At 68.6% G+C, this 56,536-nt stretch carries 50 protein-coding genes (2 of these 50 only partly in view); 27 read left to right on the top strand and 23 right to left on the bottom strand.

The features are described from left to right. Together AMK34_RS36475 and AMK34_RS36470 are read right to left on the bottom strand one after the other, a co-directional pair. On the bottom strand, window positions 1-257 hold the 5' portion of the coding sequence (locus AMK34_RS36475; RefSeq protein WP_037341065.1) for a GNAT family N-acetyltransferase. It extends 223 nt beyond the left edge of the window; the window shows 257 of its 480 coding nt (coding positions 1-257); it begins with the start codon at window positions 255-257; the stop codon falls past the left edge of the window. A 1-nt stretch (window position 258) separates the two neighbouring features. Beyond that, window positions 259-852 carry an acid phosphatase gene (locus AMK34_RS36470; RefSeq protein WP_073848368.1) on the bottom strand — a complete coding sequence of 198 codons (594 nt, stop codon included), beginning with the start codon at window positions 850-852 and terminating at the stop codon, window positions 259-261. Between the two features lie 62 nt (window positions 853-914). Here AMK34_RS36470 and AMK34_RS36465 point away from each other — a divergent pair, with 62 nt between their 5' ends. Continuing rightward, window positions 915-1,385, top strand: a complete 471-nt coding sequence (locus tag AMK34_RS36465; RefSeq protein ID WP_037341070.1) for a hotdog fold domain-containing protein — start codon at window positions 915-917, stop codon at window positions 1,383-1,385. Between the two features lie 75 nt (window positions 1,386-1,460). Here AMK34_RS36465 and AMK34_RS36460 read toward each other — a convergent pair whose 3' ends face one another. Continuing rightward, complete coding sequence (locus AMK34_RS36460; RefSeq protein ID WP_073848367.1) at window positions 1,461-2,132, bottom strand: hypothetical protein; 672 nt, start codon at window positions 2,130-2,132, stop codon at window positions 1,461-1,463. A 167-nt stretch (window positions 2,133-2,299) separates the two neighbouring features. Here AMK34_RS36460 and AMK34_RS36455 point away from each other — a divergent pair, with 167 nt between their 5' ends. Beyond that, a complete protein-coding gene (locus tag AMK34_RS36455) occupies window positions 2,300-3,907 on the top strand; it encodes a GMC oxidoreductase (RefSeq protein WP_073848366.1) in 1,608 nt (535 codons plus the stop codon). A 1-nt stretch (window position 3,908) separates the two neighbouring features. On the opposite strand, the gene AMK34_RS36450 is transcribed toward AMK34_RS36455, so the two are convergent. Next, window positions 3,909-4,514, bottom strand: a complete 606-nt coding sequence (locus tag AMK34_RS36450) for a dTDP-4-dehydrorhamnose 3,5-epimerase family protein (protein WP_038508670.1) — start codon at window positions 4,512-4,514, stop codon at window positions 3,909-3,911. Window positions 4,515-4,907: 393 nt separating this feature from the next. On the opposite strand from AMK34_RS36450, the gene AMK34_RS36445 reads away from it, so the two are divergent. Then, window positions 4,908-6,068 carry an NAD(P)-dependent malic enzyme gene (locus AMK34_RS36445; protein WP_228694861.1) on the top strand — a complete coding sequence of 387 codons (1,161 nt, stop codon included), beginning with the start codon at window positions 4,908-4,910 and terminating at the stop codon, window positions 6,066-6,068. 96 nt (window positions 6,069-6,164) lie between these two features. Here the strand turns inward: AMK34_RS36445 and AMK34_RS36440 are convergent, their stop codons facing one another. Continuing rightward, window positions 6,165-7,568, bottom strand: coding sequence for a bis-aminopropyl spermidine synthase family protein (locus tag AMK34_RS36440; protein ID WP_073848365.1), 1,404 nt, complete (start codon window positions 7,566-7,568; stop codon window positions 6,165-6,167). Window positions 7,569-7,659: 91 nt separating this feature from the next. On the opposite strand from AMK34_RS36440, the gene AMK34_RS36435 reads away from it, so the two are divergent. Genes AMK34_RS36435 through AMK34_RS36420 form a run of 4 tightly spaced genes read left to right on the top strand, consistent with a single transcriptional unit; the run spans window position 7,660 to window position 11,013 of the window. Beyond that, entirely contained in the window at window positions 7,660-8,748 is a 1,089-nt protein-coding gene (locus tag AMK34_RS36435) for an ABC transporter ATP-binding protein (protein ID WP_038508676.1), read from the top strand. Then, window positions 8,748-9,431, top strand: a complete 684-nt coding sequence (locus AMK34_RS36430) for an ABC transporter permease (RefSeq protein ID WP_073848364.1) — start codon at window positions 8,748-8,750, stop codon at window positions 9,429-9,431. Before AMK34_RS36435 ends, AMK34_RS36430 begins: the two co-directional genes overlap by 1 nt. Then, window positions 9,428-10,117: an ABC transporter permease gene (locus tag AMK34_RS36425; protein WP_038508680.1), complete on the top strand. Its 690-nt coding sequence runs from the start codon at window positions 9,428-9,430 to the stop codon at window positions 10,115-10,117. The genes AMK34_RS36430 and AMK34_RS36425 overlap by 4 nt, the downstream gene beginning before the upstream one ends. Next, window positions 10,114-11,013, top strand: a complete 900-nt coding sequence (locus AMK34_RS36420) for an ABC transporter substrate-binding protein (RefSeq protein ID WP_038508682.1) — start codon at window positions 10,114-10,116, stop codon at window positions 11,011-11,013. The genes AMK34_RS36425 and AMK34_RS36420 overlap by 4 nt, the downstream gene beginning before the upstream one ends. A gap of 76 nt (window positions 11,014-11,089) precedes the next feature. Here AMK34_RS36420 and AMK34_RS36415 read toward each other — a convergent pair whose 3' ends face one another. Continuing rightward, a complete protein-coding gene (locus tag AMK34_RS36415; RefSeq protein ID WP_037341096.1) occupies window positions 11,090-11,605 on the bottom strand; it encodes a GNAT family N-acetyltransferase in 516 nt (171 codons plus the stop codon). Window positions 11,606-11,998: 393 nt separating this feature from the next. On the opposite strand from AMK34_RS36415, the gene AMK34_RS36410 reads away from it, so the two are divergent. Together AMK34_RS36410 and AMK34_RS36405 are read left to right on the top strand one after the other, a co-directional pair. Then, complete coding sequence (locus tag AMK34_RS36410) at window positions 11,999-13,564, top strand: S8 family peptidase (protein WP_073848363.1); 1,566 nt, start codon at window positions 11,999-12,001, stop codon at window positions 13,562-13,564. A gap of 132 nt (window positions 13,565-13,696) precedes the next feature. After that, on the top strand, window positions 13,697-14,413 hold the full coding sequence (locus AMK34_RS36405; RefSeq protein WP_038508686.1) for a hypothetical protein: 717 nt from the start codon (window positions 13,697-13,699) through the stop codon (window positions 14,411-14,413). On the opposite strand, the gene AMK34_RS36400 is transcribed toward AMK34_RS36405, so the two are convergent. Together AMK34_RS36400 and AMK34_RS36395 are read right to left on the bottom strand one after the other, a co-directional pair. Beyond that, a complete protein-coding gene (locus tag AMK34_RS36400) occupies window positions 14,410-15,198 on the bottom strand; it encodes an SMP-30/gluconolactonase/LRE family protein (protein ID WP_073848362.1) in 789 nt (262 codons plus the stop codon). The genes AMK34_RS36405 and AMK34_RS36400 overlap by 4 nt on opposite strands. Window positions 15,199-15,324: 126 nt before the next feature. Then, complete coding sequence (locus AMK34_RS36395) at window positions 15,325-19,029, bottom strand: multifunctional oxoglutarate decarboxylase/oxoglutarate dehydrogenase thiamine pyrophosphate-binding subunit/dihydrolipoyllysine-residue succinyltransferase subunit (RefSeq protein ID WP_073848361.1); 3,705 nt, start codon at window positions 19,027-19,029, stop codon at window positions 15,325-15,327. Window positions 19,030-19,401: 372 nt separating this feature from the next. On the opposite strand from AMK34_RS36395, the gene AMK34_RS36390 reads away from it, so the two are divergent. Next, window positions 19,402-19,668, top strand: coding sequence for a hypothetical protein (locus tag AMK34_RS36390; protein WP_037341106.1), 267 nt, complete (start codon window positions 19,402-19,404; stop codon window positions 19,666-19,668). Here AMK34_RS36390 and AMK34_RS36385 read toward each other — a convergent pair. After that, complete coding sequence (locus AMK34_RS36385; protein WP_073848428.1) at window positions 19,665-20,234, bottom strand: DUF4291 domain-containing protein; 570 nt, start codon at window positions 20,232-20,234, stop codon at window positions 19,665-19,667. The two genes, AMK34_RS36390 and AMK34_RS36385, sit on opposite strands and share 4 nt — an antisense overlap. Window positions 20,235-20,308: 74 nt before the next feature. Here AMK34_RS36385 and AMK34_RS36380 point away from each other — a divergent pair, with 74 nt between their 5' ends. Next, window positions 20,309-20,620 carry a hypothetical protein gene (locus tag AMK34_RS36380; RefSeq protein WP_038508694.1) on the top strand — a complete coding sequence of 104 codons (312 nt, stop codon included), beginning with the start codon at window positions 20,309-20,311 and terminating at the stop codon, window positions 20,618-20,620. An 83-nt stretch (window positions 20,621-20,703) separates the two neighbouring features. On the opposite strand, the gene AMK34_RS36375 is transcribed toward AMK34_RS36380, so the two are convergent. The 4 genes from AMK34_RS36375 to ald form a co-directional block, all read right to left on the bottom strand. Further along, the gene (locus tag AMK34_RS36375) at window positions 20,704-24,426 is read right to left on the bottom strand and encodes an ABC transporter ATP-binding protein (protein ID WP_443111219.1); all 3,723 of its coding nucleotides are present in this window, start codon (window positions 24,424-24,426) and stop codon (window positions 20,704-20,706) included. 125 nt (window positions 24,427-24,551) lie between these two features. After that, window positions 24,552-25,436 carry an ABC transporter permease subunit gene (locus AMK34_RS36370; RefSeq protein ID WP_005150670.1) on the bottom strand — a complete coding sequence of 295 codons (885 nt, stop codon included), beginning with the start codon at window positions 25,434-25,436 and terminating at the stop codon, window positions 24,552-24,554. Further along, entirely contained in the window at window positions 25,436-26,599 is a 1,164-nt protein-coding gene (locus AMK34_RS36365; RefSeq protein WP_038508698.1) for an ABC transporter ATP-binding protein, read from the bottom strand. Before AMK34_RS36365 ends, AMK34_RS36370 begins: the two co-directional genes overlap by 1 nt. Before the next feature lie 589 nt (window positions 26,600-27,188). Next, window positions 27,189-28,304: an alanine dehydrogenase gene (gene ald / locus AMK34_RS36360; RefSeq protein ID WP_073848359.1), complete on the bottom strand. Its 1,116-nt coding sequence runs from the start codon at window positions 28,302-28,304 to the stop codon at window positions 27,189-27,191. Window positions 28,305-28,469: 165 nt separating this feature from the next. Between ald and AMK34_RS36355 the strand changes: the two genes are divergently transcribed. The 3 genes from AMK34_RS36355 to AMK34_RS36345 all read left to right on the top strand — a co-directional run bounded on the left by AMK34_RS36355 (window position 28,470) and on the right by AMK34_RS36345 (window position 30,175). Continuing rightward, entirely contained in the window at window positions 28,470-29,411 is a 942-nt protein-coding gene (locus tag AMK34_RS36355; protein WP_073848358.1) for a zinc-binding dehydrogenase, read from the top strand. Further along, window positions 29,411-29,830: a pyridoxamine 5'-phosphate oxidase family protein gene (locus AMK34_RS36350; RefSeq protein WP_038508711.1), complete on the top strand. Its 420-nt coding sequence runs from the start codon at window positions 29,411-29,413 to the stop codon at window positions 29,828-29,830. The genes AMK34_RS36355 and AMK34_RS36350 overlap by 1 nt, the downstream gene beginning before the upstream one ends. Before the next feature lie 117 nt (window positions 29,831-29,947). Further along, window positions 29,948-30,175: a hypothetical protein gene (locus AMK34_RS36345; RefSeq protein WP_007033850.1), complete on the top strand. Its 228-nt coding sequence runs from the start codon at window positions 29,948-29,950 to the stop codon at window positions 30,173-30,175. Between the two features lie 121 nt (window positions 30,176-30,296). On the opposite strand, the gene AMK34_RS36340 is transcribed toward AMK34_RS36345, so the two are convergent. Further along, window positions 30,297-31,850, bottom strand: a complete 1,554-nt coding sequence (locus AMK34_RS36340) for a PucR family transcriptional regulator (RefSeq protein ID WP_073848427.1) — start codon at window positions 31,848-31,850, stop codon at window positions 30,297-30,299. 209 nt (window positions 31,851-32,059) lie between these two features. Next, window positions 32,060-32,410, bottom strand: coding sequence for a PadR family transcriptional regulator (locus AMK34_RS36335; RefSeq protein WP_073848357.1), 351 nt, complete (start codon window positions 32,408-32,410; stop codon window positions 32,060-32,062). Between the two features lie 57 nt (window positions 32,411-32,467). Here AMK34_RS36335 and AMK34_RS36330 point away from each other — a divergent pair, with 57 nt between their 5' ends. From AMK34_RS36330 to metX, 3 genes are all read left to right on the top strand, one after another. After that, window positions 32,468-32,866, top strand: coding sequence for a VOC family protein (locus tag AMK34_RS36330; RefSeq protein WP_038508717.1), 399 nt, complete (start codon window positions 32,468-32,470; stop codon window positions 32,864-32,866). 79 nt (window positions 32,867-32,945) lie between these two features. Further along, window positions 32,946-34,247, top strand: a complete 1,302-nt coding sequence (locus tag AMK34_RS36325; RefSeq protein WP_073848356.1) for a bifunctional o-acetylhomoserine/o-acetylserine sulfhydrylase — start codon at window positions 32,946-32,948, stop codon at window positions 34,245-34,247. Further along, window positions 34,244-35,338, top strand: coding sequence for a homoserine O-acetyltransferase MetX (gene metX / locus AMK34_RS36320; protein ID WP_073848355.1), 1,095 nt, complete (start codon window positions 34,244-34,246; stop codon window positions 35,336-35,338). The genes AMK34_RS36325 and metX overlap by 4 nt, the downstream gene beginning before the upstream one ends. A gap of 349 nt (window positions 35,339-35,687) precedes the next feature. Here the strand turns inward: metX and AMK34_RS36315 are convergent, their stop codons facing one another. Both AMK34_RS36315 and AMK34_RS36310 read right to left on the bottom strand, forming a co-directional pair. Next, entirely contained in the window at window positions 35,688-36,185 is a 498-nt protein-coding gene (locus tag AMK34_RS36315) for a hypothetical protein (protein WP_016337027.1), read from the bottom strand. Between the two features lie 57 nt (window positions 36,186-36,242). Beyond that, complete coding sequence (locus AMK34_RS36310; RefSeq protein ID WP_073848354.1) at window positions 36,243-36,833, bottom strand: SACE_7040 family transcriptional regulator; 591 nt, start codon at window positions 36,831-36,833, stop codon at window positions 36,243-36,245. A 151-nt stretch (window positions 36,834-36,984) separates the two neighbouring features. On the opposite strand from AMK34_RS36310, the gene AMK34_RS36305 reads away from it, so the two are divergent. From AMK34_RS36305 to AMK34_RS36270, 8 genes are all read left to right on the top strand, one after another. Continuing rightward, complete coding sequence (locus AMK34_RS36305; RefSeq protein WP_073848353.1) at window positions 36,985-37,794, top strand: SGNH/GDSL hydrolase family protein; 810 nt, start codon at window positions 36,985-36,987, stop codon at window positions 37,792-37,794. Between the two features lie 146 nt (window positions 37,795-37,940). Next, on the top strand, window positions 37,941-39,554 hold the full coding sequence (locus AMK34_RS36300) for a carboxyl transferase domain-containing protein (protein WP_038508722.1): 1,614 nt from the start codon (window positions 37,941-37,943) through the stop codon (window positions 39,552-39,554). Window positions 39,555-39,556: 2 nt separating this feature from the next. Further along, window positions 39,557-41,542, top strand: coding sequence for an acetyl/propionyl/methylcrotonyl-CoA carboxylase subunit alpha (locus AMK34_RS36295; protein WP_073848352.1), 1,986 nt, complete (start codon window positions 39,557-39,559; stop codon window positions 41,540-41,542). Continuing rightward, window positions 41,539-42,693 carry an acyl-CoA dehydrogenase family protein gene (locus tag AMK34_RS36290; protein WP_037306689.1) on the top strand — a complete coding sequence of 385 codons (1,155 nt, stop codon included), beginning with the start codon at window positions 41,539-41,541 and terminating at the stop codon, window positions 42,691-42,693. Before AMK34_RS36295 ends, AMK34_RS36290 begins: the two co-directional genes overlap by 4 nt. Window positions 42,694-42,736: 43 nt before the next feature. Beyond that, complete coding sequence (map, locus tag AMK34_RS36285; RefSeq protein WP_038508726.1) at window positions 42,737-43,504, top strand: type I methionyl aminopeptidase; 768 nt, start codon at window positions 42,737-42,739, stop codon at window positions 43,502-43,504. Between the two features lie 9 nt (window positions 43,505-43,513). Further along, the gene (locus tag AMK34_RS36280; protein WP_038508728.1) at window positions 43,514-44,020 is read left to right on the top strand and encodes a GNAT family N-acetyltransferase; all 507 of its coding nucleotides are present in this window, start codon (window positions 43,514-43,516) and stop codon (window positions 44,018-44,020) included. An 86-nt stretch (window positions 44,021-44,106) separates the two neighbouring features. Next, the gene (locus tag AMK34_RS36275) at window positions 44,107-44,970 is read left to right on the top strand and encodes an SDR family oxidoreductase (protein WP_038508730.1); all 864 of its coding nucleotides are present in this window, start codon (window positions 44,107-44,109) and stop codon (window positions 44,968-44,970) included. A 117-nt stretch (window positions 44,971-45,087) separates the two neighbouring features. Continuing rightward, on the top strand, window positions 45,088-46,143 hold the full coding sequence (locus AMK34_RS36270; RefSeq protein ID WP_073848351.1) for an alpha/beta fold hydrolase: 1,056 nt from the start codon (window positions 45,088-45,090) through the stop codon (window positions 46,141-46,143). Here the strand turns inward: AMK34_RS36270 and AMK34_RS36265 are convergent. From AMK34_RS36265 to AMK34_RS36245, 5 genes are all read right to left on the bottom strand, one after another. Further along, the gene (locus tag AMK34_RS36265) at window positions 46,107-47,114 is read right to left on the bottom strand and encodes an MASE1 domain-containing protein (RefSeq protein ID WP_073848426.1); all 1,008 of its coding nucleotides are present in this window, start codon (window positions 47,112-47,114) and stop codon (window positions 46,107-46,109) included. The genes AMK34_RS36270 and AMK34_RS36265 overlap by 37 nt on opposite strands. Window positions 47,115-47,468: 354 nt before the next feature. Continuing rightward, complete coding sequence (locus tag AMK34_RS36260) at window positions 47,469-48,677, bottom strand: acyl-CoA dehydrogenase family protein (RefSeq protein ID WP_016337016.1); 1,209 nt, start codon at window positions 48,675-48,677, stop codon at window positions 47,469-47,471. An 18-nt stretch (window positions 48,678-48,695) separates the two neighbouring features. Continuing rightward, window positions 48,696-49,991: an acyl-CoA dehydrogenase family protein gene (locus AMK34_RS36255; RefSeq protein ID WP_073848350.1), complete on the bottom strand. Its 1,296-nt coding sequence runs from the start codon at window positions 49,989-49,991 to the stop codon at window positions 48,696-48,698. A 110-nt stretch (window positions 49,992-50,101) separates the two neighbouring features. Further along, a complete protein-coding gene (locus AMK34_RS36250; RefSeq protein ID WP_073848349.1) occupies window positions 50,102-51,319 on the bottom strand; it encodes a low temperature requirement protein A in 1,218 nt (405 codons plus the stop codon). Window positions 51,320-51,364: 45 nt separating this feature from the next. After that, window positions 51,365-52,552 carry a TetR/AcrR family transcriptional regulator gene (locus tag AMK34_RS36245; RefSeq protein WP_038508738.1) on the bottom strand — a complete coding sequence of 396 codons (1,188 nt, stop codon included), beginning with the start codon at window positions 52,550-52,552 and terminating at the stop codon, window positions 51,365-51,367. A 145-nt stretch (window positions 52,553-52,697) separates the two neighbouring features. On the opposite strand from AMK34_RS36245, the gene AMK34_RS36240 reads away from it, so the two are divergent. Continuing rightward, window positions 52,698-53,909, top strand: a complete 1,212-nt coding sequence (locus AMK34_RS36240; RefSeq protein ID WP_038508740.1) for an acetyl-CoA C-acetyltransferase — start codon at window positions 52,698-52,700, stop codon at window positions 53,907-53,909. A gap of 10 nt (window positions 53,910-53,919) precedes the next feature. Continuing rightward, window positions 53,920-56,091 carry a 3-hydroxyacyl-CoA dehydrogenase NAD-binding domain-containing protein gene (locus AMK34_RS36235; protein WP_073848348.1) on the top strand — a complete coding sequence of 724 codons (2,172 nt, stop codon included), beginning with the start codon at window positions 53,920-53,922 and terminating at the stop codon, window positions 56,089-56,091. 84 nt (window positions 56,092-56,175) lie between these two features. Here AMK34_RS36235 and AMK34_RS36230 read toward each other — a convergent pair whose 3' ends face one another. Then, window positions 56,176-56,536: the end of an MMPL family transporter gene (locus tag AMK34_RS36230; RefSeq protein WP_073848425.1), read on the bottom strand. 1,739 nt of this gene lie beyond the right edge of the window; only the last 361 of its 2,100 coding nucleotides appear in the window; its start codon lies beyond the right edge, outside the window; its stop codon occupies window positions 56,176-56,178.

Raw genomic sequence — 56,536 nt, 5'->3', positions numbered from 1 at the left:
AGGTCCTCCAGGTAGATGCCGTGCACACCGCGCCAGGTGGAGAAGTTGAGGAACCAGAGCGCGTAGCCGACGATCTCGCCGTCGACCTCGGCGACGTGCCCGAACAGGCCCGGCGCCTCGCCGAACAGCGCGACGCGCAGCTGCTCGGGCGTGAGGTGGCATTCGTCCGGGGCGCGTTCGAACTCGGCGAGGTCGTAGACGAGCTGGACGACGGCGTCCACGTCTTCTTCGCGGATACGCCGGATGCGGTCGTCCATTTCAGTCCTCTGTGGTGGGGAGCAGGTTGAGGTGTTCGATCTGCGGCTCGCCGCGTTCGTCGCCGAGCACCGCGACACCGGCCGGGTCGAGTCCGAAGTGGACACCCGCCGTCGACGGGAGACCGATCCAGCGCGCGACCAGGACGCGGCTGAAATGTCCGTGGCCGACCAGGATCACGTCACCCCTGCCGAGCGGCTCGCGGATCCGGTCGATCAGCTTGTCCGCGCGGGAGTTGACGTCTTCCGCGCTTTCGCCGCCGGGGATCGGGTGTGACCAGACCGTCCATCCGGGGACGGTCTCGCGGATCACCGGGGTCGTGACGCCCTCGTAGTCGCCGTAGTCCCATTCGGACAGCTCTTCGGTGACCTCGTCGACGCGCAGTCCGGCCAGCTCGGCCGTGCGCAGCGCCCGGGTGCGGGGGCTGGAGAGGACGAGCGCCGGGCTGCCGCCGAGTACCGCGCGCAGGGTGCCGCCGGCCGCGCGGGCCTGCCCCTCGCCGGCTGCCGTGAGCGGGATGTCGGTGCGTCCGGTGTGCCGTCCGTTGACGGACCACTCCGTCTGACCGTGCCGGAGGAGGAAGAGCCGATGTGCCACGTTGCGAATATAGCCTGCCGTCCGGTTATGCTACTGGTGAGTAACATGGTGAGGAGACCGTGATGGCGCAGAATCCGACCTACGCGATGTGGAACCGGCTGGCGGGCAAGCCGGTCGGCAAACAGCTGTTCTCGGCGGCGATGTGCCTGCGTGTGCCGTACTTCCGGACGGTGCTCCCGTCGGTGCGCGAGCTGCGTCCCGGCCGGTGCGAGGTGACGTCCCCGAAGTGGTGGGGTGTTTACAACCACATCAAGACCTTTCACGCGATCGCGGCCTGCAACCTCGCGGAAATCGCGATGGGCATGCTCGCCGAGGCGACCGTGCCGACGACGCATCGGTGGCTGCCGAAGGGCATGACGGTCGCGTACGTCGCGAAGGCCGAGACGAGTCTGCGCGCCGTCGCCGAGCTTCCGGAGTTGCCGGAATTCGGCGACGAGGGCTTCGAACTCCCCGTGCCGGTGACGATCACGGACACGAACGGGAAACCCGTCGTGACCGCGACCATCACCATCTGGGTGACCAAGAAGAAGTAAGACTCAGGCGTTTCGTCCTCTGAATGCGGTCCTTGCGCGTGCAACTACCGCATTCAGAGGACGAAACGCGGGTGGTCAGAGGGGTTTGAACTGCACGTAGGTCGACAGCTTGAAGGTGTTCTTCCCGCTCGCCGACGGGAGGCCGAGCACCTCGTCGGCCGCTCGCTTCAGCGGGCCGCAGCCGGTGGTGCCCGGCAGGGCGAGCCGCGAGTCCACGACGCCGAACTTCACCGTCTTCGGGTTCTGCGAGATCACCTCGAAGGGGACGGCGGGATCGTCCTTGACCACCGAGTGCAGCGGCGCGTCGAGGGTGCCGATCGTGCATTCCTTGGGCAGCAAGGGATGCCGCAGGGCGGCGTAGATGTCCAGCTCGCCGCGGCGCTCGTCGTTCGACAGGAAGTCGGAGTAGCCGCCGTACTTCAGTTGCAGGGTCGCGCCGAAAGCGCCGCGGATCCGGGCCGGAGCGTGCCGCAGTTCGCCGAACACCTGCGCGAACTTCCCGTCCACTCTGCCTTCGGAGAACGTCAGCCGCATCTCCCCGAGCGGGATCTCCCGGTCGCCGATGGTCAGGGTTCCTTGGGAGACAAAGGCTTCGCAACGCCAGGTGCCGGGGTCGGCGTTGGCGGGCGGAGCGGGGCAGGCGGAGAAGTCGAAGTTCGGCAACTCCGCAGCGGAGGCGTGGCCGGGGAAGGCGAAGAGGGCGGCTGCGGACAGTGCGGCCGCGGTCGCGGCGAGAAGGCGCTTCATGACTCGAAAGAGTGGTCTGAGCCGGTCCGAGCCACATCGGGGAAGCCACCCAAGGGACCCCTGAATCGCCACGTTCGAGTGAAAATAAACGGTGTTTACCCAGCTGACGCGAATCTGCTTCGGATTCGCTCTTGAAGGCGGCTCGAACAGCGGGCGATCATCGGCCCATGTCCCCACTGTCGCGCCGCAAGTTCCTCGGGTACACCGCGCTCAACTCCGCCGCCGCCCTCGGGCTGACCACGATTTCCACCGCGCAGGCCGAAGAAGTGTCCCCGGGCTTCTCGACGGCCGTGGTGATCGGCACCGGCTACGGCGCCGCGGTCACCGCCCTCCGCCTCGGCGAGGCCGGGATTCCCACGGTCATGCTCGAAATGGGCAAACTGTGGGCCGATCCCGGGCCGGACGGCAAGGTCTTCTGCGACATGCTCCGGCCGGACCGGCGCGCCGCGTGGTTCAAGAACCGCACGCAGGCCCCGCTCGCGTCGTTCCTCTGGATGGACCTGGCGAACCGGGACATCGGGCGGTATCCCGGCGTCCTCGACAGGGTGAGCCACGGCGACATGTCCGTCTACGTCGGACGCGGCGTCGGCGGCGGTTCGCTCGTCAACGGCGCGATGGCCGTGACGCCGAGGCGGTCGTACTTCCAGGAGATCCTGCCCGCCGTCGACGCGGACGAGATGTACGGGACGTACTTCCCCCGGGCCAACCGGACCCTCGGCGTGAACCACATCGATCCGAGCTGGTTCGAAACCTGCCGTTCCTATCGCTACGCGAGGGTGTCCCGGAAGGCCGCGACGCGCGCGGGACTCAAGACGGTGTTCGTACCCAGCGTTTACGACTTCGAGTACATGAAACGGGAAGAAGCGGGCAAGGTGCCGAGGTCGGCGCTCGCCTCCGAGGTCATCTACGGCAACAACCACGGCAAACGGTCCCTCGACAAGACCTACCTCGCGGCCGCGCTGGGCACCGGGAAGGTGACCATCAAGACGCTGCACGAGGTCCGCGGGATCACCCGGCAGACCGACGGCACCTATGTCCTCACCGTGCACGAGACCTCCGAAGACGGCGCGATCGTGGCGAGGAAACAACTCGGCGCGAAATACCTGTTCCTCGGCGCCGGCAGCCTCGGTTCGACGGAACTGCTCGTGCGGGCACGGGAAACCGGGACGCTGCCGGGACTGAACGACGCGGTCGGGCGCGGCTGGGGCACCAACGGCAACGTGATGCTGGGCCGCGCCAACCACGCGTGGGATCTCGGCGGATCGCTGCAGTCGGGAATGCCCGCGCTCGGCATCGACGCGTGGGACGACCCGGTCAACCCGGTCTTCGCCGAGGTCGCGCCGGTGCCCGCCGGGGTCGAGACCTGGCTGAGCCTGTACCTGGCGATCACGAAGAACCCCGAACGCGGCCACTTCACCTACGACCCCGCGAGCGACTCCGCGCGTCTCCACTGGCGCGCTTCGCAGGGGAAACCGTCGATCGACGCGGCGAAGTCGTTGTTCGACAAGGTCAACCGGGCGAATCGCACGATCTACCGCAGTGACCTGTTCGGGGATACGCGGTCGTTCGAGAACCGGTTCACCTATCACCCGTTGGGCGGTCTGGTGCTGGGTGAGGCCACCGACCTGTACGGCCGGGTGAAGGGCTACCCGAACCTCTACGTGACCGACGGATCGCTGATCCCGGGCAGCACCGGGGTGAACCCCTTCGTCACGATCACCGCGCTGGCGGAACGGAACGTGGAACGGGTGCTGGCCGAGGACGTGGCGCGCTGACTCAGTTCGCGGACCGCAACTTCTCGTAGTACGCCACACAGTCGTCGTACCGCGGCAGCAGTCCCTGCTCCAGGGCTTCTTTCAGCAGGGGCGCCACGGTGTCCTTTTCGGACACGACGGGTTCGATGTCCTGAGGCCAGGGCAGTGCGAGATCGGCGTCCAGCGGGTTGACGCCGTGCTCGCCCGCCGGGGCGTACGGCTCGGAGCAGAGGTACGCCATGACCGTTTCGTCTTCGAGAGCCATGAAGGCGTGGCCCAGGCCTTCGGCGATGTAGACCGCTTTGTAGTCGGTGCCGTCGAGCAGAACGGACGTCCATTCCCCGAAAGTGGGCGAGCCGACCCGGAGGTCGACGATGACGTCCAGCAGCGAACCGCTCGGGCAGAACACGTATTTCGCCTGCCCGGGCGGGGTGTCGGCGAAATGCACGCCACGGATGGCGCCGCGGCGCGAGACGCTGGCGTTGGTCTGCCCGAGACGAAGCCGGTGCCCGACCGCTTCGACGAACGCTTCTTCCTGGTACGGCGCCACGAACAGGCCGCGGTGATCGGGGAAAGCCCGTGGGGTGAACTCGAAACAGTCGGGGATGCTGAGGCGCCTGGCTTGCATGTCCCCATGCTAACGAGCGCTTCCCAAACCGGATGGACGTCTTGCGAAACCTCTTTTGAGCTGCGGAAACCCGGGGCCGTTTGTGACATCAACCGCACCAGAGGGGCACACTGGTCCGCACGCCTGTCACAATGATCTGACCGCTGCGTCCGCGGCCGTCGCCACACCCACGGCACCGATGGCCGATTGGACGCTTCGCCGACAGGCCGGCGCTACCGCGCTGGGCTGCCGTGTCGGAGGACGAGTTACCCCAGGTGGCCGGGCCATGCCCAGTTGGCCTGCTCACCGGCCAGTTCCCCCGCTCGCAGTCCCAGGAGAATTCCAATGACCTTCGCTCGAATCGAGACTTCGCCGTCCTTAGACACGGCGGAAGCAATGACGGGAACCACCACGATGACCACGCCAGTGACGGACACCGAGATCTTCGAGGGGCACGAGGGCGGCAAGCTCTCCGTGGCCGCCACGCGACCGATCTCCTCGCCGCGTGACCTTTCGGTCGCGTACACGCCTGGCGTGGCGAAGGTGAGCCGGGCGATCGCCGAGGACGCGGCCAAGGCGAAGCGGTACACGTGGGCGGACAGGCTGGTCGTGGTGGTCAGCGACGGTACGGCGGTGCTCGGCCTCGGTGACATCGGCGCGAGCGCTTCGCTGCCGGTCATGGAGGGCAAGTCGGTCCTGTTCAAGACCTTCGGCGGGCTCGACTCGATCCCGCTGGTGCTCGACACCACCGACGTCGACGAGATCATCGAGACCCTGGTCCGGCTGCGCCCGTCGTTCGGCGCGGTGAACCTGGAGGACATCTCGGCGCCGCGCTGCTTCGAGCTGGAGGACCGCCTCAAGGAGGCCCTCGACTGCCCGGTCATGCACGACGATCAGCACGGGACGGCGATCGTCACGCTGGCGGCGCTGCGCGGGGCGAACCAGGTCCTCGGCAAGGACATCGCCGGCCAGCGCGTGGTCGTCTCGGGAGCGGGCGCGGCGGGTGTGGCCTGCGCCAGGATCCTGCAGAACGCCGGCGTCGCCGACGTCACCGTGCTCGACTCGCGCGGCATCATCCACGAGGGTCGTGAGGGCCTGAACCCGATCAAGCGGAAGCTCGCCGAGACCACGAACACGGCCGGCCTGCGCGGCGGCCTCGGCGAGGCGCTGAAGGGCGCCGACGTCTTCCTCGGCCTGTCCGGGGCGACCATCGACGAGACCCTGCTGGCCGGGATGGCCGACGACGCGATCGTGTTCGCGCTGTCCAACCCCGACCCGGAGGTCCACCCGGTCGCGGCGTCGCGGTACGCCAAGATCGTGGCGACCGGGCGCAGCGACTTCCCGAACCAGATCAACAACGTGCTGGCGTTCCCCGGTGTCTTCCGCGGCGCGCTGGACTCCGGTGCGCGGGCGATCACGGAGAACATGAAGCTGGCGGCGGCCGACGCGATCTTCGCCGTCGCGCAGGACGACCTCGGCCCGGACCGGATCGTCCCGAGCCCGCTGGACCCGCGTGTCGCGCCTGAGGTGGCCGCCGCGGTCGCGAAGGCCGCTGAGGCCGACGGCGTGGTGTGACGGTCCCTTTCACGCTCGCTCGAGTGCTAGGAACGGTCCTTTCCTTGCGAAATTCGCAAGAAAAGGACCGTTCCTAGCATCTGGGGGTTGACACGCTCAGGCGAGCAGCTCCGCCAGCCGGTGCCGCGGCAGATCGATCAGCCGCGCGTCCGTCAGTTCCGGCGGTACGTCCAGCGAGACGTTCGCCAGCCGCGCGTGCGCCCTGGTCAGCAGTTCGTCCTGGTGCTCGACGGCGTCGGCGACGACGATGGCGTGCCGGTTGTCCGGGGTGCTCCGCAGCAACCGCAGCTTGTACTTCGCCCCGACCAGCCGGTTGAGCGCGCCCTGCGCCTCGGCGTTCGTCAGATCGGGATGCGAGTTCGGGACCAGCAGCGCCAGCCGTCGCGCGTTGGTGCCCAGCAGGGTCCGCAGCAGCCACGGGCCGGGGTCGGCCGAGAGGTCCATCGCGACCGCGTCGCCTTCCGGCCCGGAAACGGACCAGTCGACCGGCCGCGACTCCAGTGCCAGGCCGCCTTCGGTGGCGATCTCGTGCAGCTTGTCCAGCAATGACGGCTTGGCCGCGCCTGCGGACTCCACCGACTGCGGACCGTGCGTGTAGATCGCGGCCTTTCCCTTGCCGCCGCGGTTCTTCTTCGACTTCGCGGTCGGCTGGCAGACGTAGAGGTCCGCCGCGCTCCCGATCGCCTGAGCGCCGAAGTACCGGTTGAAGTCCGGCAGGATCGCTTCGAAGGTCAGCCCGAGCGTCGCGAGCGCCCGCTGCACCTGCGCGCCCAGCGCGGGGTGGCGTGGGCTGTAGCCGTAGGCGAGCAGCAGCCGTCCGTCCGAGGGTTCGGCGAGCGCCTGCACCCCGCGTGCCGCGAACAGGCCCATTCCTTCGGGGGTGTAAGGCGGATCACTGAACACGAGGTCCATCCGCCCGGTCACCGAGGGCGGCAGGCCGACGCGCAGATCCGTGTGCAGCGTCCGGATGGAGCGCTCACTGAGTTCGTCGATGTAGGAGAGCACGCGGTCGTCGAGATCGACGACGGTGAGGTCCGCGTCCGGCCGCAACGCGCGCACGGCCAGCGAGGTGAGGTCGTGGTCGCCCAGGAACAGCAGCTTCGCCGTGTCGAGGTCGTACCGCTCGTCCAGCCACAGCGCCCGGTTCAGCACCGTCTCCGGCGTCGCCTGCACGTGATCGAGCGCGGCCAGCGGCGCGGGCACGTTCTCGACGTAGCTGGTGATGGTCTTCAGCAGGTCGGGATCGGATTTCCGGTCCCGTGCCCCGAAGCGCGCGTACTTCTCCCTGGCGGCGGGGGCCAGCCGCAAGCGGGACTCGTTCCGCTCCAAGTCGTCGCCGAGTGCGTTCAGGACGTCTTCGACACTCCGGCGTGGCGCGGTGCTGACGCGGACCAGTTCGCCGAGGTCACGCCAATCCGTCCGGAGCAGGGAAATCACCTGATGGAGCGGTCGCACGTGGACACCGTGCGCCGCGAGGACGTCATCGACGGAAAGACTCACGGCCCGCAGCCTAGTGAACCGATCCCTGGGACACCGTGCCAACAGGGCCGATGTGGGCTACGGTTTTTCGACCAGACATGGGGAGAGACACGTGACTATCGAGTTCCGTGGCGTGACGAAGCGGTATCCGGACGGGACGGTCGCGGTCGACGACCTGAACCTCACCGTGGAGGACGGCACCATCACCGTCTTCGTCGGGCCGTCCGGCTGCGGCAAGACCACGTCGCTGCGGATGATCAACCGGATGGTCGAGCCGACTTCGGGCACGGTGCTGCTCGACGGCAAGGACGTCAGCGACGGCGACCCGGCACTGCTGCGCCGCGGCATCGGTTACGTCATCCAGCACGCCGGCCTCTTTCCACACAGGACGGTGCTGGACAACGTCGCCACCGTGCCGCTGCTGTCCGGCTGGGACAAGGGCAAGGCGCGCAAGCGCGCGGCGGAACTGCTCGAGACCGTCGGCCTGCCGTCGGAACTCGGCAAGCGGTACCCCGCCCAGCTTTCCGGCGGCCAGCAGCAGCGCGTCGGGGTCGCGCGGGCGCTCGCGGCGGATTCGCCGGTGCTGCTGATGGACGAGCCGTTCTCCGCGGTCGACCCGATCGTCCGCGAGGAACTGCAGGACGAACTGCTGCGCCTGCAGTCGCAGCTGGGCAAGACGATCGTGTTCGTCACCCACGACATCGACGAAGCCGTGCGGCTCGGCGACAAGATCGCGGTGCTCCGCGTCGGCGGGGTGCTCGCGCAGTACGGAACGCCTTCGGAGGTGCTGCGGCATCCCGTCGACGACTTCGTCGCGTCGTTCGTGGGCAAGGATCGCGGCTACCGCGGGCTTTCCTTCCTTTCCGCGGAAGGGATCGTCGTCGAAGAGGTCAAGCGGGTCGAGGTCGGCAAGCCCGCCCCCGGTCCGTCCGACGACTGGCAGGTCGCGGTCAACGCCGAAGGCCAGCCGCGCGGCTGGCTGCGTCCAGGGTCCACTGTGGACGGAGAGCTCGCGGAGACCGATCTCGTCGCCGGTGGTTCGCTGTACCTCCAGGGTTCGCCGATCCGGGGCGCGCTCGACGCGGCGCTCTCGTCGCCCGCGAGCCTCGGTGTCGTGGTGGACGCCGACCAGAAGGTCCTCGGCGTGGTCAGAGCCCAGCAAGTCCTCGAAGTGATCGAAGCGCCGTCGCTGAGTTCCTGATGGGGGACTTCTTCGCGGAGCTCGGCCGCTACCTGGGCAGCGCCAACAACAGGTCGCAGTTCTTCGGCGACCTGCTCGACCACATCTATCTTTCACTGGTCCCGCTGGTGCTGGGCCTGGTGATCGCGGTGCTGGCGGGCTGGCTCGGGCACCGGTTCCGGTCCTTGTGCTCCGTACTGCTCGTCCTGTCGAACCTGCTGTACACGATCCCGTCGCTCGCCTTGTTCGTGGTGATCCCGGGCATCATCGGTTCGAAGATCCTCGACAGCGTCAACGTCATCGTGGCGCTCACCGTCTATACCGCAGCCCTCCTGGTGCGCCCGGTGCTGGACGCGCTCGACGCCGTCCCGCCGCACGTCGTCGCCGCGGCCACGGCGATCGGCTACAAACCCGCGCGCCGTTTCCTCACCGTGGAGCTGCCGCTTTCGGTGCCGGTGCTCGCGGCGGGCGTCCGGGTGGCCTCGGTCAGCAACATCAGCCTGGTCAGCGTCGGCGCGCTGATCGGCACCGGCGGGCTCGGCGTGCTGTTCACCGACGGCTTCCAGCGCGAGTACTTCTCGCCGATCGTCGTCGGGATCGTCGCGACGCTGCTGCTCGCGCTGATCGTCGACCTGATCCTGGTCCGGCTGCGCGATCTCCTCACACCCTGGGACCGGGTGGCGACCACGGCGGGGGCGAAATGATCGGCGACGTGCTGAACTGGTTCGGCGACCCGGCCCACTGGCAGGGCCCGGACGGTGTCCCGGCCCGGCTGCTGCAGCATCTCGGCTACACGGCGCTGGCGCTGGTCTTCGCGCTGATCATCGCGATCCCGCTCGGCCTCTACGTCGGGCACACCGGTCGCGGCGCGGTGCTGCTGGTGAGTGGCGGCAACGCGATCCGCGCGCTGCCGACGCTGGGGCTGGTGACCTTCCTGTTCCTGCTCTTCACCGAAAGCGAGCTCTCGACGATCATCGGCCTCGTGGTGCTCGCCATCCCGCCGATCCTCGCCGGGACGTACGCGGGCCTGCAGGCGACCGACCACGGCGTCGTCGACGCGGCGCAGGGCATCGGAATGACCGGCTGGCAACGGTTGTGGAAGGTGGAGGTGCCCATCTCGCTGCCGCTGGTGCTCGGCGGGGTGCGGAATTCGGTGCTGCAACTGGTGGCGACGGCCGCCGTGGCGGCGTACGTCGGGCTCGGCGGGCTCGGCCGGTTCCTGCTCGACGGACTGGCCATTTTGGACTATCCGCAGGTGGTCGCGGGCGCGCTGCTGACGACGTTGCTCGCCGTCGTGCTGGACCTCGCGCTGGCGGGTGTCCAGCGACTGCTGGTGCCCAAGGGAGTCCGGCTGGCACAGGCCGCGAGCGGGAAGAAGGCGAAGGTATGAGGCGGCGGGTGGCGGCATTGTTCGCCGGGATCGCTTTGCTGACGGCGAGTTGCGGCAACCCGCTCGCCGGCGGGGCCGAGGGCGGCGCGACCGGCGACATCATCATCGGCGCGTCCGACGTCGGGGAAAGTCTTCTGCTGGCCCAGATCTACGCGGGCGCGCTGCGCAACGCGGGCGCGGAGAACGTGACCGTGCGCCCGCCGGTCGGCAGCCGCGAGGTCGTCGTCAAGGCACTGCAGGACAAATCGCTCTCGGTGGTGCCGGACTACAGCGGGAACCTGTTGCGCTACTTCGACAAGGACACGCAGGCGACCACGCCGCAGGACGTCTACGCGCAGCTGAAACAGAAGTTGCCGTCGGGATACGAAGTCCTCGAACAGGCGCCCGCTGAGGACAAGGACCTCCTGGTGGTGCGCAAGGAACTCGCCGATTCCGGGATCCGGACATTCTCCGATCTCGGCAAGCGGTGCAAGGAGTTCGTGTTCGGCGGCCCGGGGCAGTGGAGCAGCCGCTGGAAGGACAAGATCAAGGCGCTCTACGGCTGCGAGTTCGCCGAGATCCGCACGACCGACACCGGCGGCCCGGTCACGGTCGCCGCGCTGAAATCCGGCGACATCCAGGTCGCCGACCTGTTCAGCACGTCGTCGTCGATCGCCGCCAACGGATTCGTGCCGCTGGTGGACGACAAGAACATGTTCCCCGCGCAGAACATCGTGCCGTTCGTGGCGAAGGGGACGTTGTCACCGAAGGAGGTCGACGCGCTGAACCGGGTTTCGGCGGCGCTCACGACCGACCAGCTGACCGAGCTGAACGTCCAGTTCAGCGAGGAGAAGCGCAACCCGCTCGACGTCGCCGAGGAGTTCCTGCGCCGGAACAACCTCCTGGCGCCGTCCTGACCCCCGGCATTTCGTCCTCTGAATGCGGTCCTTGCGCGTGCGACTACCGCATTCAGAGGACGAAACGCGGGAGGGGCTAGAGGCGGTCGAACGCGGGTGAGTAGCGGAACTCGCCCTTGAGGTCCGGCGTGTACGCCCGAAGGGTGCGGACCTGGAAATGCGGTGCCCATTCCGCGACCGGTGGCGTGATCCCGTGCTGTGCGGCGAGCACGAAACCGAAGCGGGAGTAGTAGTTCGGGTCGCCCAGCAGCACCACCGCGCCGTAGCCGAGCGCGTCCGCCGCGCCGAGCACGGCGTGCACGAGCGCGGAGCCGACGCCGGAGGCGTGGTACTCGGGCAGGACGCCGAGCGGGCCGAGGCCGACCGTCGACTTCTCGTCGCCGCCGAGCTTCGACGGGCTGCAACAGACGTGCCCGACGACCTTCCCGTCGCGTTCGGCCACGATGGACAGTGCGCCGATCAGGTCGCCGTCCTCCCGTAGCTCGTCGACGAGTTTCGCCTCGACCACCGGGACACTGAGTTTCGCGAACGCGGCCAGATGCACGGCGTGGATCGCCTCGCGGTCGGCCGGGATTTCCTGTCGGAGCAGCATGCGCCCGAGTGTGCTCCATCCGAAGGTAGGATGGAAATCGTTTTCCGCCCGCCGACGTCACGACTTTAGTAGGCGGCCATCCGTGTGTACTTCCCCGTGCGTGAAACGCCGGGAGGGCGGGAAAACGACCACCAGATGTGCGGATCCCCAATTCTTCGTGGGCCGTACGGGCGCAAAACGCGACTAAAGGCGGGGGCTGAACGGTGCCCGAGCTGCGCCGACGCGGTGCCCATTACTACCGGGATGTCCGTAATGCAAGGTCTTCCTTGGGGTGAAAACGCGACTTAGTCTCAGCCTGCGCTCCTAAGTGGAACGCGGTTCACCTCTGATTCACCCCAACGATCCGGCGGGCTTCTTCATGCCCGTGGGTCGACCCTGCCTGGGAGGAATATCTTGAACAATTCCCTGGGAACCTTGAAGAGACGACTGCCCGCCTTCGGTGTGGCCGCGGCCGTCGCGGTGCTGACCGCGCTCGGCGGCACCACCGTCGCGTCGGCGGCGGAAGGTTCGATCGTCAACGCCGGCAGCGCCAAGGCGATCAAGGACAGCTACATCGTCGTGCTGAAGGACGGCTCGTCGGTCGAAGCCACCGCGAAGAGCGTGACCCAGCGCCACGGCGGCACGGTCGAGAAGACCTTCGCGTCTTCCGTCCGCGGTTTCTCCGGTGCGCTGACCGAAAAGCAGGCGAAGCGCGTCGCCGCCGACCCCGCCGTCGCGTACGTGGAGCAGAACCAGACCGTCTCGATCTCGACGGACCAGCTGAACCCGCCGTCGTGGGGCCTGGACCGGGTCGACCAGCAGAGCCTTCCGCTGGACCAGAAGTACAGCTACAGCACCACGGCGTCGAACGTCACCGCGTACGTCGTCGACACCGGCATCCTCACCACGCACCCCGACTTCGGCGGGCGCGCGACCCACGGCCGTGACACCGTCGACAACGACAACGACGCCACGGACTGCCAGGGCCACGGCACCCACGTCGCCGGCACCATCGGCGGTACCGCGCACGGTCTGGCCAAGGGCGTCAAGCTCGTCGCCGTCCGCGTGCTGAACTGCTCCGGTTCCGGCACGACCGCCGGCGTCATCGCCGGTGTCGACTGGGTGACCGCCAACGCCGTCAAGCCCGCCGTCGCGAACATGAGCCTCGGTGGCGGCGCTTCGACGACCCTCGACCAGGCCGTGCAGCGGTCGATCGCGTCGGGTGTCACCTACGGTGTCGCGGCCGGTAACGACTACGGCGCCAACGCGTGCAACAGCTCCCCGGCCCGTACGCCCGAGGCGATCACCGTCGGTTCGACCACCAACACCGACGCCCGGTCCGACTTCTCCAACATCGGCACCTGCCTCGACATCTTCGCGCCGGGCAGCGGCATCACGTCGACCTGGCTGAACAACGGCACCAACACCATCAGCGGCACCTCGATGGCGACCCCGCACGTCGTGGGCGCGGCGGCCCTGTACGCCTCCGCCAACCCGTCGGCGACGCCCGCTCAGGTCCGCGACGCGCTGGTCAACGCCGGCGTCAAGGGCAAGGTGACCAACCCGGGCACCGGTTCGCCGAACGTGCTGCTCAACACCGGCAGCGGCGGTGGCCCCGGCCCCGAGCCGACCCCCTGTGGCACGCAGACCAACAGCGGCGTCGTCGCCATCCCCGACGCCGGTGCCGCGGTGACCAGCACGATCACGGTCGCCAACTGCGCCCGCAACGCTTCGGGCACCACCAAGGTCGCGGTGAACATCACGCACACCTACGTCGGTGACCTGGTCATCGACCTGGTCGCGCCCGATGGCACCTCGTACCGCCTGAAGGGTTCGAGCGGCGACTCGTCCGACAACATCAACACCACCTACACCGTGAACGCCTCGGCCGAGGCCGCGAACGGCGCGTGGAAGCTGAAGGTTCAGGACGTGTACCGGATCGACACCGGCTCGCTCAACAGCTGGTCGTTGACCGTCTGATCCACCCCTGGAGTACGTGAAGGCCCCCTTCCTCCTGCTGGGAAGGGGGCCTTCCCGTATCCGGAGGGTGATTCGGCGCCCAGTTGCGGCATTCGTCCACTAAGGACCGTCGTGAGGCTTTAACCTCTCCGCATGCAGCCCGGACCGCCCTACCAGCAGGGACCTCAGCAGCCGTATCCACCGCAGGGATACCCCGGCTACCCGCAGCCCGGATACGGGCCGCCGCCGAAGAAGTCGAACACCGGACTGATCGTCGGGCTCATCCTCGGCGCGGTGGTGCTGCTCGGCGGTGGCGGGGTCGCGGCCTTCCTGCTGCTGTCCGACTCCGGCTCGTCGTCGACCGCTTCACCGACCTCGTCCAAGAAGAGCGGCCCGCCGGACAAGTACTCCTCGATGCCCGGCTGCGAAAAGATCGGCAGCAAGGTGCGGAACCTGCCGCCGCTCGAAACGCCGAAGGGCGAGGAACCGGCGAGCACGTCGAACGACGAGATCACCTACACGCGTTCGTCCTGCTCCTGGCGTGAACCGAACGCGCCGTCGGCGACCGTCTCGATGTACCTGTCGAAGTCGAAGGAGCCGGGTTCGGGCGCGGGCGAGGCGTGGGCCAAGGCCGGGGTCGAGAACGCCGTGACCGACGGCGGCGTCCTCATCCCCACCATGGCGAAGTCCACCAAAGCCGTGCACACCAAGCTCGATTCGCCGAGCCAGTGCCAGATCAAGTTCTACCAGGGCAACGTCGAGGGCGAGATCATCGTGACCGGCCCGAACCCGTCCGGGACGGTCAACCAGACGGTGTGCAAGGAGAACGCCCTGAAGATGGCCAGGGCGACCTCCGAGGCGATCGGTTAACCGACCTCGGTGACCTGGACCTGCCCGCTCGGCCCGTCGCCGAACGGGTTCTCCCAGCCGTGCCACTCCGCGGCGAGGACGTAGAGCGAACGCCCGTCCTCGCCGCCGAGCACGCAGGAGAAGCAGCCACGGTCGGCTTCGACCTTCTGCAGCACTTCGCCTCCTTCGCGGACGCGGACGCAGTGCTTGCTCGCGACGTCCGCGTACCAAACGGCTCCTTCGGCGTCCAGGCAGATGCCGTCCGGGTGATCGCCGCCGAGTTCGGCCCACACCCGCCTGCCGGACAGCGAACCGTCCTCGGCGATGTCGAACGCGGTGAGCCGGTTGCCGTACGACTCGGCGACGATCAGCGTCCCGCCGTCGGGTGTGACGACCATGCCGTTGCCGAACAGGATCCCGTCGGCGACCTGGCGTACCTCGCCGTCCGGGGTGACGACGGCGATGACGCCGGGCGACTGGAAGTCGTTCGTGCCGTTGACGAAGGCGTTTCCGCGGCCGTCGACGGCGACCTCGTTCCACAGGGCGGCGATGCCGCTCAGATCGGCGTAGCGGCTCAGGTCGGCGTTCAGCAGGCGCGCGTTCGGGCCGTCGACGATGAGGAGGCGGCCGTCGGGCAGCCAGTCGAACGTGAGCGGCATCGCGGACGGCACGTTCGCGACGACTTCGCTTTCGCCGCCGGGCGTGACGGCGAGGATCTCGCCGTCGCCCCAGTTCGCCAGCCAGAGACGGCCGTCGTGCCAGCGGGCGGATTCGGGGAGCTTGAGGCCGTCGAGCAGGGTGTTCATGGTGTCTCCTTCGGTCGTTTGCCCCCTACACGAACGGGACCCGCCGTTTTCGACACCCGGATGCCGTGAAGGCCTCCTTCCCTACCTTGAGAGTAGGGAAGGAGGCCTTCACGGACGTTCAGGCGATCAGTCGAACGCCCGCGCGATCAGCGCCTTCTGCTCGACCTCGTGCACCTTGGACGAACCGGCCGACGGGGCGGCCATCGGACGACGCGACACGACATCCAGGTTGGAGAACACCTCCGGGAGCTTCCGGGGCAGGTTCAGGCCGAAGAACGGCCACGCGCCCTGGTTCTCCGGCTCCTCCTGGACCCAGACCGCGGGAGCGCCGTTGTAGCGCTCCAGCGCCGCCAGCAGCTTCTTCTTCGGCAGCGGGTAGTACTGCTCGACGCGCACGATCGCGACGTCGTTCGCCTCGCGCTTCGTGCGCTCGGCCACCAGCTCCCAGTACAGCTTGCCCGACGTCAGCAGGACCTTGCGGACCTTCGACGGGTCGACGACGGCGTCGTCGATGACCGACATGAACTTCGTCTGCCCGGTGAAGTCCTCGACCGCCGAGGTCGCCGCCTTGTTGCGCAGCATCGACTTCGGGGTGAAGGTGATCAGCGGCCGGTTCACCCCGTCGAGGGCGTGGCGGCGGAGCAGGTGGAAGTAGTTCGCCGGGGTCGACGGCACAGCGACGGTCATCGAGCCCTCCGCACACAGCGAGAGGAAGCGCTCGATGCGGCCGGAGGTGTGGTCCGGGCCCTGGCCTTCGTGGCCGTGCGGCAGCAGCAGCACGACGTCGGAGAGCTGGCCCCACTTGGCCTCGCCGGAGGAGATGTACTCGTCGATGACGGTCTGCGCCCCGTTGACGAAGTCACCGAACTGCGCTTCCCACATGACCAGCGCTTCGGAGTTGGCCACGGAGTAGCCGTATTCGAAGCCGACCGCCGCGTACTCGGACAGCGCCGAGTCGTAGATCATCACGCGGCCCTGGTTCTCGGCGAGGCTGGCCAGCGGCGAGTACTCCTGGCCGGTCTTGCGGTCGATCAGCACCGAGTGGCGCTGGGTGAAGGTGCCGCGGCGGGAGTCCTGGCCGGACAGCCGCACGAGGCGGCCTTCCATGGCCAGCGAACCGAAGGCGAGCAGCTCACCGAACGCCCAGTCGATGCCGCCTTCGCGGGACATCTTGTGACGGCGCTCCATGACCGGCTTGACCCGCGGGTGCGGGGTGAAGCCCTCGGGCACGTTGAGGAACGCGTCGCCGATGTGCTCGATGACCTCGGTGGTCGTCGCGGTGGGCACCTTGGCCGGGACCTGCTGCTCCTCCTCGACCGAGGGGCTGGCCTTCGCCGGGTGCTTCTCCAGCTCGCGGACCTCGTTGAACACGTGCTCCAGCTGGCTGGAGAAGTCGCGCAACGCGGCTTCGGCCTCTTCGACGGAGATGTCGCCGCGGCCGATGAGCGATTCGGTGTAGGTCTTCCGGACCGAACGCTTCGTGTCGATGATGTCGTACATCGCCGGCTGCGTCATCGAGGGGTCGTCGCCCTCGTTGTGGCCGCGGCGGCGGTAGCAGATCAGGTCGATCACGACGTCCTTGTGGAACGCCTGGCGGTAGTCGACGGCCAGCTTGGCCACCCAGTGCGCGGCCTCGGGGTCGTCACCGTTCACGTGGAAGATCGGCGAGCCGATCATCTTCGCGACGTCGGTGGCGTACTGGCTCGAACGCGAGTGCTCGGGCGCGGTGGTGAAGCCGACCTGGTTGTTGACGATGACGTGCACGGTGCCGCCGGTGCGGTAGCCGCGCAGCAGCGCCAGGTTCAGGGTCTCGGCCACGACACCCTGGCCCGCGAAGGCCGCGTCGCCGTGCATGAGGACCGGGAGGACGGTGAAGCCCTCGCCACCCTTGTCGAGGATGTCCTGCTTCGCGCGGACGATGCCCTCGAGGACCGGGTCGACGGTCTCCAGGTGCGACGGGTTCGCGGTCAGCGACACCTTGGTCTCGCCGTCGCCGAACATGCGGAAGTACTTGCCCTCGGCGCCGAGGTGGTACTTCACGTCACCGGAACCGTGCGCCTGGCCCGGGTCGAGGTTGCCCTCGAACTCCTGGAAGATCTGCGCGATCGGCTTGCCGACGATGTTCGCGAGCACGTTCAGGCGGCCGCGGTGCGGCATGCCGATGACGACCTCGTCGAGTTCGTGCTCGGCGGCCTTGTCCAGCAGCGTGTCCAGCAGCGGGATCGCCGTCTCGCCGCCTTCGAGGGAGAACCGCTTCTGGCCGACGTACTTGGTCTGCAGGAAGGTCTCGAACGCCTCGGCGGCGTTGAGCTTCGAGAGCACGTACTTCTGGACCGCGGGGTCCGGCTTCTCGTGCGGGATCTCGACGCGGTCCTGGATCCAGCGGCGCTCCTCGGGGTCGAGGATGTGCGTGTACTCGATGCCGACGGTGCGGCAGTAGGAGTTGCGCAGCACGCCGAGGATGTCGCGCAGCTTCATCCGCTCCTGGCCGGCGAAGCCGCCGACCGGGAACTCGCGGTCCAGGTCCCACAGGGTCAGGCCGTGGGAGAGGACGTCGAGGTCGGCGTGGCTGCGCTGCCGGTAGTTCAGCGGGTCGGTGTCGGCCATCAGGTGACCGCGCATGCGGAAGGCGTCGATCAGCTCGATGACGCGCGCGGTCTTGTCGACCGGGCCGTCCGGGATGTCGGCGACCCAGCGGATCGGCTCGTACGGCAGGCGCAGGCTGGTGAAGACGTCGTCGTAGAAGCCGTCCTCGCCGAGCAGCAGCTCGTGGATGCGCTTGAGGAACTCGCCCGACTCCGCGCCCTGGATGATGCGGTGGTCATACGTCGAGGTCAGCGTCATGATCTTCGAGACGCCGAGGTCGACCAGCGCCTTCTCGCTGGTGCCCTCGAAATGCGCCGGGTACTGCATGGCGCCGACGCCGATGATCGCGCCCTGGCCGGCCTGCAGACGCGGCACCGAGTGGTTGGTGCCGATGCCGCCGGGGTTGGTCAGCGAGATCGTGGTGCCGGCGAAGTCGTCGGCGGTCAGCTTGCCGTTGCGGGCCTTCTTGACGATCTCCTCGTAGGCCTGCCAGAACTGCATGAAGGTCATGTTCTCGGTGGCCTTGATGGAGGCCACGACGAGCGTGCGGGAGCCTTCCTTGCCCTTCATGTCGATCGCGAGACCGAAGTTCACGTGCTCCGGCGTGATCGCGAACGGCTTCCCGTCGATCAGCTGGTAGTGCCGGTTCATGTTCGGGAAGTTCTTCAGCGCCCGGACCATCGCGTAGCCGATGAGGTGCGTGAAGGAGATCTTGCCGCCGCGCGTGCGCTTGAGGTGGTTGTTGATGACGATGCGGTTGTCGGCCATCAGCTTCGCCGGGACGGCGCGCACACTCGTGGCCGTCGGCACGGACAGCGAGGCGTCCATGTTCTTCGCGATCGCCGCCGCGGCGCCACGGAGCTGCTTCGACTCCGCCTCGGCGTCCTTCTCGGCCGGCTTGGCGGGGGCCTTCTCCGCCGCCTTGGGCGCCGCCGCCTTCGGGGCGGGCTTCGCCTCGGTCTTCGGGGCGGCCTTCGCCGGGGCTGTCTGCTTCGCGGTGGGCTCGGTCTTCGGGGCAGGCTTCGTGGCCTGGCCGTTGGAGGCCGCGCTCTCCTTGGCGGGAGCCGCGGGGGCCGGGCGTGCGCCTTCAGCCTTGGTCTTCGCGTCCTGCGTTGGCTTGAAATCCGCGAAGAAGTCGTGCCAGGCGGCATCGACTGAGCTGGGGTCGGCGAGGAACTGGTCGTACATTTCCTCGACCAGCCACTCGTTGGGGCCGAATTGTGACGCAGGGCTGCTGCTGGACACGGCTTGGACTCGCCTCTATCCGTCTCGAGATCTTGAACACCGCTGATGCGCCTACCAGGCTAACCCCCTCGGTCGCAGCCGTGTGATGGAACTGGCCTGTGTGAGGCGTGGCGCACTAGGTCATGGGTCACTGTCTCGATCAAGAGACCGAAAATAGCCCACTCGCCGCCCTCACCTGCCGCCGGTCGGGGGAGCAGGGGACCTTTGCTGCCACTTTCACCGTCCGTGCAGGTCAGGTCACTGTTTGGTCGGTAAAGGTTGGCTGGGTCGTCGTGCCCGGACAGCCTGGAGTTCACGTCGGGGCGCTTCGCTGGGTGGAGGATGCGGCCGGTGTCGTGCCGGCCGCCGATCCCCGCGAGGTGGTGGCGGCCCATGTGGCTGGACGAGTGCCCGTCGTTCTGGGACGAGGGGCGCGTGCGCCCGCTGGTCACCGAGTCCGGCAAAGTCGTGTTGATGTGCGACTCGTGCTCGGCGGTCTGGCCGACGCTCGCCGACTTCAAGGAGATGGAGCACGTCGAGCCCGACGAGCCGGACTGGACGGTGGCGGCAGGCGTGCACGTCCGGCCGGGGACCGTCCGGTGGGCTTCGGTCCAGGACCTGGAGGTCGCCGGGATGGGCGGCCTGAAGTGGCGGCCTTAGCCGGGGTACGGACGCTCCGCGGGTAGCAGCGCTTCGGCGTCTTCGACGCGGTTCGCCGCGACCAGGGCGCCGACCTCGCGCATGACCGGGGTGACGTCGGTGACCGCGGTGATCCATTTGTCGACATAGCGATCGACGGCCTCGCCGCTCAGTCCCATCTGGAGCGAACGGTGCTTCAGGGGGCCGAGCCGGATGCTGCGTTCCGGATCCCACTGGATGCGGACCGGGCTGGTCTTGACCTCGTTCTGCCACGTCTTCCGGTCGGGATGGACGTCCGCGTCGTAGTGGCTGAGCGCCGCGTGTTCGAGCGCCCAGGCGAAACCCTCGCGAGTGATGTCGAGGGCGAGTACGCGCTCTTGGCCGGGCTTCGCGGCCCAGCCGCAGCGGTACGCCATCCAGAGGAAGGACGGCTTGATCCAGGTCATGCGTTCGCGTTTGAACGGCGGCACGAAAGTGCCGGCCTTCAGCGCGGCGTCGGCGATGGCCGGGGCGTACGCCTGATAGACGCGGATCGTGGTTTCGGTGTACAGGGCGCGGATCTGGCGCGCCGGGATCTCTTCTTTCATTTCCCGGTCAGCGTGACAGGTGCCGGGGACGTGCGCGACCGAAATTCCCTTGCCCATCGGGTCATGCTGAACGCATGGCATTGCTGCGCAAGGGATCGCGACGAATCGTGGTCGATGACACCGCTTACCGGTGGATCGTCCGGCGTAAGCCCACTTATGCACAGGAAGGCGGATTCTTCCTTTCGTACGGGGTGGAACTCGAGGACGCGCGGGGTGCCGTGCTGGTGGTCCGGACCGAGCACGCGCATCCGTTGAATTACCTGGGGGTGCCGTCGAAGGCGGTGCTGCCTTCGGACGTCGAACGCGCGATCCGGCAGGCGCTGGCGCGGGGGTGGGAGCCGGAGACGCCGGGGGCGCAGTTCCAGCTCGACCTCGCGGCTGGGTGAGGGGGAACGGCGTCGTGAGTGGCGTTCGACGTGCTTGAAGGCGTGACACGCGTGATTGGACGGACGACACGACCGCGGCACGGTCAGCCGAGGGACCAAAGGCGTGCGTAGTGGCCGCCCGCGGCGACGAGTTCCGCGTGCGTGCCCTGTTCGATGATCCGGCCGTGGTCCAGCACCACGATCCGGTCCGCTTTGGCGGCGGTGGCGAGACGGTGCGCGACCACGAACGTCGTGCGGCGGCGCGCGAGTTGTTCGGTCGCGCGCAGGACGGCGGCTTCGGTGGACGGGTCGAGTGCCGCGGTCGCCTCGTCGAGCAGGAGGACGTCCGGGTCCACGAGTTCGGCGCGGGCGAGGGCGACGAGTTGCCGTTGCCCGGCCGAAAGGGACCGTCCGCGTTCACCGACGGGCTGGTGGAAACCGGCAGGGAGCGCGGCGACACCGTCGAGCGCGCCGACGGACCGGACGGCCTCCTCGACCTCCGCGTCCGTCGCGGAAGGCCTGCCGTAGCGCACATTGTCCGCGACGGTTCCCGAGAACAGATGCGCTTCCTGCGGTACCACGCCCATTCGCGTGCGCAGGGCGGCGAGGTCGTACTCGCGGATGTCGGTCCCGTCGATCCGGACCACGCCGCCGGTCGCGTCGTAGAACCGCGCGACGAGCTTCACCGCCGTCGACTTCCCGGCGCCCGTCGCGCCGACCAGTGCGACGGTCTCGCCGGGCGCGACGTCCAGTGAGAGCTGTGAGAGGGCGGGTTCGTCCGTTGCGGTGTAAGCGAAATCGACGTCCTTGAAGGAGACCTCGCCGCGCAGGCGCTCCGGCATGGCGACCGGGTTCTCCGCCTGCGGAACGGAAGTCGGTGTGCGCAGGAGATCGCCGATCCGCGTCAGGCCGACCCGCGCCTGCTGGTAGCCGTCGAACACCGAGGACAGTTGCTGGATCGGCGAGAAGAACTGCCCCAGGTACAACAGGAACGCCACCAGCACACCGGCCGACAACGTACCCGCCGCCACCCGGTTCGCGCCGACGATCAGCACGACGACCTCGGCCAGCCCGGAAAGCATTGCCGCGAAAGGGAAGTACGTCGCGACAAGACGCTGGGCGCGAAGCCGCGAACGCCGGTATTCGTCGCTTCGGGACGCGAACTTCTCGGCCGTGCGCTCCTCGCGCGTGTACGCCTGCGCGACCCGCAGCCCGTTCACGTTCTCCTGCATGTCCGCGTTGACGACACTGACCCGTTCCCGGGCTTCGGTGTACGCCTTGGACGACGCGCGGCGGAAGATCACGGTCGCCACGACGAGGATCGGCAGCACCGCGAGCGCGTACGCGGCCAAGCCGAGGTCGGTGATCATCAACGCCGCCGCGATCCCGACCAGCGTCAGCGCGCTCACCACCGCCTGCGCGACACCGGTCTGCAGGAACGTCGAGAGCGCGTCGACGTCGGTGGTCATCCGGGTCATGATCTTCCCGGACAGCTCGCGTTCGTAGAAGTCGAGCCCGAGCCGCTGCAGATGGGCGTAACTGCGCACGCGCAGCGAATACAGCACCGTCTCGCCGACCCGCGCCGTCATCTTCGTCTGGAGGTACACCACCAGCCAGTCGGTGAGGATCACCAGCGCGCCGATCCCGGCGGCCAGCCAGATCACCGCCTCCGCGCCGGCGCGCACCCCGTTGTCGATGCCGTGCTGATACAGCGCGGGCATCGCGATGGTGGCCAGCGCGTCCGCCGCGACCAGCCCGATCACCAAGGCGAGCGGGCCGCGCACCGGTTTCAGCAGGCGGCCGAGGCGGAACTTCGGTTCGGGCGCGGTGACGTCCGTGCCCGGCAACCGCGGGACATCCGTGGCGGGCGGCAGTTTCCGGACGCCTTCGATGAGCTCCTGGCTCGGCGGCAGGTCGACGTCCCATTCGCCGCCCGAGCCCTTCCGCTCGCCGGCCAGCTCGTCGGCCTTGTCCTGCTCCGGCCACAGCGCGGGGGTGATCCCGGCGGGCCCGCAGTCGAGACCCTCGCAGCGATGCGGCTCCTCGACGTCGTCGCCCGGACCCGCGACGAGTTCGCGGAACAGCGGGCAGCGGGCGAGCAGTTCCTCCTCGGTGCCGACGTCGACGACGCGGCCCTTGTCGAGCACGGCGATCCGGTCGGCGAGGGCGAGGGTGGAACGGCGGTGCGCGATCAGCAGGGTCGTCCGGCTCGCGGTGACCGAACGCAGCGTGTCGTGGATCGCCGCCTCGGTGACCGTGTCGATGGCGGAGGTCGCGTCGTCGAGGACCAGCACGCGCGGATCGGTCATCAGCGCCCTGGCGAGGCCGAGCCGTTGCCGCTGACCGCCCGACAACGTGAGCCCGCGCTCGCCGACGAGCGTGTCGTAGCCGTCGGGGAGGCGCTGGATGAACTCGTCCGCCTCCGCCGCCCGTGCGGCCGCGCGGATCTCTTCGTCGCTCGCGTCCGGCCTGCCGTAGGCGATGTTGTCGCGTACCGACGACGAGAAGAGGAACGCCTCTTCGAAGACCACGCCGATCGCACCGCGCAGATCGTGCTGCCGGACGTCGCGGACGTCGAGGTCGCCGACCTGGACCGAGCCGCTGTGCACGTCGTAGAACCGGGGCAGCAGCAAGGAGATCGTCGATTTGCCCGAACCGGCCGTGCCGACCAGCGCGAGTGTTTCGCCCGGCCGCGCCTCCAGGGTGAGACCGTCGAGCACGGGATCCGACCGCGTGTAGCCGAAGGCGACGTCCTCCAGCCGGACACCGAGCGGGCCGTCGGGCAACGGCCGCGCGTCCGGGCTGTCGACGACGTCGGGCTGCGCGTCGATGAGTTCGTTGACCCGTTCCGCGCCCGCCCTGGTCAGCTGGGCCTGCACGACGAGGCTGGAGATCATCCGGGCCGGGCCGATCAGGATGGACAGATAGGTCGCGAACGCCAGGAAGGTGCCGAGGCTGACCTCGCCCTTCAACGCCAGGACGCCGCCGACCGCCAGCACCGCGACCTGTCCCGCGGCGGGGAGCGCCGCCGTCGTGGCCGTCGGCAAGGACGAGAGCCGGGCTGCGCGCATGCGTTCCGCGAAGAGCTTCTTCGCCGTCTTCTCCAGCTTCGCGACTTCGCGCGCTTCCTGACCGAAGCCCTTCACGACGCGTACGCCGGTGACGGTCTCCTCGACCTGCTGCGCGACGTCGGCCGCGCGCTGCTGGGCCGCCCAGGTCGCGGGGAAGAGCCGTTTCCGGCTCACCGCCATGATGATCGCGATCGCCGGGGCGACCACCATCGCGATCAGGGTCAGCGTCGGCGACATCCACAGCATCGCGCCGAGCGACAGCAACGCGAAGATCACCGAACCCGCCGAAAGCGGTACCTGCATCAGGACCGACGTGACCAGCTGCAGATCCGAGATCGCGCGCGAGGCGACCTGGCCGGTGCGCAACGCGTCCTGCTTGCCGCCGTCGAGCCGCGAGACCGCGCCGAACACCTGGCGGCGCAGGTCGTGCTGGACGTCGAGGGCCAGCCGCCCGCCGACGTACCGGCGGGCGAACGCGTTGCCGAAGGTCAGCACCTGAAGCACCGCCATCACGGTGGCGAGCAGGCCGAGGCGGGAGGTGTCGCCCGCGACGGCGTCGTCCAGCGCCTCGCGGATCAGCAGCGGACCGGCGGCCTGGAGCCCGACGCCGATGATCGCCGCACCCAGCGAGAGCACGACGAGCCACGGATGTTTCCAGCACGAAGCGGCCAGACGGCGGATCCAGCCTCCGGCGGGTGCGGGGGTGGTCTCACGAGCCGGACTGGCTTGACGCGGACGAGGTGGAGCAGTAGTCACCCCGCAAGCCTAGGCGTCCGCACCGACAGTCCCGGCCGGTTCGCGCAGGGCCGAACGCCATGAAAGGTCCTTTCCTTGCGAAATTTGCAAGGAAAGGACCTTTCATGGCGCTTGTGGACTGTGACTTACGTGATGTCCTTCTTCTGGTTCACGGCCCAGCCGGCGAGGAAGAAGATCATCGTCCAGCCGAAGAAGATGAGCGCCGAGGCCCACCACGAGAACGCGCCGGGGGCACCGGCCGCGTACTGCAGCGCCCACGCCGTCTCGTCCTGCAGGCCGGGCACCTTCACGCCGGCGGCGCCGAACGCCTCCGCGCCGATGGCGCCCACGATGCCGTTGACCGTGCCGTTCGGCAGGACGCCGCCCAGCCAGGTGATGTCGGCGGCACCGAACATGACGAACACCAGCACGTTCTCGACCACCAGCATCCAGATGGTCAGCGTGATGATGCTGCCGACCACGCTGCGCCAGACCGCGCCGACCCCGATACCGAACAGGGTCGCCAGGATCGTCGCGAGGACACCCGCGCCCAGCACGCCCAGCCACTGGCCCGCCGTCGGCAGGCGCTGGCTGTCGACCGTGATCACGGTGCCGAGGCTCGCCGCGCCCACGATGATCACGCCGTAGATCGCGCCCCAGGCGATGTAGGTGATCATCTTCGCGCTCAACGCCGAAACCCGGTTCGGGGCGGTGAGGAACGTCGTCGTGATCGTCTTCTTCGTGTACTCGCCGGCGAGGGCGAAGACGCCGAAGATGATCGGGATCATCGTGCCGATGTTGATGCCGTGCCCGAGCGCGAGCAGACCGACCGGCAGCTCACCGGTCGAGATGCCGAGCGCCTCGGTCAGCTCACGGGTGTCCGAGCGGCCGAGGAAGTCGCTGAAGTCGTTGGTGACCATGCCCCAGAACAGGGCGAACGCGAAAGCGAAGACCACCGCGGGGATCATCAGCGCCCACCACGCCTTGAGCGTGAGCGTCTTGCGGAACTCCGCCTTGATCAGGTTGCCCATCAGCCCTGGCCTCCCCAGCCCTCGTTCTGGCCCTGCTGCTGCGCCTGCTGCTGAGGCGGCGCCTGCTGGTACTGCGGTTGCTGCGGCGGCTGACCCTGCTGCTGGAACTGCTGCGGCGGCGCGAAACCGGGCGGCGGCGTGTTCTGCGGCGCGTAGCCGGGCGGCGGCCCCTGATAACCGGGCGGCGGGCCCTGATAGCCCGGAGGCGGACCCTGGTAGCCCGGCGGCGGGCCCTGCTGGAAACCGGGCTGCGGCGCCGCGTACTGGCCCTGCGTCAGCTGGAAGAACATGCGCTCAAGATCCGCCGTCTCCTCCTGCATGCCGTAGACCGCGATGCTCGCCTTCGCGGAGACGTCACCGATCTGCTGCACCGTCGCGCCGGAGACCGCGACCCGGCCGTCGGGCATCGGCGCGACCTGCGTGATCCCCGCCTCCTGCAACGCGGAGACGAGACCGCTCGCGTCGGCGGACTGCACCAGCACCCGCGACTGGTTGCTCTTGCGCAACTGGTCCAGCGAGCCGTTGTAGCGCGTCATGCCCTGGCTGATGATCACGACCTGGTCGATCGTCTGCTCCACCTCGTTCAGAAGGTGGCTCGAGACCAGCACCGTGCGCCCCTCACGCGCGTACGCGCGCAGGAAGTTCCGAAGCCACAGGATGCCTTCGGGGTCGAGCCCGTTCGTCGGCTCGTCCAGCACCAGCACCTGCGGATTCCCCAGCAACGCCGTCGCCAGCGCCAGCCGCTGCCGCATACCGAGCGAGAACCCGCCCGCCTTGCGGTCCGCCGCCGACGAAAGACCCACCAGCCCCAGGACCTCGTCCACCCGCTGATCCGGCATCCCGATCGCCGCCGAGTACACGCGCAGGTGATTCCGCGCCGTGCGTCCCGGGTGGAAACCCTCGTTCTCCAGCACCGAACCGACGACCCGTGCCGGATTCCCCAGCTGGTCGTGCGGGCGCCCGTTGATGGTCGCCGTGCCGTTCGTGGGCGTCACCAGCCCGAGCAGCATCCTCAGCGTCGTCGTCTTCCCGGCCCCGTTGGGCCCCAGGAAGCCGGTCACCGAACCGGGCTCCACCGTGAAGCTCAGATTCTGGACCGCGTTGACCGCACCGAACTGCTTGCTCAGGTTCTGCACCGCGATGCGGCCACTGCCGTCGTGCATACCGTCCCCTTTTGTTGACGAAGGCCGATCACGCGACATCCTGCCTCACGGGGTGAGTCCGCACCCGAGGAAGGGGTCAATCCGCCGAAAGCGACCTTCGTCACGTTCCACCGGGTGACGAATCCGTCCTCCAGGGCACCCGCCGCTGCGCCGAATGGCCGCTGACTACCGGATATACGACGCAGAGCGCGGAAAATCACCGACTCCACCAGAGGTTCGTGAAGAAATAATTCGGAAGACATGGCAACCCCATGCAGCGCGACGGCGACTTATTACCTACGATGTAGGAGGCGGCCCGCTCCCAGTGACCCCCAGGCTGGTCGAGCGGGCCGCCCTCAGCCCCTTTGCCCCACCTTGGTCGGTGCTTGCGCACCTTCCCGAAGGTGGGGCTTCGTCGTATCACCCGGGGGGCCGAGCCCCCCGGACCCCCGCGGTGCGGTCGGCGCCGGTTGGCGACGGGGTTGGCCTAGGGCGCGGGGCGCCCTGGCCTGGTGACGATCGGTTCCTGAGTTCGTGAAGGTGTCCTCATGGAGCGAGGGACCTTTGCTCTTGGGCAAAGGTCCCTCGCGTGGGAGTGTGGCGTGGGGGGTCAGGCCAGGACGGCGGCCAGCTCCGTGGCGGGCAGGTCGTGCGCGGCCGCGACCGGGGCGTTGGTCAGCGCGCCCGCGTGCGTGTTGAGGCCCTTCGCGAGCGAAGCGTCGGCCTGCAGCGCCTTCTGCCAGCTGTGGTCCGCCAGCTGGACGGCGTACGGCAGCGTCACGTTGGTCAGGCCGTAGGTCGAGGTGCGGGGCACCGCGCCCGGCATGTTCGCGACGCAGTAGAACACCGACTCGTGGACCTTGTAGGTCGGCTCGTCGTGCGTGGTCGGCCGCGAGTCGGCGAAGCAACCACCCTGGTCGATCGCGATGTCCACCAGCACGCTGCCGGGACGCATCCGCGACACGAGGTCGTTCGAGACCAGCTTCGGGGCCTTCGCGCCGGGCACGAGCACCGCGCCGATGACCATGTCGGCCTCCAGCACGGACTGCTCGACCGAAAGCGCGTTCGAGGTCACCGTGCGGATGCGGCCGCCGAAGTCGTTGTCGATCTGGCGGAGGCGGTCGACGTTGGTGTCGAGGATCTCGACGTCCGAGCCGAGGCCGAGCGCGACCCGCGCCGCGTTGAGGCCTGCGACACCGCCGCCGATCACGACCACGCGCGCCGGGTGGACGCCGGGGATGCCGCCGGGCAGGACGCCGCGGCCACCGCTCGGCTTCATCAGGGAGAACGCGCCCACCTGCGGCGCCAGCCGTCCGGCGACCTCGGACATCGGCGCGAGCAGCGGCAGCGCGCGGTTCGGGGTCTGCACCGTCTCGTAGGCGATCGCGGTGGTGCCCGCGGCCAGCAGCGCGTCGGTCAGCGGCCGGTCCGCGGCGATGTGCAGGTAGGTGAACAGCACCTGGTCGGCGCGCAGCCGCGGGTACTCCTCGGCGATCGGCTCCTTGACCTTGAGCACGAGTTCGCCCTCGGACCAGGTCTCCTCGGCGGTGGCGAGGATCTTCGCGCCCGCGGCGACGTACTCGTCGTCGGAGATGGACGAGCCGACGCCCGCGCCGGTCTCGACGAAGACGTCGTGGCCGCGCCCGGTCAGTTCGTGCACGCCCGCCGGGGTGAGCGCCACCCGGTATTCATGCTTCTTGATCTCACGGGGGACGGCGATACGCACGGAAAGCCTCCTGGCGACGGTTCTGCGAACAAGGTGCTGCCACTCACGGTGAGCCACCCGGACGGCGGTGTCATCGTTCGCCGGAGACAGTGTTGAGAACCGATCATGGTTTTCGCGGCACAATCGCTTGACCTCCAGTCAACTGGAGCTTGCACCTTGGGTCACATGAGAGCCGTGTGGTTGAAAGAGTTCGGCGGGCCCGAAGTGCTCGTCGCGGGCGACGCCCCGGATCCGGTGCCCGCAGCGGGCCAGGTGCTGATCGAGGTGGCCTTCGCCAACATCACGTTCGTCGAGACGCAGTTCCGGGCGGGCGGGGGCGGGCCGTTCCGCGCCGAGCCGCCGCTGATCCCGGGCAACGGCGTCGGCGGCGTGATCAGCGCGGTCGGCGAAGGGGCGGACCTCGGTCTGGTCGGCAAGCGCGTCGTGACCTCCACCGGCGGTTCCGGGGGCTACGCGGAACGGGTCGCGGTCGACGCCGAAGCCGTTTTCGAGGTGCCGGACGGCCTGGCCCTCGACGCCGCGGTGGCGATCCTCGCCGACGGCCGCACGGCGACCGCGCTGGTGACCGCCGCGCGGATCCGGCCGGGGGAGCGCGTGCTCGTCGAGGCGGCGGCCGGCGGGGTCGGCGGGCTGGTCGTCCAGCTCGCCAAGGCCGCCGGTGCCGAGGTCGTCGGCGCGGCGGGCGGTGCCGCGAAGTCCGAGCACGTCCGGGAGCGGGGCGCCGACCTGGCGGTCGACTACCGCGAGCCGGGCTGGGCGGAGAAGGCGGGCGAGGTCGACGTCGTGTTCGACGGGGTCGGCGGTGAGATCGGGACGGCGGCGTTCGGTTTGCTGAAGCCGGGCGGCCGGATGCTGATCTACGGCCTGTCGAGTGGTTCGTGGACGGAGGTGTCCGAAGAGGACGCCGCCGCGCGCGGGGTCACGGTGATCCGGGGCCTCGGTGGGCCCGATCAGATGCGGGCGTTCACCGAGTCCGCGCTCGCCGAAGCGGCCGCCGGACGGCTGGAACCCGTGATCGGCCAACGGTTCCCGCTCGCGCGGGCGGCGGACGCGCACGCGGTCATGCAGTCGCGGGGCGCGCTCGGCAAGACGTTGCTCGAGGTCTGATGTTCGACGTCGACGAATTCCTCGCTGGTCCCCTGACGGCCAGGGTCGCCGCGGCCGGGCCATCTGTACGCCCCACCTGGTACCTCTGGGAGAAGAAGGCCTTCTGGATCCTCACCGGACCATGGGCACGGCTGGCCGGTCTCGTCCGCGAGTCGCCGTCGATCGCGGTGACCGTCGACGTGTGCGACGTCGGCACCGGCCTGGTGCGGCAGGTGCTCGCGCGCGGTGAGGCCGAGGTGCTGCCGTTCGACGTCCCTCGTGGACAGCGGCTGCTGAGCCGGTATCTCGGTCCCGACGAGAGCAAATGGGATGCGCGTTTTCGTTCTTACCTGCACGATGATCCCGAGGTGAAAGGGACCGTCTGGGTCCGGATGGTGCCGAAGAGATTCGTCGCCGAAGACCTCGGCTATCGGGTATGACGCACGGCCGCGTTCGCTGGGGGTGGGCGCGGTCGTGCAACCTGCGAAACGGTAAATGCAGCACGATCGAGTCAAGATGTTGATCTTACTGGCCGGTAAGCTGCCATTCTGTTCCGCATGACAAATCAGGACTGGCGGCGGGAGCGGCGTGTCCGCACCGTCGACACCGAAGGCAATCCGGCCGATGTCATCGTCGGCCTTGTCGAAACCCCCGGGCATGGATACGAAGCCGCGCTTCGGGTCGACGGTGGCCCCGGTGTTCTTTTGCCGCTTTACCCCGGTGCCGATCTGCTCGCCGCGGTACGGCAGACCATTGAGGACGGATATCGCGCCAGCGCGCACTGAACCGTCGAATGTCATGAAAGGGTCTTTCAAGACGTTTTCCGTCCTGAAAGACCCTTTCCTGACGTCCGGGTGCGGAATGTCGCGCTACAAAGTGTTCGTTATCGAGCAGTTTGTAGTGGAATCAACTCCACCGCAGGGAAACGAGTTGCGTGATCAACGCCAGCCGGACGTCGGGATCGTCGAGATCCAGCGGGACGAGGTCGAGCAGCCGTCGCATCCGGTACCGCAGGGTGTTGGGGTGGATCCGGAGTTCCTTCGCGGCCGCGCGTGGGTCTCCCGGATGCCGCAGCCACTGGTAGAGCGTGTCGACGTAGCCGCTCTCGTGGGCTTCGTCGTGTGCGCGCAGCAGGCCGAGCGGGCCGAGCTCGGCGACCTTCGAGGTGCTCGCCGCCGTCGCGCCGCGATGCAGCGAGAGGGCGGTCCACGCCTCGTCGAAGACCACGACGCGGCCAGGGACGAGCTTCGCGCGAAGCAGGCCCAGCGCCTCGTCGGCCTGGAGCCGTGAGGTCGCGAGCTCGCCGATTTCGCAGGCCGAACCGGCGGCCGCCCGCGGTGTCCCGCCCTTCCGCGACGACGGCAGGGCTTCGAGCGCCGCCCGGAGTTCGTCCCAGCCGTCGCCGTCCGGGACGACGGCGTAGAGGACGCCGCCGAGTTCGGTGGCCACCGGCCGCCTGCCGACACCCTGCGAGATCCGTTCGAGGAGCGCGAGCCGCAAGCCCTCGTCGTCGCGGCCGTCGCCGCCGGAGACCTCGATGACGACCACGCGGTGCGGCTCCTCGGACAGGTCGAGTTCCGCGATCGCCTTGCGCGGGCTGGCCTTCCCTTCGAGGACCGCGCGCAGGAGCTCGGCCGAGACCCGGCGTTGCGAATCGGTGTGCGCGCGGCGGCGCAGCAGATGCAGCGCGACGACCGGGGCCGCGTCGGCGAACGCGGCCGCGCGTTCGTCGGAGACCGGGCCCGCGACGACCGCCCACATCGACCCCAGCAGTTCGCCGCCCATCCTGATGGGCACGATGAGCCGGGGCAGGGTGCCGTCACGTTGCGCAGGTACGAAGATCGTCTGCCGCCCACGGGAAAGTTCGCGGAACACGCCTCGCGACCGGAACCGCGCGAGCACGTCGTCCGGGATGCGGCGGCCCATGATCGTGGACACGCGCGCCGAGTCGGTCAGGTCCTGCCGGGCCGAGTACGCGAGCACCCGCGAGTTGGTGTCTTCGATGGTGACGGGCGCGTCGACCACCGAAGCGACCGCGTCCGCGAGCCGGAAGAGATCACCGGAACCGGGGCCGCCGCCGTCCTCCAGCGCGTCCGACTCGTCGGCCAGCGCGTCGAGGACCGTCCTGAGCAGCCAGACGAGCTGGGCCCACGACGTCGCGGAGCGCACCTCGATCAACGCGATGTCGGCCGATTTCGCCGCCCGTTTCACCGAGGGTTTCGCCGCGAGCGGGGGTTTCAGCAGGACGGCGGCGGCGCCTTTGGCCGCGCTGAGCTTGACGAGTTCGGCGGCGTCCGGGGTCTCGGTGATCGCGACGCCGAGGACAAGGTCCCCCGCGGCCAGGGTGTGGCCGGGCTCGGCGATGACGACGTCGCCGACCGCGGGGGACTCCTCGGGGACCTGGAGGGCGTGCAGCAGCGTCGGCCCCACCCGGTCGACGACAGTGCGCACGGAAACCATGGGGTGATTGTCCAGCAGGTGGAACCGCCGCACACGTCAGACCTCGCGGGGAGTCCTCCCGGCCGTAGCGTTCGCCGAAGAACATCTCCTCGACCGGCGCCTCCACGCTCGCGCCCGCGAACACCGCGCGCCGCACGCCTTGCCGTAGAAGGAAAGCGACCTGTCGATGTCCTTGACGAACAGATGCGGCGTCAAGCCGAGCGCCCGGCTCACGCCGACTCCGCGCGCTTCAGGAGCCCCGCCTGGTCGGCGATCGCGACGAGCCTGCTCAGGAACTCCGCCTCGCGGGCGGCGACTTCGCGGCCGGCGCGGGTCAGCCGGTAGTAACGGCGGCGGGAGTCGTGCGGCTGGTCCTCGCTCGCGTCCGGGGCCTCTTCGACCAGGCCGTCGGCGACGAGCCTGCCGAGGGTCCGGTACAGCGTGCCCGGGCCGAGTCGGTCGGTGCCGCCGCTCACTTCGTCGACGAAACCCATGATCGCGTAGCCGTGCGCGCGCCCTTTCGCGAGCGCCAGCAGGGTCTGGAACGCCGCGGGCGTGAGCTGCGGGTTGCCGTCGGCCATCCGCGAAGCATACACTCCGATCTCGTTATATCCATTATGGATACAAAGGAGGCGGACGTGGCGATTCGAGGCGTGCACAAGATCGTGGTCGGCGTGCGGGATCAAGAGCGCGCGAAGCGGTTCTGGTCCGAAGTCGTCGGATTCGAGATCACCACCGACGTGCCGTACGACGACAACGGGAACCGGTGGGTCGAGGTCACTTCAGCCGATGGGGTGACGTCGCTCGTCCTGAGCACCGCGCCGGAGGACCTCAAGCGCTTCGAGGTGCGGGACGAACTCCCGACGGGCAATTTCTTCTTCTACGCCGACGACATCGAAAAGACGTACGAGGAGCTTTCGGCGAAGGGCGTCGAGTTCCCGGCCAAGCCGGAGAAGCAGCCGTGGGGCTGGTGGGCGATGTTCACCGATTCAGAGGGCAACAGGTTCGCTCTCCAGGAAAGGAATCCCACCTCCTGAGAGCGGTTGGGTGCTCCGTCCGGCGGAGCTAGCTTCGGTGCCAACAGCCGAAACCCCTTGAGCCGCTAGGAGAATCGCGATGAGCGCGGACGGATGGTCGTTCGAGACCAAGCAGATCCACGCGGGTGCGGCGCCGGACACCGCCACCGGCGCGCGGGCGACCCCGATCTACCAGACCACCTCGTACGTGTTCCGCGACAGCCAGCACGGCGCCGATCTGTTCAGCCTCGCCGAGCCCGGCAACATCTACACGCGGATCAACAACCCCACGCAGGACGTGCTGGAGCAGCGGCTCGCCGCGCTCGAAGGCGGGGTCGCGGCGCTGGCGTTCGCCTCCGGGACCGCGGCCACGACGGCGGCCATCCTCAACCTCGCGAACGCCGGTGACCATTTCGTCTCCAGCCCGGCGCTTTACGGCGGCACGTACAACCTCTTCCACTACACGCTGCCGAAGCTCGGCATCGAGGTCTCGTTCGTCGAAGACCAGGACGACATCGAGCAGTGGAAGGCCGCCGTCCGGCCCAACACCAAGCTGTTCTTCGCCGAGACGCTGGCCAACCCGGGCAGCAACGTCCTCGACATCCGCAAGGTCGCCGACGCCGCGCACGAGTCCGGTGTCCCGCTGGTCGTGGACAACACCGTGCCGACGCCGTACCTCGTCCGCCCGATCGAGCACGGCGCCGACATCGTGGTCCACTCGGCGACCAAGTACCTCGGCGGGCACGGCACCACGGTCGCCGGGGTGCTGGTCGACGGCGGCACCTTCGACTTCGGCAAGGACCCGGCGCGGTTCCCCGGGTTCAACGAGGCCGACCCGAGCTACCACGGTCTCAAGTACTGGGAGGCGCTCGGCCCGGGCGCGTTCGCCGCCAAGGCCCGGGTCCAGATCCTGCGCGACACCGGCGCCGCGATCGCGCCGCTCAACAGTTTCCTGATCCTGCAAGGGATCGAGACACTTTCGCTGCGGCTGGAGCGGCACGTGTCCAACGCGCAGGCGCTGGCCGAATGGCTGGAGCAGCGCGACGAGGTCGAGAAGGTGTACTACGCCGGGCTGCCGTCGAGCCCGTATTACGAGGCCGCGAAGAAGTACCTGCCGAAGGGCGCCGGCGCGGTGCTGTCGTTCGATCTCCGCGGCGGCGTCGAAGCCGGACGGGCCTTTGTGGACGGTACGGAACTGCACAGCCAGCTGGTCAACATCGGCGACGTGCGCAGCCTGATCGTGCACCCGGCGTCGACGACGCACAGCCAGCTCACGCCGGAGGAGCAGCTGTCGAGCGGTGTCACGCCGGGCCTCGTGCGGCTCGCCGTCGGCCTGGAAGGGATCGAGGACCTCAAGGCCGACCTCGAGGCCGGATTCCGGGCGGCGAAGGCCGCTCTGTGACCGGTGCTTGGCGAGAGGGAGAGCCGCCTGGACGTCGCCGCTTCGTCAGCGGCGTCCAGGCGCTCGAAACCGGCGGGACGCTGCCCTTCACGCTCGCCTACGAGACCTGGGGAACACTGAACCCTAGTGCCTCCAACGCGATTCTCGTCGAGCACGCGCTCACTGGGGACAGTCACGCCGTCGGCCCTGCGGAAGAGGGGCACGTCAGCCCCGGCTGGTGGGACGGCCTGGTCGGGCCGGGCAAGGCGATCGACACGGACGAGTTCTTCGTCGTGGTCCCGAACGTGCTCGGCGGCTGCCAGGGGTCGACCGGCCCGTCGTCGGCGCATCCGGACGGAAAGCCTTGGGGCAGCAGGTTTCCCGCCGTGACGGTCCGGGACCAGGTGGCGGCCGAGACCGTCCTCGCCGACGCGCTCGGTATCGGCCGGTGGGCCGCGGTGATCGGCGGTTCCATGGGCGGGATGCGTGCGCTGGAATGGGCGGTGAGCGAACCGGAGCGGGTCGCGGCGCTCCTCGTCCTCGCGTCCACCGCGCAGGCGTCGGCCGACCAGATCGCCTGGGCCGCACCGCAACTGCACGCCATCCGGTCCGATCCGGGCTGGCACGGCGGCGACTACTACGACGTCCCGGGCGGCGGTCCGGACGCCGGGCTCGGCATCGCGCGCCGCATCGCGCACGCGACTTACCGCAGCGAAGCCGAACTGGCGCAACGATTCGGCCATCGCCATCAGGACGGTGAGGACCCGCTGCGCGGCGGCCGGTTCGCCGTCGAGTCCTATTTGGACCATCATGCCGGGAAGCTGTCACGCCGGTTCGACGCGGGCAGCTACGTGGTGCTCACCGAATCGATGAACACCCACGACGTCGGCCGCGGGCGGGGCGGCGTCGCGACCGCGCTCGGCCGGATCACCGCGCGCACCGTCGCGGCCGGGGTGGACAGCGACCGGCTCTACCCGCTGTACCAGTCGCGGGCCATCGCGGACGGGGTCGCCGGGGCGGAGTTCGCCGTCGTCGCGTCGCCTTATGGGCACGACTCGTTCCTGATCGAGACCGAGCAGATCGGGCGGCTGGTGAAGCTCCTGCTGGGATAGCCGCGCCAGCCGCACGGCGCGACATGCTGTTGCGAAAGCCACTTTCGCAACGTTGAAGGTTGCGAAAGTGGCTTTCGCAACCGGTTCCCGGCGGATCACTCGCTGCTCAGTGTTCCCCAACCGGTTCCCGATTCGCTGACTTGGCATGTCGCGAAAGCCACTTTCGGGACATCCGGCGGCCGCAGGGTGTCGGACTAGCTGTCGCGTAACGGACGACTCGCGTGATCAGCCGGACGACACGCGTGATTGGACGGCCGACTCTCGTGATCAGCCGGACGGCGCGCGTGACGTCCGGCTGATCACGCGAGTCGTCCATCCAGTCACGCGTGGCGGCCACCAGCGCGAGCGGTCAGTCCGCGACGGCGTCCGAGATCCAGGGCGCCACCGGCAGGTCCCGGTCCAGGCATTCCGCCGACAGCCGGATCGTCCACCGCAGCGCCTGCAGCACAAGACTGTCGACCTCGTCCGGCGCGGCGTTGGCGAGCGCGATCTCGACCTGCTCCTGCGCGGCCTCGCTGTTGCCGTGCACCTCGGCCAGCAGCGTACGGACGGCCGTCCGCACCGGCGGGTCCGCCTGGTCGATCGAGACCTCTTCGCCGTCCTCGTCGAACACCTGCACCTTGACCGGCGCACTTCCTCCATCACCCAGCGTCGACACCATGGCGCTGCACTCGCCGAACAGCATCATCACGAGCTCTTTGGTCTCGTCGGAGCGGGCCTGCGGCTCGGCGGCGGTCGGCATGAGCTCGTCGAGCGCCTCGGCGTCCTCCCCGAGGCTGATCGCCACGAGCGCACGCTGCGCCTTTTCGACGAGCCTCCGCTCGTACTCGCTCCTGTCCGGCTCCACGTGCCTATCAAACACCAGAGGACGGAAAAGTGGGGATAGGCCGAAACCCGGTCGTGGTCACTTGGCGGAGTGCAGTGCACCCAGCGCGAGACGGCAGAGCATCTCGGCCAGTTCGCTGTCACCGAGATGGCGGTTGTACGGCGTCGAGTTGATCAACCCGAATACCGCGTGCGCCGCCGAACGCGCCTGGCGCTCGCCGATCCCGGGGACGGCGTCGCTGATCGCCCGCACCCAGACCTCGACGTACTGGCGTTGCAGGGCGCGGACCTGCTTGCGGTCACTGTCGGTGAGGTTGGCGAGGTTGCGTTCCTGGACGGTGATCAGCGCGGGATGCGTGAGCGCGAAGCCGACGTGAAAATCCACCAGTGCTTCGAGGACCTCGCCCGGCTCGTCCCGCTGGCTAGCCCTGGCCGTCCCACCGTCGAGGAGGTAGCGGCTGATCGAGTTCAGCATCTCGCCGAGGATGGCGTCCTTGCTGCGGAAATGCCGGTACAGCGCCGGGCCGGAGATGCCGACGGCCGCGCCGATGTCGTCGATGCCGACGCCGTGGAAACCGTGGTGGGCGAAGAGCTCGGCGGCGGCGGCCATGATCTGTTCACGCCTGTTCGCCTTCTCGCCGTTCACGAGTGGGGTGGGGTTCGCCGGCATCTGGCCATATTAAGGCCGCGTGTTAGCGAGCGCTAACACGCGGCCGTACTTCCAGCCTGAGCCAAGTGGGCTACCTGGGGAAATGACCCTGTCGTGTGGGGCTACCACCTGGTAATGCTGTCTCTCGTTAACTTGTCACAAAGGAGTGACCATGTCCGTCCCTGCTCGGATCAAAGCTCTTTCCTTCACTCGTTTAGGTGCGGCCCTGGGGGTCGCTGTCCTTGCCACCCTCGGTCTCGCGGGCACCGCCCAAGCGGCGACCAACTACGTGGCGCTCGGTGACTCGTACTCGTCCGGCGTCGGTGCCGGCAGTTACGGGAACTCGGGCGATTGCATGCGCAGTGCCAACGCCTATCCCCAGCTGTGGGCCAACGCCCACGCCGGGACCACCTTCAAGTTCGTCGCGTGCTCGGGGGCGCGCACCGGCGACGTGCTCAACCAGATCGCGAACGTCACCTCCAGCGCCACGCTGGTGACGGTCTCGGTCGGCGGCAACGACGCCGGTTTCGCCGACGTCATGACCACCTGCACCACCGGCAGCGACCAGACCTGCATCAACCGGGTCAACACCGCGAAGACCTACGTGAACAACACGCTTCCCGGGCTGCTGAACAACGTCTACAGCAAGATCAAGGCGAAGGCGCCCGGCGCGAAGCTGGTCGTCCTCGGGTACCCGCGCTTCTACACGGTGCCGGGTTCGTGCTCGGTCGGGCTGAGCGACACGAAGCGCACCGCGATCAACTCGGGTTCCGACGCGCTGGCGTCGGTGCTCTCGGCTCGTGCTTCGGCGAACGGTGCCAAGTTCGTCGACGTGCGGGGCGCGTTCACCGGGCACAACATCTGCTCGTCGGCCGACGACTACCTGCACAGCCTCACCTGGCCGATCGTGAACTCGTACCACCCGACGGCCACCGGTCAGCGGGGCGGCTACTACAACCCGCTGGTCTCCGCCATCGGCTGATTTCCAGTACGTGAAGGCCCCCTTCATTGCGTCTAGCGCAGTGAAGGGGGCCTTCACGTACTTCCGGGGTGCGGTGGACAAGCGACGTTAGTGGGCGTTAACCTGTGCACGCGAGTTAACGACGGCTAACTTGGCGACGAGGAGCCATGGACACACCCGTACTGAGCACTTCTGCCGATCCGGGCAGCGACGAGTACGCCCGCAGCGTCACCTCCCACGCCGAGCTGGTCGAAGACCTGCGCAAGCGGCTCGCCGCCGCCCGGCTCGGGGGCCCGGAGAAATCCCGCACCCGCCACGTCGAGCGGGGCAAACTCCTGCCACGCGACCGGGTCGACACCCTCCTCGACCCGGGTTCGCCGTTCCTGGAGCTGTCCCCGCTGGCCGCCACCGGACTGTACGACGACGAGGCGCCGTCGGCCGGGATCATCACCGGGATCGGGCGGGTCTCGGGCCGCGAATGCGTGATCGTCGCCAACGACGCGACGGTCAAGGGCGGCACGTACTACCCGATGACGGTCAAGAAGCACCTGCGCGCGCAAGAGGTCGCGCTGCACAACAACCTGCCGTGCGTCTACCTGGTGGACTCCGGCGGCGCGTTCCTGCCGAGGCAGGACGAGGTCTTCCCGGATCGTGAGCACTTCGGCCGGATCTTCTTCAACCAGGCCACGATGTCCGCGCGCGGTATCCCGCAGATCGCCGCGGTGCTCGGCTCCTGCACGGCGGGCGGCGCGTACGTCCCGGCGATGAGCGACGAAGCGGTCATCGTGCGGAACCAGGGCACCATCTTCCTCGGCGGCCCGCCGCTGGTGAAGGCCGCGACGGGCGAGGTCGTCACGGCCGAGGAACTCGGCGGCGGCGACGTCCACTCGCGTCAGTCCGGTGTCACCGACCATCTGGCCGAGGACGACGCCGACGCCTTGCGCATCGTTCGCTCGATCGTGTCGACCTTGGGCCCGCGTACGCCGCGCCCGTGGGACGTCCTCCCGACGGAGGCCCCGGTCGCCGACCCGAACGAGCTGTACGGCGTCGTCCCGACCGACCCGCGCGTCCCCTACGACGTCCGCGAGGTCATCGCGCGGATCGTCGACGGCAGCCGGTTCGGCGAGTTCAAGAAGGAGTACGGCTCGACGCTGGTCACCGGGTTCGCCCGGATCCACGGCCACCCCGTCGGCATCATCGCGAACAACGGCGTGCTGTTCGCCGAGTCCGCGATGAAGGGCGCGCATTTCATCGAGCTGTGCGACAAACGCTCGATCCCGCTGCTGTTCCTGCAGAACATCACCGGTTTCATGGTCGGCCGCGCCTACGAGGCGGGCGGTATCGCCAAGCACGGCGCGAAGATGGTCACCGCGGTGGCCTGCGCGCGGGTGCCGAAGCTGACCGTCGTCATCGGCGGCTCGTTCGGCGCCGGCAACTATTCGATGTGCGGCCGCGCGTACTCGCCGCGGTTCCTGTGGATGTGGCCGAATGCGCGGATCTCGGTGATGGGCGGCGAGCAGGCGGCGTCGGTGCTGTCCACGGTCCGCCGCGACGCCATCGAGGCACGTGGCGGCGAATGGTCCGCTGAGGACGAAGAGGCCTTCAAGGAGCCGATCCGCGACCAGTACGAGGCGCAGGGGAGCCCGTACTACTCGACGGCGCGGCTGTGGGACGACGGCGTGATCGACCCGGCGGACACCCGCACGGTGCTCGGCCTCGCGCTGTCGGCGACGGCCAACGCGCCTTTGTCCGATGTCAACTACGGCGTCTTCAGGATGTGAGCATGTTCGACACGGTTCTGGTCGCCAACCGCGGGGAGATCGCGGTCCGCGTGATCCGCTCGCTGCAGGGGCTCGGCATCCGTTCGGTCGCGGTTTACAGCGACGCGGACGCCGACGCCCGGCACGTCCGGGAGGCGCATACGGCTGTCCGCATCGGCCCGGCCGAAGCGGCGAAGAGCTATCTGTCCATTCCCGCGATCGTCCAGGCGGCGCTCGACACCGGCGCGCAGGCGGTCCACCCCGGCTACGGCTTCCTCGCGGAGAACGCGGAATTCGCCCGCGCGTGCGCCGAGGCGGGTCTGGTCTTCATCGGTCCGCCGGTCGCGGCCATCGACGCCATGGGCGACAAGATCCGCGCCAAGGCCACGGTCTCCAAGGCCGGTGTCCCGGTCGTGCCCGGTGCGTCCGATGTGGACATTCCCGAGGGCGGTTTCGCGGCCGCCGCCGAGAAGGTCGGGTTTCCGCTGCTGCTCAAGCCGTCCGCCGGTGGTGGCGGCAAGGGGATGCGACTCGTCACCGAACTGTCCGAATTGGACGCCGCCGTCGAGTCCGCTCGCCGTGAGGCCAAGGGTTCCTTCGGTGACGACACCCTGCTCATGGAGCGGTTCGTCACCACACCGCGCCACATCGAGATCCAAGTGCTCGCCGACACGCACGGCAACGTGATCCACCTCGGCGAGCGTGAGTGCAGCCTGCAGCGGCGGCACCAGAAGATCATCGAAGAGGCGCCGTCCGTGCTCCTCGACGAAGCCACGCGCGCGAAGATGGGCGCGTCCGCCGTCGAGGCCGCGCGTTCGGTCGGGTACGTCGGCGCGGGGACGGTCGAGTTCATCGTTTCGGCCACCGCGCCCGACGAGTTCTTCTTCATGGAGATGAACACCCGGCTGCAGGTCGAGCATCCGGTGACCGAATTGGTGACCGGGCTCGATCTCGTGGAGTGGCAGGTCAAGATCGCCGCCGGTGACGTGCTCACCGTGGCGCAGGACGACGTCCGGCTGGACGGCCACGCCGTCGAAGCCCGTGTCTACGCAGAAGATCCCGCCCGCGGTTTCATCCCGACGGGTGGCACCGTGCTCGCGGTCCACGAGCCGTCCGGCGAGGGCGTGCGCGTCGACTCGTGGATGAGCGAGGGCGCGGTCATCGGTTCGAACTACGACCCGATGCTGGCCAAGGTCATCGCCTGGGGCCCGGACCGCGCGGCCGCGTTGCACCGGCTCGATCTGGCGCTGGCGGACACCGCGTTGCTCGGCCTCGGTACCAACGTCGCCTTCCTGCGCGGGCTTCTGGCCGACGATGACGTCCGTGATGGCAAGCTCGACACCGGCCTCGTCGACCGCCGGCTGTCCACTTTGGTCTCCGAAGAGGTGCCGCCGGAGTTCTTCGTGGCGGCGGCGCTCGACCGGCTGCTTTCCCTGCAGCCGCAGGGAGACGTCGTCGATCCGTGGGACGTCCCGGACGGCTGGCGGCTCGGCGGTTCGGGCGGGATCGACTTCGCGCTGAAGTCGGGAAGCTCCGAAGCCGTGGTGCGCGTTCAGGGCACTCCGGCCAACGCGCTCGTCAGCGTGGACGGCGCCGAGCCGGTGAGGGTGTCCGCCCGACGCCTCGGCGATCTCCTGGAAGTCCGGCATCCCACCGGTTTCCACCGTTACCGGCACTCGGCCGGGAGCGGGCGGACGGTGTGGCTCGCGCGTGACGGGCACAGCTTCGCCATCGGCGAGCGTGAACGGCTGCGGTCCGCCGCCGGTGCCGCGGGCGGCGCCGGACCGGTCACCAGCCCGATGCCCGGGACCGTGCTCGTGGTCAAGGCCGCCGCCGGTGACGTGGTGACCGCCGGGACCCCGCTCGTGGTCGTCGAGGCGATGAAGATGGAGCACACGATCACCGCGCCGATCGACGGCGTGGTCAGCGAACTCCCCGTCCGCGCGGGCCAACAGGTCGCGCTGGACGAGACGGTAGCCGTGGTGACACCCCAAAAGGATGAGCGATGATCGACTTTCGGCTGGATGACGAGTACGAGGCGCTGCGCAAGACGGTCGAGGAGTTCGCGCGCTCCGAGGTCGCCCCGGTCATCGGCGACCTCTACGAACGGGAGGAGTTCCCGTACGAGATCGTCGCGAAGATGGCCGAGATGGGGCTGTTCGGCCTGCCGTTCCCCGAGGAGTACGGCGGCATGGGCGGCGACTACTTCGCGCTCTGCCTGACCCTGGAGGAATTGGCGCGCGTCGATTCCTCGGTCGCGATCACCGTCGAGGCGGGTGTTTCCCTGGGGGCAATGCCGATCTACCGGTTCGGCACCGAGGAACAGAAGGAGAAGTGGCTTCCGGAGCTGTGCGCCGGTACCGCGCTCGGCGCCTTCGGGCTCACCGAGCCCGGCGGCGGCTCGGACGCGGGCGCCACCCGCACGCGGGCGAAACTCGACGGCGACACCTGGGTGATCAACGGCAGCAAGTCGTTCATCACCAACTCCGGCACCGACATCACGAAGCTGGTCACGGTCACCGCCGTCACCGACGTGAAGGAGAACGGGCGCAAGGAGATCTCGGCGATCATCGTCCCGTCCGGCACGCCGGGCTTCGCCGTCGCGCCGAAGTACTCCAAGGTCGGCTGGAACTGCTCGGACACGCACGAGCTCTCGTTCGACGACGTCCGCGTCCCGGCCGAGAACCTGGTCGGCGAACGCGGCCGCGGCTACGCCCAGTTCCTGTCCATTTTGGATGAAGGCCGGGTCGCGATCGCCGCGCTGAGCGTCGGGCTCGCGCAGGGCTGCGTCGACGAATGCCTGCGGTACGTCAAGGAACGCGAGGCGTTCGGGCACAAGATCGGTGAGTACCAGGCGATCCAGTTCAAGATCGCCGACATGGAGGTGCGCACGCACACCGCGCGGCTGGCGTACTACGCGGCGGCGTCGAAGATGCTGCGCGGTGAGCCGTTCAAGAAGGAGGCGTCGATCGCGAAGCTCGTCGCGTCGAACGCCGCCATGGACAACTCGCGCGACGCGACGCAGATCTTCGGCGGGTACGGCTTCATGAACGAGTTCCCGGTGAGCCGCTTCTACCGCGACGCGAAGATCCTGGAGATCGGGGAGGGAACCTCGGAGGTGCAGCGCATGCTGATCGCGCGGCACCTCGGCGTGGCCTGACACCCTTGACCATGCCGATAACTATACCGGTATAGTTATCGGCATGGTCGAGTTGAAATCCGCCGCCGAGCTGGACGCCATGCGCGAGTCCGGCCGTGTCGTGGCGCAGACGTTGCAAGCGGCGAAAGAGGCGTCGGCGATCGGCGTGAGCCTGAAAGAGCTGGACGAGATCGCCGCGCAGGTGATCAGGGACGCCGGCGCGAAACCGTCGTTCCTCCACTATCGCCCGCATTCCGCGCCGACCCCGTTCCCCGCCGTGATCTGCGCGAGCGTCAACGACGCCGTGGTCCACGGCATCCCGTCGGACTACCGTCTGCGTGACGGCGACCTGGTCAGCATCGACGCCGGCGCCTACATCGACGGCTGGCACGGCGACGCGGCGATCAGCTACGTCGTCGGCGAGGCCGATCCCGCCGACCTCGAACTCATCGCGACCACCGAGCGCGCGCTGGCCGCGGGGATCGCCGCCGCGCAGGCCGGCGGCAAAATGGGCGACATCTCCCACGCTGTCGGCACCGTCGGTCGCGAAGCGGGCTACGGCCTCCTCGCGCATCACGGCGGCCACGGGATCGGGCGCAGCATGCACGAAGACCCGCATCTGCCGAACGAGGGCAGGCCGGGGCGCGGCATGCGTCTCCAGCCGGGGCTGGTGCTGGCGATCGAGCCGATGCTCATCGCCGACGGCCGCGACGCCTACCGGACCGACGACGACGGCTGGACACTGCGCACCGTCCGCGGCGCCAGGGCCGCGCACGTCGAGCACACCGTCGCGATCACCACAGAAGGTCCGCGTGTCCTGACGATGTTGTAGAACGGAAGGATGAGCGACTTCATCATCCGCCAGGGTGGTTCTGGGGATTTCCAAACGTTGCTGGACATGTTCGACGAGGTCGTCGCGTGGCTCGCCTCGCGCGGCAGTGAAGGGCAGTGGGGGACCGAGCCGTGGTCCACGATCCCGAAACGGGTCGAACGGGTCCGCGGGATGGCCGACGGGCCGGGGCTGTACCTCGCCGAGATCGACGGCGAGGTGGCCGGGGCGATCATCCTCGGGGACCGGTTCCCGCATGTATCGCCGGTCGACGAGCCGGAGATCTACATCGGCCTGCTGCTGACCTCGCGCCGGTTCACCGGGCACCGGGTCGGCTCGCGGCTCATCGAGTTCGCGCTGGCCGAGGCGCGGGAACGCGGTATCGGGCTGGTGCGGGTCGACTGCTGGGCCGGTGGCGACGGCGACTTGCAGCGCTACTACGAGAGCCAGGGCTTCAAGCCGACGGAACGTTTCGACGTCAAGGGCTGGATCGGGCAGGTTTTCGAGCAACGTCCGTAGGACTGGCGTCGTCGCAGCTTCCGGTGCACCATAGTTGACACATCGCCAACAGTGCCCCGGACAATGAAGTCGCAGAGGAGACCGGCATGGCCAAGCGTGAACGTTCCCTGGCGGGCAAGGTCGTCGTGATCACCGGAGCGGCGCAGGGCATCGGGGCGAGTACCGCGACGGCGCTGTCCCGGCTCGGCGCCAAGGTGGTCATCGGCGACCTGGACCAGGTCCTCGCCGAGAAGACCGCGGCCGAGCTGGGTGCCGAGGCGCTGCCGCTCGACGTCACCGACACGAAGGGCTTCACCGAGTTCCTCGACGAGGTCGAGCGGCGCGTCGGCCCGATCGACGTGCTGATCAACAACGCGGGCATCATGCCGCTCGCGCCGCTCGACGAAGAGGACGACGCGGCCACTCGCAGGCTGCTCGAAATCAACCTGCACGCGGTCATCCACGGCACCAGGGAAGCCGTGAAACGAATGCGCCCGCGTGGCACCGGCCACATCGTCAACATCGCCTCGATGGCGGGGAAGGCCGGATTCCCCGGCGCGGCGACCTACTGCGCGACGAAACACGCCGTCGTCGGTTTGTCGGAATCGGTGCATCTGGAATTGCACGGAACCGGCGTGCTGGTGTCCTGCGTGATGCCGGCCGTGGTGCGCACGGAACTGGCCAGCGGGCTCGGCGAGGCGAAGTTCTTCAAATCGGTGCAACCCGAAGATGTGGCGCAGGCCATTGTCGATGCGTTGCGCCGCCCCAAGTTCGACGTCTTCGTTCCCGCATCGTTGGACGCCATGGGCAGGATCACACGTCTGCTTCCGCGTCGTCTCGGCGAAGGGCTGCTCCGTGCGCTCGGCGGAGACAAGATTCTGTCCTCCGCAACGCATTCCTCCGCTCGCGCGGAGTACGAATCGCGGGCCGCGCGGAGTGCCCCGGCGGCGGAAAAGGGCGCTGATTCTTAACTCGGACGGCCTAGCGACCGTCCGAAATGGACGGCCTGTGACGGCGGCGGTGTTGAGTCGTGCGCCCCCAAGCGGCAAGATTACGTCTTACCGCGTTGATTCCCCAGGAGGCACACCATGGCCACACCCCCGGCACGGCTCGCCGCCGCCGCGTCGAACGTCGTCGGGAAGGTGCTGCACGGTGGTGTCGCGGATCTTCGCCCGGTGCCGCGCGTCCTGATCGACCTGGGCCCGAATCGTTCGCTGTACCGGCTGACCAACGGCAAGGGACCCCAGGAAGGCCCGCCGGTGCTGCTGGTGCCGCCGCTGGCCGCGCCCGCGCTGTGCTTCGACCTGCGCCGCGGCTGCAGCCTCGCCGAGCATCTGGTCGAGGGCGGCCGCAACACGTACCTGGTCGACTACGGGAACGTCGCCTTCTCCGACCGGCGCCTCGGTATCGAGCACTGGATCGAGGAGGTGCTCCCGCGCGCGATCCGCAAGGTCAGCGAGGACTCCGGCGGCCAGGGCGTGCACGTCGTCGCCTGGTGCCTCGGCGGGATCTTCTCCCTGCTGACCACCGCCGACCAGCCCGATCTGCCGATCGAGTCGATCGCCACCATCGCGTCGCCGTTCGACTTCACCGCGATCCCGCTGATCGCCCCGTTCCGCCCGCTGGTGGATCTCACCGGCGGCCACCTGCTGACCCCGTTCTACCGGGCGCTCGGCGGCGCACCGTCCTATTTGGTCAGCCGCGTCTTCCGGGCGACCGGGATCAGCAAGGAGATCACCAAACCGCTTGCCATCCTGAAGAATCTCGACGACCGGGACTATCTGGCGCAGATCGAGGCCGTCGACCATTTCATGGACAACATGATCGCCTACCCCGGGCGGACATTCGGCCAGATCTACCACCGGTTCTTCCGCGCCAACGATCTCGCCGAGGGCACGGTCGACCTCAACGGCCGCATCATCGCGCTGTCCGGGGTGAAGGTGCCGACGCTGGTCATCGCCGGACAGAACGACACGATCGCCCCGCGTGCCGCCGTCGAACGGCTCACCGAGCTGCTGGACAACTCGCCGTCGGTGACCTTCGAGACCGCGCCCGGCGGGCACCTGGGCGTCCTCACCGGCCGGAAGGCCCGCGGGACGACGTGGCGCTACCTCGACCGTTTCCTCGACGCGCAGGCCGCCTGAGCCTCGTCGTCGGTGTGCTGGGTGATGGCGCTGCGCAAGGACTGGCGTGGCGCGATCATGTCCACCATTTCGGTGATCTGGCGCCAGGCGTCGGTGATCTCGGCCGTCGCGCGGTCGCGTTGCAGGACGATCGTGGACAACGTCAGCGCGGTGAGCCCGACGGTGGCGTCGTAGGCCTGGACGTGCAGCATCCTGGTCGCCAGCTCGTAAGAACCGTAGGGGCCGAGCCCCCGGATCGCGGCGAAGATCGTGACCGTACAGACGCACAAGGAACACAGCAGCGCTCCGGCTTGCCGGAAGCGCAGCGCCGCCCAGATGAGCACGGGGAAGACCACGAACAGCTTCGGCGTCGTCGTGGACGCGAGGGCGGCCGTGCCGAGACCGAAGAGCGCGAGTGCCGCCGCCTCGCCCCAGCGGATGAGCGGAACCCGCTTGGGCATGCGGAACCTCGGCGCGAGAAGCAGGAGCGGCGTGATCGTCAGGACACCCATCGCGTCGCCGGTCCACCACACGAGCGCGGTCGCCCAGAAATCGCCGGGGCTCAGCGCGCCACCGAAGACCAGCACGCCGGTGCCCATGACGGCGCTGACGGCCGTGCCCCCGATCGCCCCGACCACCACCAGGAGGACGGCGTCGGGAAGCCGGTCGAGTTCGTTGCGGAAACCCAGCCGCCGCATCGCCGCGTACGCCAGCATCGGGCCGGCCGTGTTGCCTGCGGAGATCACCAGGACCGTGCCGAGGGACGGCCCGAGGGCGATGTTCGTCAGGAGCGCGCCGAGGAAGATCCCCGGCCAGAACCGCGGGCCCAGCAGCATCGGCGTGGCCAGCGCGACCCCTGCGGCGGGCCACAGCGGTGAGATCTGTTCCCGCACGATCGCCCACTGGATCCCGATCTGGGCGGTGGCGAAGTAGCAGACCGTGACACCGAGGACGATGAGACACCAGCGTGCCGCAGGGGGAAGCGGTCTCATCGCGACTCCGGCCTTCGCGGGCAAAGGAAAGTTCGAGAGTACCTCTGCCAGGTCACCACGAAGGTGTTGTCGAAATGGTGGAAATAAACGGGCTCGTGGGTGGCAAGGACGGTTGCCGCCATGGCTACCGGGTGCTGCCGGTCTCAGGCTCACGGTTTGTGGCGGTGTGTCGCGAAAGCCACTTTCGCGACGTCTGATGTCCCGAAAGTGGCTTTCGCGACATGATCGCCACGGCGTTCCCGCGCCCGGCCACGGCCGACGTTGCGAAAGCCACTTTCGCAACCTTCAACGTTGCGAAAGTGGCTTTCGCAACCCCTGGTCGCGGTAGGCACCCGGTCATGCGAGCCTCGCGCCTTACTTGAGCTCCGCGCTCGTCTTGCCCAGGATCCGGCGCGCCACGATCAGCTGCTGGATCTGTTGCGTGCCTTCGAAGATGTCCAGGATCTTCGCGTCCCGGCTCCACTTCTCCAGCAGCGATTCCTCGGTATAGCCCAAGGTTCCGGCCAGCTCGACGCATTTCAGCGTGATCTCGACGACCGACCGGCCCGCCTTCGCCTTGGCCATCGAGGCCTGCAACGAGTTCGGCTTGCGGTTGTCGGCCATCCACGCCGACTCCATGGTCAGCAGGTACGCCGACTCGTAGTCCGCCTCCAGCTGCAGGAACGTGGCGGCCGCCGCGTGCTGACTGTGGACGGGCTTGTCGTAGTCGATGGTCACCCCGGCGTCGGTGAGGATCTTCCGGGTCTCCTCCAGCGCCGCGCGGGCGACACCGATGGCCATCGCGGCGACCAGCGGGCGGGTGTTGTCGAAGGTCTGCATGACCCCCGCGAAACCCTTGGCGGTGTCGATCTCCGGCGTACCGAGGAGATTCTCCTTCGGCACGCGGACGTTCTCGAAGCGCAGCACGGCGGTGTCGGAGGCGCGGATGCCGAGTTTGTGCTCGACGCGCACCACCTCGAAACCGGGCGTGCCCTTCTCGACGACGAACGACTTGATCGCCGCGCGGCCCTTCGTCTTGTCCAGGGTGGCCCAGACGACGACGGCGTCGGCGCGCTCGCCCGCGGTCACGAAGATCTTCTCGCCGTTGATCACGTACTCGTCGCCGTCGAGACGCGCGGTCGCGGTGATCGCGGCGGAGTCCGAGCCGCAGTCCGGTTCGGTGATCGCCATCGCGGCCCACAGCCCGGAGAACTTCTTGAGCTGCTCGTCGGTGGCGACCGAGCCGATGGCGGCGTTGCCGAGCCCTTGGCGCGGCATGGACAGCAGCAGACCGACGTCGCCCCAGCACATCTCGATCGTGCCGAGCACGATGTTGAGGTTGGAACCGTTGCGGTTGCCCGGTTTTTCGTTCTTCTCGGACCGGCGGACCCCCGCCGCGCCCGCGCCGCCCTCGCCGGAGGAGTTCAGCCCGTCCAGCAGCGCGGCGAACATGTCGAGTTCGGCCGGGTAGGTGTGCTCGGCGCGGTCGTACTTGCGCGAGATCGGCCGGAACACCTCGGCCGCGGCCTGGTACGCCTGGTTGATCAGGGTGCCGGCCTTCTTCGGAACCTCAAGGTTGATCATGATTGCCTTTCGAAAGTCCTAGAGAAGGACGGCGCCTTCCATGACGCCGATCGCACGGAGGTCGCGGTACCAGCGCTCGACCGGGTGCTCCTTGACGAACCCGTGTCCGCCGAGCAGCTGCACCCCGGCGCTGCCGATCTGCATTCCCTTGTCGGTGGCCAGTTTCCGGGCCAGCGCGACCTCGCGGGCGTACGGCTTGCCCTGTTCGGCGCGGGCGGCGGCGCGGAGCGCGACCAGCCGCAGTCCTTCCAGCTCGATGGCGATGTCGGCCACCGAGAACGCGACGGCCTGCCGGTGACTCACCGGTTCGCCGAACGCCTTGCGCTCGTTGACATACGGCACCACGTAGTCGAGGACGGCCTTCGCGGTCCCGGCGGCCAGCGCGGCCCAGCCGAGGCGCGAGAGCCGGACGACCTCGGTGAAGACCTCGGCCTTGCCGCCGCCGAGCAGCGCTCCGGCGGGCAGGGCGACCTTCTCCAGGTGCAGTTTCCCGGTCGCCGCGCCGCGCAGGCCCATCGCCGGTTCGGACTCGATGGTGACGCCGGAGTTCGAAGACTCGACGAGGAACAGCGCCGGGCCACGGCCTTCGAGGTCGGCCGACACGATGAACAGCTCGGCGTCCGCGGCCCGCGGGACCAGCGACTTCACGCCGTCGAGCTGGTAGCCCTTCGGCGTGCGGCGGGCCTTCGTGGCGGGCTTGAACGGGTCGAACAGCGCGGTGCGCTCCTGCAGCGCGAGCGCCGCGGCCGGGACGTTCTCGCCGACGAACGCGGGCAGGTAGTCCGCCTGCTGCTGCTCGTCGCCGTAGGACACCAGCGCGGTGCTGACCGCGGACGGCGCGAGCACCGCGACCGCGAGCCCCAGGTCGCCGTGCGCGAGGGCCTCGGCGACCAGCGCGTTCGTGACCACCGACCGCTCGGTGCCGACGCCGCCCAGCTCCTCGGGGATGCCGACGAGCGTGATGCCGAGTTCGGCGGCGCGGCTCAGCAGACCCTCGGGGGCCTGGAGCTTCGCGTCGGCGTCGGCCGCGGCGGGCCGCAGCTGCTCGGCCGCGAACTCCGTCACGGTCTCGACGATGAGCTGCTGATCCTCACTCGGGGTGAGGTCGAACAGTCCCGTGTCCTCGGCCGGCGCGAGCCGCGCGGGCTTGCCGAGCTTCTGGGCGGATTTGAAGGTCCGTCCCGCCGCGCCCGCGACCCGGAAGCCGTTGCGCGTCCCGGCACTGACCAGGTTCTGCACGGGCTTCCGAAGTCCGGCCCGTTCAATGACCTTGCTCCCGGCCAGCCGGGTGAGCGCGGACAGGCCAAGGCCCATCGCGTCTCGTTTCCTAGGCGCACCCACGGTGAGTCTCCCTGCCTCGCTTACCTACTCGTGAGTAGGTTAACTCCCCTCGGGCGGATGCGCTACCACGGGGGAGGCGAACGTCACGCCGATGAGTGATTCCGGGGGTGGAGGAGTCCCGGATTACTCACGAGCTTGCGCCTCTCGAACAGCACCAGCGCGACCGCGGCCACCGCCACGACGCCGACCAGCACGATCGCCGGCACCAGTTCCAGCAACGGCGTCGCCGCCAGCAGGACCACCGCGAGCACCAGCCGTTGCCCGTTCCACGAGCCCAAGTTCCGCTTCCGCAGCCCGCTCAACGCGATCAGATAGAGCGCGAGCCCGCCGGTCAGCGCCCAGATCGGCGTCCCGTGCAGGCCGTCGGAAAGGCTGTGGTGCTCGGTGTCGGACACGTACAGCAGCGACTTCTTCAGCCCCAGCGCCACGAGCACGATCCCGGCGATCAGCGGGAGGTGCAGGAACGTGTACGTGTCCGTCCCGATCCGCACCCGCTCGACGCCGTCGGCGCGTTTCAGGTTGTGTTCGGAAACGTGCGCGACGACGGCGAAGTACATCCACCACATCGCCGAGGCGAGCGTGAGCCCGAAGACGGCGGCCAGCGTGATCGGCCAGGACATGGGGTACGAGCTGATCCCGATGCCGATCGCCACGATCGACTCGCCGAGCGCGATGATCACGATCAGCCCGAACCGCTCGGCGAAATGGCCGGGCTGGTGCAGCCGCCAGTCCGAGGAGCGGGTCCGGAAGACGTTGACGTAGTCGGCGAGCAGTGCGACCGCCCAGATACCGAGCTGCACCCAGCCCGAGAAGAACGCCGCGACGGTCAGCAGCGCGACGCTCGGCAGCAGCCCGACGAACATCGTCAGGACGACCTTGCGCAGCTCCGGATCGGTCCGGGCGGCGCCGAAGTACGCGGTGAGATGCAGCAGCCGCACGAGGAAGTAGCAGCCGACGAACATCAGCGGCGCGTACAGGCCGCCGGGCAGGTCGGTGAACGCCTCCGGGATGGTCAGCGAGACCAGGAACATCGTCCCCATCGCGGCGAACATCGCGAGCTGGGCGATACCGCGGTCGACGTGCAGGGTGTTGGCCAGCCAGGCGTAGGCGCACCAGCACCACCAGAGCACGGCGATCATCGCCACGCCCTGTCCGATGCCGAGCGGGCTGAGGTGATCGGCCATCAGCTGCGTGGTCTGGGTGATGGCGTAGACGAAGACCAGGTCGAAGAAGAGCTCCAGCGTGGTGACCTTGTGGTCTTCGTCCCGGGTCACCAGATGCAGGCCGCGTTTCGTGGGCACGCCGCATATCGTGCACCGCTTGCCTTTGCGGGACACGTGAGTTTGCTAAGAGCTGACTTTCAGGACGGCGTGCGTCAGTGCGGTCAGCTCGGCCTCGATGTTCGGGCGGCCGTTGACCCGCCGGGTGCGCGCGAGGTCGTTCGCGATGGTCAGCGCCGCGTGCACGGTGATCTTCACTTCGCGCAGGCTCAGTTCCGGGTGGACTTCCGACGTCAGCGCGATCCAGCGCGCGACGTAGTCACGCTGGACCCGGATCAGGTCCGCCTTGTCGCGTTCCGGCAGCTCCATGGGGCTGCCGGAGAAGGACACCAGCAGCTCGGGCGTGCGCAGCAGGGTGTGCACATAGGACGCCGCCAGCCTGCGGAGCGCGTCGCGTTCGTCGTCGGTGCGCAGCGCGCGTTCCGCGGCGAGTGCCAGCCGGTCGGCCGCTCGATGCCCGATCGCCACCATCAGCGCGGCCTTGCTGGGGAAGTGCCGGTACACGCTGGGACCGGCGATCCCGGCCGCCGCGCCGATCTCCTCCATGCTCACCGAGCGGAAACCGCGTTGCCCGAACAGCTCGGTCGCGGCGGCGAGGATCTGTTCGCGGCGGGACGGCTCGCCGAGCGCCATCGACGGCGTCTCCTCCGGCGTCTCCTCGGGTTCGGGGAGTGTGACATGCAGCACCGACTCCGCCAGCTGCACGAGGATCTGCGCGAAGCGTTTCTTCGCCACGGACGTGTGATGCACGGAGACACTGCCGAACACGCTCAGCCCCGCCCAGCACAGCAGCTCGGCGTCGTCGGCGGTCAGTTCCGGACGCAACGCGCGCAGCGCCTTGGACCACGCCTCGAGCACCGCGCCGGACCGGCGGCGGATCTCGCGCCGTTCCTCCCGGGGCAGATGCCTGCCCTCCCAGCGCCACAGCGCGGCGACCTCACGTCGCTCCACCGCCTGTGCGGCGAGGGTGCCCAACAGGGCGTTGACCTGGGCGGGAACGGGAAGACCGTCGGCGAGCGTCTCGGTGGTGGCCGCCTCCATGTCGTCGATGCCGGACAGCACGACGTAGGACAGCACGGCCTGCTTGTCCGCGAAATGCCGGTACAGCGCGGGCCCGGTGATCCCGGCCGCGGCGGCGATGTCGTTGATGCCGACGCCGTGGAACCCACGGGCGCGAAAGAGCTCCGCGGCGAGGCCTGCCAGCTGGGCCTTGCGGTCGCGCGGTCGGGGTGAACGCTCGGTCGGGTGATCCATAGGTGAACCCACGATAGCGCCGGTTGCGTGCATCGCAACCCATTGACACCATGGGGTTATCGCGGTTTATGTTAATCGGCATTAGCATGGCTACTGGCCGGTACGTTTGATCCTGATACAGCGCCGTACGCGGAGGAGTTTTTCTGTGAGTAGCGAGGCCTACATCTACGAGGCGATCCGTACGCCTCGCGGCAAGAACAAGGGCGGTGCCCTCCACGGCACCAAGCCGGTCGATCTCGTGGTCGGCCTCATCGAAGAGCTGAAGGTCCGGCACCCGAACCTCGACCCCGCCGTGATCGACGACATCGTCCTCGGCGTCGTGTCCCCGGTCGGCGAGCAGGGCGCCGTGATCGCGCGCACCGCCGCCTTGAACGCGGGTCTTCCCGAGTCGGTAGCCGGTGTGCAGCTGAACCGCTTCTGCGCCTCTGGCCTCGAAGCCACCAACACCGCCGCGCAGAAGGTGCGCTCCGGCTGGGACCAGCTGATCATCGCCGGTGGCGTCGAGTCGATGTCGCGCGTGCCGATGGGCTCCGACGGCGGCGCGCTGTTCATGGACCCCGCCACCGCCTACGACAACTACATCGTCCCGCAGGGCACCGGCGCCGACCTGATCGCGACCATCGAGGGCTTCTCCCGCGAGGACGTCGACGCGTGGGCCGTGCGTTCGCAGGAAAAGGCCGAAGCGGCCTGGTCCGGCGGCTACTTCGCGAAGTCCGTCGTCCCGGTGAAGGACATCAACGGCGTCACGATCCTCGACCACGACGAGCACCGTCGCCCCGGTAGCACCGTCGAGGGCCTCGGCAAGCTCAAGCCCGCCTTCGCCGGTATCGGCGAGCTGGGTGGCTTCGACGCCGTCGCGCTGCAGAAGTACCACTCGGTGGAGAAGATCGACCACGTCCACACCGGCGGCAACTCGTCCGGCATCGTCGACGGCGCCGCCGTCGTCCTGGTCGGCAACGAGCAGATCGGCAAGGACTTCGGCCTGACCCCGCGCGCCCGCATCGTGGCCACCGCGACCGTCGGCTCCGAGCCCACGATCATGCTCACCGGCCCGACCCCGGCCACCGAGAAGGTCCTCAAGATCGCCGGCCTCACCCCGGACGACATCGACCTGTGGGAGCTGAACGAGGCCTTCGCCTCGGTCGTCCTCAAGTGGATCAAGGACCTGCACCTCGACGAGGAGAAGGTCAACGTCAACGGCGGCGCCATCGCGATGGGGCACCCGCTGGGCGCCACCGGCGCGATGCTGGTCGGCACCGTCGTCGACGAGCTGGAGCGTCGTCAGGCGCGCCGCGCCCTGGTCACCCTGTGCATCGGCGGCGGCATGGGCGTCGCGACCATCATCGAGCGGGTCTGAGGAAGAGACAATGACTGAAGCGAAGACCATCCGCTGGGAGCAGGACGCCGACGGCATCGTCGTGCTCACCCTGGACGACCCGAAGCAGTCCGCCAACACGATGAACGCCGACTTCCGCGAGTCGCTCGGCGTCGTCGTGGACCGCCTGGAGGCGGAGAAGGACAACATCACCGGTGTCGTCCTCACCTCGGCCAAGAAGACCTTCTTCGCCGGTGGTGACCTCAACGACCTGATCCAGGCCAAGCCGGAGCACGCCGCCGAGATCACCCAGAGCAGCTCCCTGATGAAGGGCCAGATGCGCCGGCTCGAGCAGCTGGGCAAGCCGGTCGTGGCCGCCATCAACGGCGCCGCGCTCGGTGGCGGCCTCGAACTCGCGCTCGCGACGCACCACCGCATCGCGGCCGACGTCAAGGGCAGCCAGATCGGCCTCCCCGAGGTCACCCTCGGCCTGCTTCCCGGCGGCGGTGGCGTGGTCCGCACCGTGCGCCTGCTGGGCATCCAGAGCGCGCTGCTGAACGTGCTGCTGCAGGGCCAGCGTCACCGCCCGGCCAAGGCCAAGGAGCTCGGCCTCGTGCACGAGCTCGTCGGCACCGTCGAGGAACTGGTCCCGGCCGCGAAGGCGTGGATCAAGGCCAACCCCGAGGGCGGCGTGCAGCCGTGGGACGTCAAGGGCTACAAGATCCCGGGCGGCACCCCGTCGAACCCGAGCTTCGCGGCGAACCTGCCCGCGTTCCCGGCGAACCTGCGCAAGCAGATCAAGGGCGCCAACATGCCGGCCCCGCGGGCGATCCTGGCCGCGGCCATCGAGGGCTCGCAGGTCGACTTCGACACCGCGATCACCGTCGAGACCCGCTACTTCATCAGCCTCGCCACCGGCCAGGTCTCGAAGAACATGACGAAGGCGTTCTTCTTCGACCTGCAGAGCATCAACTCCGGCGGCTCCCGTCCGGACGGCTTCGAGAAGTACACCGCCAAGAAGGTCGGCGTCGTCGGCGCGGGCATGATGGGCGCCGCGATCGCGTACGTCTCGGCGAAGGCCGGCATCGACGTCGTGCTCAAGGACGTCACCCTCGAAGGCGCCGAAAAGGGCAAGGGCTACGCGGTCAAGCTGGAGGAGAAGGCTCTCTCCCGCGGCAAGACCACGCAGGAGAAGTCCGACGCGCTGCTCGCCAAGATCAAGCCGACCGACAAGGCGGAGGACTTCGCCGGCGTCGACTTCGTGATCGAGGCCGTCTTCGAGAGCGTCGAGCTGAAGCACAAGGTGTTCCAGGAGATCGAGGGCATCGTCAACCCCGACGCCGTGCTCGGTTCCAACACCTCCACGCTGCCGATCACCGCGCTCGCCGAGGGCGTCCAGCGGACCGAGGACTTCATCGGGATCCACTTCTTCTCGCCGGTGGACAAGATGCCGCTGGTCGAGATCATCTGCGGTGAGAAGACCTCGCCCGCCACGCTGGCGAAGGTCTTCGACTACACGCTGCAGATCAAGAAGACCCCGATCGTCGTCAACGACAGCCGCGGCTTCTTCACCTCGCGCGTCATCGGCACGTTCCTCAACGAGGCCGTGGCCGCGCTGGGCGAGGGTGTCGAGCCGGCGTCGATCGAGCAGGCCGGTTCGCAGGCCGGGTACCCGGCCCCGCCGCTGCAGCTGATGGACGAGCTGACCCTGACGCTGCCGCGCAAGATCCGCAAGGAGACCCGCGAAGCGATCGAGGCCGCCGGCGGCACCTGGAACGCGCACGCGTCCGAGGGCGTCATCGACCGGATGGTGGAGGAGTTCGACCGCAAGGGTCGTTCCACCGGGTCGGGCTTCTACGACTACGACGAGTTGGGCAAGCGGACCGGTCTCTGGCCGGGCCTGCGCGACGCGTTCAAGTCGGGCAGCGCCGAGGTTCCCTTCGAGGACCTCAAGGAGCGCATGCTGTTCGCCGAGGCGCTCGAGACCGTGAAGTGCTTCGACGAAGGCGTGCTCACCACCGTCGCCGACGCCAACATCGGCTCGATCTTCGGTATCGGCTTCCCGGCGTGGACCGGTGGTGTCATCCAGTACATCAACCAGTACGAGGGTGGACTGCAGGGCTTCGTCGACCGCGCGCGTGAGCTCGCGGAGCGCTACGGCGACCACTTCACCCCGCCCGCTTCGCTGGTCGAGAAGGCCGCGAAGGGCGAGATCTACGAATAAGGCCGCTTCGCCCGCTTAACGTGCTAGGAACGGTCCTTTCCTTGCGAATTTCGCAAGGAAAGGACCGTTCATTGCATCCGGGGGCTAGCGCGACGACGGTTCCAGCGCCACGTGCGGCAACCGCCGGTCCAGCCACCGCGGCAGCCACCAGGCGCGTTCCCCGAGCAGCCGCATCACCGCGGGCACCACGAGACAGCGGATCACGAACGCGTCCACCAGCACCGCCACCGCCAGCCCGAGACCGAACTGCGCCAGCATCCGGTCGGGATTGAGCAGGAACGCGCCGAACACCACGATCATGATCGCCGCCGCGGCCGTGATCACCCCACCGGTGGAGGCGAGCCCTTCGCGGACGGCATGACGCGCGTCGCCGGTACGCCGCCACTCCTCGTGCATCCGGGACACCAGGAACACCTCGTAGTCCATGGAAAGCCCGAACACGATC

Origin of the sequence: Amycolatopsis sp. CB00013 (genome assembly GCF_001905755.1) — a bacterium.
GTDB lineage: Bacteria > Actinomycetota > Actinomycetes > Mycobacteriales > Pseudonocardiaceae > Amycolatopsis > Amycolatopsis japonica.
This window is presented reverse-complemented; position numbering and strand designations above follow the sequence as displayed.

Bases quoted from the DNA above. Each gene is read 5' to 3' on its own strand.
- AMK34_RS36465 (WP_037341070.1), top strand. From the start codon at position 915: ATGGCGCAGAATCCGACCTACGCGATGTGGAACCGGCTGGCGGGCAAG.
- AMK34_RS36460 (WP_073848367.1), bottom strand. From the start codon at position 2,132: ATGAAGCGCCTTCTCGCCGCGACCGCGGCCGCACTGTCCGCAGCCGCC.
- AMK34_RS36455 (WP_073848366.1), top strand. From the start codon at position 2,300: ATGTCCCCACTGTCGCGCCGCAAGTTCCTCGGGTACACCGCGCTCAAC.
- AMK34_RS36450 (WP_038508670.1), bottom strand. From the start codon at position 4,514: ATGCAAGCCAGGCGCCTCAGCATCCCCGACTGTTTCGAGTTCACCCCA.
- AMK34_RS36445 (WP_228694861.1), top strand. From the start codon at position 4,908: ATGACCACGCCAGTGACGGACACCGAGATCTTCGAGGGGCACGAGGGC.
- AMK34_RS36430 (WP_073848364.1), top strand. From the start codon at position 8,748: ATGGGGGACTTCTTCGCGGAGCTCGGCCGCTACCTGGGCAGCGCCAAC.
- AMK34_RS36425 (WP_038508680.1), top strand. From the start codon at position 9,428: ATGATCGGCGACGTGCTGAACTGGTTCGGCGACCCGGCCCACTGGCAG.
- AMK34_RS36420 (WP_038508682.1), top strand. From the start codon at position 10,114: ATGAGGCGGCGGGTGGCGGCATTGTTCGCCGGGATCGCTTTGCTGACG.
- AMK34_RS36415 (WP_037341096.1), bottom strand. From the start codon at position 11,605: ATGCTGCTCCGACAGGAAATCCCGGCCGACCGCGAGGCGATCCACGCC.
- AMK34_RS36405 (WP_038508686.1), top strand. From the start codon at position 13,697: ATGCAGCCCGGACCGCCCTACCAGCAGGGACCTCAGCAGCCGTATCCA.
- AMK34_RS36400 (WP_073848362.1), bottom strand. From the start codon at position 15,198: ATGAACACCCTGCTCGACGGCCTCAAGCTCCCCGAATCCGCCCGCTGG.
- AMK34_RS36390 (WP_037341106.1), top strand. From the start codon at position 19,402: ATGTGGCTGGACGAGTGCCCGTCGTTCTGGGACGAGGGGCGCGTGCGC.
- AMK34_RS36385 (WP_073848428.1), bottom strand. From the start codon at position 20,234: ATGAAAGAAGAGATCCCGGCGCGCCAGATCCGCGCCCTGTACACCGAA.
- AMK34_RS36380 (WP_038508694.1), top strand. From the start codon at position 20,309: ATGGCATTGCTGCGCAAGGGATCGCGACGAATCGTGGTCGATGACACC.
- AMK34_RS36370 (WP_005150670.1), bottom strand. From the start codon at position 25,436: ATGGGCAACCTGATCAAGGCGGAGTTCCGCAAGACGCTCACGCTCAAG.
- AMK34_RS36365 (WP_038508698.1), bottom strand. From the start codon at position 26,599: ATGCACGACGGCAGTGGCCGCATCGCGGTGCAGAACCTGAGCAAGCAG.
- AMK34_RS36355 (WP_073848358.1), top strand. From the start codon at position 28,470: ATGAGAGCCGTGTGGTTGAAAGAGTTCGGCGGGCCCGAAGTGCTCGTC.
- AMK34_RS36350 (WP_038508711.1), top strand. From the start codon at position 29,411: ATGTTCGACGTCGACGAATTCCTCGCTGGTCCCCTGACGGCCAGGGTC.
- AMK34_RS36345 (WP_007033850.1), top strand. From the start codon at position 29,948: ATGACAAATCAGGACTGGCGGCGGGAGCGGCGTGTCCGCACCGTCGAC.
- AMK34_RS36340 (WP_073848427.1), bottom strand. From the start codon at position 31,850: ATGGTTTCCGTGCGCACTGTCGTCGACCGGGTGGGGCCGACGCTGCTG.
- AMK34_RS36335 (WP_073848357.1), bottom strand. From the start codon at position 32,410: ATGGCCGACGGCAACCCGCAGCTCACGCCCGCGGCGTTCCAGACCCTG.
- AMK34_RS36325 (WP_073848356.1), top strand. From the start codon at position 32,946: ATGAGCGCGGACGGATGGTCGTTCGAGACCAAGCAGATCCACGCGGGT.
- AMK34_RS36310 (WP_073848354.1), bottom strand. From the start codon at position 36,833: ATGCCGGCGAACCCCACCCCACTCGTGAACGGCGAGAAGGCGAACAGG.
- AMK34_RS36305 (WP_073848353.1), top strand. From the start codon at position 36,985: ATGTCCGTCCCTGCTCGGATCAAAGCTCTTTCCTTCACTCGTTTAGGT.
- AMK34_RS36300 (WP_038508722.1), top strand. From the start codon at position 37,941: ATGGACACACCCGTACTGAGCACTTCTGCCGATCCGGGCAGCGACGAG.
- AMK34_RS36295 (WP_073848352.1), top strand. From the start codon at position 39,557: ATGTTCGACACGGTTCTGGTCGCCAACCGCGGGGAGATCGCGGTCCGC.
- AMK34_RS36290 (WP_037306689.1), top strand. From the start codon at position 41,539: ATGATCGACTTTCGGCTGGATGACGAGTACGAGGCGCTGCGCAAGACG.
- map (WP_038508726.1), top strand. From the start codon at position 42,737: ATGGTCGAGTTGAAATCCGCCGCCGAGCTGGACGCCATGCGCGAGTCC.
- AMK34_RS36280 (WP_038508728.1), top strand. From the start codon at position 43,514: ATGAGCGACTTCATCATCCGCCAGGGTGGTTCTGGGGATTTCCAAACG.
- AMK34_RS36275 (WP_038508730.1), top strand. From the start codon at position 44,107: ATGGCCAAGCGTGAACGTTCCCTGGCGGGCAAGGTCGTCGTGATCACC.
- AMK34_RS36270 (WP_073848351.1), top strand. From the start codon at position 45,088: ATGGCCACACCCCCGGCACGGCTCGCCGCCGCCGCGTCGAACGTCGTC.
- AMK34_RS36265 (WP_073848426.1), bottom strand. From the start codon at position 47,114: ATGAGACCGCTTCCCCCTGCGGCACGCTGGTGTCTCATCGTCCTCGGT.
- AMK34_RS36260 (WP_016337016.1), bottom strand. From the start codon at position 48,677: ATGATCAACCTTGAGGTTCCGAAGAAGGCCGGCACCCTGATCAACCAG.
- AMK34_RS36255 (WP_073848350.1), bottom strand. From the start codon at position 49,991: ATGGGCCTTGGCCTGTCCGCGCTCACCCGGCTGGCCGGGAGCAAGGTC.
- AMK34_RS36245 (WP_038508738.1), bottom strand. From the start codon at position 52,552: ATGGATCACCCGACCGAGCGTTCACCCCGACCGCGCGACCGCAAGGCC.
- AMK34_RS36235 (WP_073848348.1), top strand. From the start codon at position 53,920: ATGACTGAAGCGAAGACCATCCGCTGGGAGCAGGACGCCGACGGCATC.